General features: G+C 59.5%; 54 protein-coding genes and 1 pseudogene (1 of these 55 cut by a window edge). 27 read left to right on the top strand and 28 right to left on the bottom strand.

What is annotated here, in order from left to right; all coding sequences use genetic code 11:
- The 3 genes from ADG881_RS11405 to ADG881_RS11395 all read left to right on the top strand — a co-directional run.
- A protein-coding gene (locus tag ADG881_RS11405; RefSeq protein ID WP_007149883.1) for an efflux RND transporter periplasmic adaptor subunit crosses the window boundary here: on the top strand, positions 1-655 show its 3' portion. The gene continues 548 nt to the left of window position 1, outside the view; the window shows 655 of its 1,203 coding nt (coding positions 549-1,203); the start codon falls outside the window, past its left edge; the stop codon is at positions 653-655.
- Positions 652-3,795: an efflux RND transporter permease subunit gene (locus ADG881_RS11400; protein ID WP_007149609.1), complete on the top strand. Its 3,144-nt coding sequence runs from the start codon at positions 652-654 to the stop codon at positions 3,793-3,795. Before ADG881_RS11405 ends, ADG881_RS11400 begins: the two co-directional genes overlap by 4 nt.
- A 419-nt stretch (positions 3,796-4,214) precedes the next feature.
- A complete protein-coding gene (locus ADG881_RS11395) occupies positions 4,215-5,153 on the top strand; it encodes an IS110 family transposase (protein ID WP_369699524.1) in 939 nt (312 codons plus the stop codon).
- Positions 5,154-5,267: 114 nt separating this feature from the next.
- Here ADG881_RS11395 and ADG881_RS11390 read toward each other — a convergent pair whose 3' ends face one another.
- On the bottom strand, positions 5,268-6,677 hold the full coding sequence (locus ADG881_RS11390) for an aldehyde dehydrogenase (RefSeq protein WP_007150142.1): 1,410 nt from the start codon (positions 6,675-6,677) through the stop codon (positions 5,268-5,270).
- A gap of 370 nt (positions 6,678-7,047) precedes the next feature.
- On the opposite strand from ADG881_RS11390, the gene ADG881_RS11385 reads away from it, so the two are divergent.
- Positions 7,048-8,220, top strand: a complete 1,173-nt coding sequence (locus ADG881_RS11385; protein WP_050760152.1) for an amidohydrolase family protein — start codon at positions 7,048-7,050, stop codon at positions 8,218-8,220.
- A 14-nt stretch (positions 8,221-8,234) separates the two neighbouring features.
- A complete protein-coding gene (locus tag ADG881_RS11380; RefSeq protein WP_007148389.1) occupies positions 8,235-9,662 on the top strand; it encodes a hypothetical protein in 1,428 nt (475 codons plus the stop codon).
- A 96-nt stretch (positions 9,663-9,758) separates the two neighbouring features.
- Here the strand turns inward: ADG881_RS11380 and ADG881_RS11375 are convergent, their stop codons facing one another.
- Positions 9,759-10,379, bottom strand: a complete 621-nt coding sequence (locus tag ADG881_RS11375) for a 1-acyl-sn-glycerol-3-phosphate acyltransferase (RefSeq protein WP_007150593.1) — start codon at positions 10,377-10,379, stop codon at positions 9,759-9,761.
- Between the two features lie 187 nt (positions 10,380-10,566).
- Here ADG881_RS11375 and ADG881_RS11370 point away from each other — a divergent pair, with 187 nt between their 5' ends.
- From ADG881_RS11370 to ADG881_RS11360, 3 genes are all read left to right on the top strand, one after another.
- A complete protein-coding gene (locus ADG881_RS11370) occupies positions 10,567-11,052 on the top strand; it encodes a YajQ family cyclic di-GMP-binding protein (protein WP_007151374.1) in 486 nt (161 codons plus the stop codon).
- Between the two features lie 56 nt (positions 11,053-11,108).
- A complete protein-coding gene (locus ADG881_RS11365) occupies positions 11,109-11,603 on the top strand; it encodes a hypothetical protein (RefSeq protein WP_039926658.1) in 495 nt (164 codons plus the stop codon).
- A 118-nt stretch (positions 11,604-11,721) separates the two neighbouring features.
- Entirely contained in the window at positions 11,722-13,815 is a 2,094-nt protein-coding gene (locus ADG881_RS11360; protein WP_039926657.1) for a VIT and VWA domain-containing protein, read from the top strand.
- A gap of 101 nt (positions 13,816-13,916) precedes the next feature.
- Here the strand turns inward: ADG881_RS11360 and ADG881_RS11355 are convergent, their stop codons facing one another.
- Entirely contained in the window at positions 13,917-14,513 is a 597-nt protein-coding gene (locus ADG881_RS11355) for a hypothetical protein (RefSeq protein ID WP_039926656.1), read from the bottom strand.
- Positions 14,514-14,573: 60 nt separating this feature from the next.
- Complete coding sequence (locus ADG881_RS11350; protein ID WP_039926654.1) at positions 14,574-15,239, bottom strand: SDR family oxidoreductase; 666 nt, start codon at positions 15,237-15,239, stop codon at positions 14,574-14,576.
- Positions 15,240-15,424: 185 nt separating this feature from the next.
- Here ADG881_RS11350 and ADG881_RS11345 point away from each other — a divergent pair, with 185 nt between their 5' ends.
- Positions 15,425-15,898: a peroxiredoxin gene (locus tag ADG881_RS11345; protein WP_007150699.1), complete on the top strand. Its 474-nt coding sequence runs from the start codon at positions 15,425-15,427 to the stop codon at positions 15,896-15,898.
- A gap of 136 nt (positions 15,899-16,034) precedes the next feature.
- On the opposite strand, the gene ADG881_RS11340 is transcribed toward ADG881_RS11345, so the two are convergent.
- Genes ADG881_RS11340 through ADG881_RS11330 form a run of 3 tightly spaced genes read right to left on the bottom strand, consistent with a single transcriptional unit; the run spans position 16,035 to position 19,368 of the window.
- Positions 16,035-17,213 (bottom strand): YdiY family protein, encoded by a 1,179-nt coding sequence (locus tag ADG881_RS11340; RefSeq protein WP_007150671.1) that lies wholly within the window; start codon positions 17,211-17,213, stop codon positions 16,035-16,037.
- A complete protein-coding gene (glsA, locus tag ADG881_RS11335; RefSeq protein ID WP_007149637.1) occupies positions 17,213-18,271 on the bottom strand; it encodes a glutaminase A in 1,059 nt (352 codons plus the stop codon). Before glsA ends, ADG881_RS11340 begins: the two co-directional genes overlap by 1 nt.
- A 35-nt stretch (positions 18,272-18,306) precedes the next feature.
- On the bottom strand, positions 18,307-19,368 hold the full coding sequence (locus ADG881_RS11330) for a DcaP family trimeric outer membrane transporter (RefSeq protein WP_007149681.1): 1,062 nt from the start codon (positions 19,366-19,368) through the stop codon (positions 18,307-18,309).
- A gap of 386 nt (positions 19,369-19,754) precedes the next feature.
- Between ADG881_RS11330 and ADG881_RS11325 the strand changes: the two genes are divergently transcribed.
- From ADG881_RS11325 to ADG881_RS11305, 7 genes and pseudogenes are all read left to right on the top strand, one after another.
- Positions 19,755-20,585 carry an HAD family hydrolase gene (locus ADG881_RS11325; protein WP_007151379.1) on the top strand — a complete coding sequence of 277 codons (831 nt, stop codon included), beginning with the start codon at positions 19,755-19,757 and terminating at the stop codon, positions 20,583-20,585.
- A gap of 98 nt (positions 20,586-20,683) precedes the next feature.
- On the top strand, positions 20,684-22,099 hold the full coding sequence (locus ADG881_RS11320) for an amidase (RefSeq protein ID WP_007150656.1): 1,416 nt from the start codon (positions 20,684-20,686) through the stop codon (positions 22,097-22,099).
- A gap of 63 nt (positions 22,100-22,162) precedes the next feature.
- Positions 22,163-23,092 (top strand): SDR family oxidoreductase, encoded by a 930-nt coding sequence (locus ADG881_RS11315; protein WP_007151240.1) that lies wholly within the window; start codon positions 22,163-22,165, stop codon positions 23,090-23,092.
- 72 nt (positions 23,093-23,164) lie between these two features.
- Complete coding sequence (locus ADG881_RS11310) at positions 23,165-23,434, top strand: YdeI/OmpD-associated family protein (protein WP_007149738.1); 270 nt, start codon at positions 23,165-23,167, stop codon at positions 23,432-23,434.
- A gap of 452 nt (positions 23,435-23,886) precedes the next feature.
- Positions 23,887-24,420, top strand: coding sequence for a GNAT family N-acetyltransferase (locus tag ADG881_RS17890; protein WP_083787480.1), 534 nt, complete (start codon positions 23,887-23,889; stop codon positions 24,418-24,420).
- Between the two features lie 464 nt (positions 24,421-24,884).
- Positions 24,885-25,199 (top strand): annotated as a pseudogene (locus tag ADG881_RS17885) (DUF4145 domain-containing protein); the annotation flags it as partial.
- A 98-nt stretch (positions 25,200-25,297) separates the two neighbouring features.
- Positions 25,298-26,182: a hypothetical protein gene (locus ADG881_RS11305; RefSeq protein ID WP_039926652.1), complete on the top strand. Its 885-nt coding sequence runs from the start codon at positions 25,298-25,300 to the stop codon at positions 26,180-26,182.
- 90 nt (positions 26,183-26,272) lie between these two features.
- On the opposite strand, the gene rlmF is transcribed toward ADG881_RS11305, so the two are convergent.
- Positions 26,273-27,211 carry a 23S rRNA (adenine(1618)-N(6))-methyltransferase RlmF gene (gene rlmF / locus ADG881_RS11300; protein WP_007150898.1) on the bottom strand — a complete coding sequence of 313 codons (939 nt, stop codon included), beginning with the start codon at positions 27,209-27,211 and terminating at the stop codon, positions 26,273-26,275.
- 264 nt (positions 27,212-27,475) lie between these two features.
- Here rlmF and ADG881_RS11295 point away from each other — a divergent pair, with 264 nt between their 5' ends.
- The 3 genes from ADG881_RS11295 to thpD all read left to right on the top strand — a co-directional run bounded on the left by ADG881_RS11295 (position 27,476) and on the right by thpD (position 30,243).
- Positions 27,476-28,144: a DUF899 domain-containing protein gene (locus ADG881_RS11295; protein ID WP_039926650.1), complete on the top strand. Its 669-nt coding sequence runs from the start codon at positions 27,476-27,478 to the stop codon at positions 28,142-28,144.
- A 382-nt stretch (positions 28,145-28,526) separates the two neighbouring features.
- Entirely contained in the window at positions 28,527-28,982 is a 456-nt protein-coding gene (locus ADG881_RS11290) for an SRPBCC family protein (protein WP_039926649.1), read from the top strand.
- 328 nt (positions 28,983-29,310) lie between these two features.
- Entirely contained in the window at positions 29,311-30,243 is a 933-nt protein-coding gene (gene thpD / locus ADG881_RS11285) for an ectoine hydroxylase (RefSeq protein WP_007151254.1), read from the top strand.
- Between the two features lie 107 nt (positions 30,244-30,350).
- On the opposite strand, the gene mmsB is transcribed toward thpD, so the two are convergent.
- The 3 genes from mmsB to ADG881_RS11270 form a co-directional block, all read right to left on the bottom strand.
- Positions 30,351-31,259, bottom strand: a complete 909-nt coding sequence (mmsB, locus tag ADG881_RS11280; protein ID WP_007150911.1) for a 3-hydroxyisobutyrate dehydrogenase — start codon at positions 31,257-31,259, stop codon at positions 30,351-30,353.
- Between the two features lie 79 nt (positions 31,260-31,338).
- Positions 31,339-32,490, bottom strand: coding sequence for an acyl-CoA dehydrogenase family protein (locus ADG881_RS11275; RefSeq protein WP_007151036.1), 1,152 nt, complete (start codon positions 32,488-32,490; stop codon positions 31,339-31,341).
- 226 nt (positions 32,491-32,716) lie between these two features.
- A complete protein-coding gene (locus tag ADG881_RS11270; RefSeq protein WP_039926647.1) occupies positions 32,717-34,216 on the bottom strand; it encodes a CoA-acylating methylmalonate-semialdehyde dehydrogenase in 1,500 nt (499 codons plus the stop codon).
- 133 nt (positions 34,217-34,349) lie between these two features.
- Between ADG881_RS11270 and ADG881_RS11265 the strand changes: the two genes are divergently transcribed.
- Positions 34,350-35,258 carry an AraC family transcriptional regulator gene (locus ADG881_RS11265; RefSeq protein WP_007150073.1) on the top strand — a complete coding sequence of 303 codons (909 nt, stop codon included), beginning with the start codon at positions 34,350-34,352 and terminating at the stop codon, positions 35,256-35,258.
- 26 nt (positions 35,259-35,284) lie between these two features.
- Here the strand turns inward: ADG881_RS11265 and ADG881_RS11260 are convergent, their stop codons facing one another.
- From ADG881_RS11260 to ADG881_RS11225, 8 genes are all read right to left on the bottom strand, one after another.
- Entirely contained in the window at positions 35,285-36,010 is a 726-nt protein-coding gene (locus ADG881_RS11260; RefSeq protein ID WP_007151297.1) for a DUF1963 domain-containing protein, read from the bottom strand.
- Between the two features lie 152 nt (positions 36,011-36,162).
- Complete coding sequence (locus tag ADG881_RS11255; protein ID WP_007148400.1) at positions 36,163-37,152, bottom strand: HlyD family secretion protein; 990 nt, start codon at positions 37,150-37,152, stop codon at positions 36,163-36,165.
- A gap of 28 nt (positions 37,153-37,180) precedes the next feature.
- Positions 37,181-37,381, bottom strand: a complete 201-nt coding sequence (locus ADG881_RS11250; protein WP_007148706.1) for a DUF1656 domain-containing protein — start codon at positions 37,379-37,381, stop codon at positions 37,181-37,183.
- Complete coding sequence (locus ADG881_RS11245) at positions 37,371-39,479, bottom strand: FUSC family protein (protein WP_039926646.1); 2,109 nt, start codon at positions 39,477-39,479, stop codon at positions 37,371-37,373. The genes ADG881_RS11250 and ADG881_RS11245 overlap by 11 nt, the downstream gene beginning before the upstream one ends.
- Positions 39,480-39,489: 10 nt before the next feature.
- The gene (locus tag ADG881_RS11240; protein WP_039926645.1) at positions 39,490-39,996 is read right to left on the bottom strand and encodes a MarR family winged helix-turn-helix transcriptional regulator; all 507 of its coding nucleotides are present in this window, start codon (positions 39,994-39,996) and stop codon (positions 39,490-39,492) included.
- A gap of 129 nt (positions 39,997-40,125) precedes the next feature.
- Positions 40,126-41,595: a GTPase/DUF3482 domain-containing protein gene (locus tag ADG881_RS11235; protein WP_007151316.1), complete on the bottom strand. Its 1,470-nt coding sequence runs from the start codon at positions 41,593-41,595 to the stop codon at positions 40,126-40,128.
- Positions 41,595-42,968, bottom strand: a complete 1,374-nt coding sequence (locus tag ADG881_RS11230; protein ID WP_007149702.1) for a DUF2868 domain-containing protein — start codon at positions 42,966-42,968, stop codon at positions 41,595-41,597. Before ADG881_RS11230 ends, ADG881_RS11235 begins: the two co-directional genes overlap by 1 nt.
- A 22-nt stretch (positions 42,969-42,990) precedes the next feature.
- Positions 42,991-43,326 carry a hypothetical protein gene (locus tag ADG881_RS11225; RefSeq protein WP_007149621.1) on the bottom strand — a complete coding sequence of 112 codons (336 nt, stop codon included), beginning with the start codon at positions 43,324-43,326 and terminating at the stop codon, positions 42,991-42,993.
- A gap of 188 nt (positions 43,327-43,514) precedes the next feature.
- Here ADG881_RS11225 and ADG881_RS11220 point away from each other — a divergent pair, with 188 nt between their 5' ends.
- Positions 43,515-44,291, top strand: a complete 777-nt coding sequence (locus tag ADG881_RS11220; RefSeq protein ID WP_007151617.1) for an ATP-binding protein — start codon at positions 43,515-43,517, stop codon at positions 44,289-44,291.
- 113 nt (positions 44,292-44,404) lie between these two features.
- On the opposite strand, the gene ADG881_RS11215 is transcribed toward ADG881_RS11220, so the two are convergent.
- Both ADG881_RS11215 and ADG881_RS11210 read right to left on the bottom strand, forming a co-directional pair.
- Positions 44,405-45,433: an alpha/beta hydrolase gene (locus tag ADG881_RS11215; RefSeq protein WP_007151635.1), complete on the bottom strand. Its 1,029-nt coding sequence runs from the start codon at positions 45,431-45,433 to the stop codon at positions 44,405-44,407.
- A gap of 132 nt (positions 45,434-45,565) precedes the next feature.
- On the bottom strand, positions 45,566-46,159 hold the full coding sequence (locus tag ADG881_RS11210) for an outer membrane beta-barrel protein (protein ID WP_007151329.1): 594 nt from the start codon (positions 46,157-46,159) through the stop codon (positions 45,566-45,568).
- A 130-nt stretch (positions 46,160-46,289) separates the two neighbouring features.
- Here ADG881_RS11210 and ADG881_RS11205 point away from each other — a divergent pair, with 130 nt between their 5' ends.
- Positions 46,290-47,207, top strand: coding sequence for a phosphotransferase (locus ADG881_RS11205; RefSeq protein ID WP_007149782.1), 918 nt, complete (start codon positions 46,290-46,292; stop codon positions 47,205-47,207).
- Positions 47,208-47,373: 166 nt separating this feature from the next.
- Here ADG881_RS11205 and ADG881_RS11200 read toward each other — a convergent pair whose 3' ends face one another.
- Positions 47,374-48,477 carry a cellulase-like family protein gene (locus ADG881_RS11200; protein ID WP_039926643.1) on the bottom strand — a complete coding sequence of 368 codons (1,104 nt, stop codon included), beginning with the start codon at positions 48,475-48,477 and terminating at the stop codon, positions 47,374-47,376.
- A gap of 169 nt (positions 48,478-48,646) precedes the next feature.
- Between ADG881_RS11200 and ADG881_RS11195 the strand changes: the two genes are divergently transcribed.
- Positions 48,647-48,997 carry a hypothetical protein gene (locus ADG881_RS11195; protein WP_155131448.1) on the top strand — a complete coding sequence of 117 codons (351 nt, stop codon included), beginning with the start codon at positions 48,647-48,649 and terminating at the stop codon, positions 48,995-48,997.
- Between the two features lie 49 nt (positions 48,998-49,046).
- Here ADG881_RS11195 and ADG881_RS11190 read toward each other — a convergent pair whose 3' ends face one another.
- Positions 49,047-49,916 carry a metal ABC transporter solute-binding protein, Zn/Mn family gene (locus tag ADG881_RS11190; RefSeq protein WP_007149126.1) on the bottom strand — a complete coding sequence of 290 codons (870 nt, stop codon included), beginning with the start codon at positions 49,914-49,916 and terminating at the stop codon, positions 49,047-49,049.
- A gap of 289 nt (positions 49,917-50,205) precedes the next feature.
- On the opposite strand from ADG881_RS11190, the gene znuC reads away from it, so the two are divergent.
- From znuC to ADG881_RS11175, 3 genes are all read left to right on the top strand, one after another.
- Positions 50,206-51,012 carry a zinc ABC transporter ATP-binding protein ZnuC gene (gene znuC, locus ADG881_RS11185; RefSeq protein ID WP_039927410.1) on the top strand — a complete coding sequence of 269 codons (807 nt, stop codon included), beginning with the start codon at positions 50,206-50,208 and terminating at the stop codon, positions 51,010-51,012.
- Entirely contained in the window at positions 51,005-51,787 is a 783-nt protein-coding gene (znuB, locus tag ADG881_RS11180; RefSeq protein WP_007149437.1) for a zinc ABC transporter permease subunit ZnuB, read from the top strand. Before znuC ends, znuB begins: the two co-directional genes overlap by 8 nt.
- Before the next feature lie 122 nt (positions 51,788-51,909).
- The gene (locus ADG881_RS11175; protein WP_007151032.1) at positions 51,910-53,208 is read left to right on the top strand and encodes an MATE family efflux transporter; all 1,299 of its coding nucleotides are present in this window, start codon (positions 51,910-51,912) and stop codon (positions 53,206-53,208) included.
- Between the two features lie 9 nt (positions 53,209-53,217).
- Here ADG881_RS11175 and ADG881_RS11170 read toward each other — a convergent pair whose 3' ends face one another.
- The 5 genes from ADG881_RS11170 to rd form a co-directional block, all read right to left on the bottom strand.
- Complete coding sequence (locus tag ADG881_RS11170) at positions 53,218-53,853, bottom strand: hypothetical protein (RefSeq protein WP_230457673.1); 636 nt, start codon at positions 53,851-53,853, stop codon at positions 53,218-53,220.
- 246 nt (positions 53,854-54,099) lie between these two features.
- Positions 54,100-54,489, bottom strand: a complete 390-nt coding sequence (locus ADG881_RS11165) for a hypothetical protein (RefSeq protein WP_007150472.1) — start codon at positions 54,487-54,489, stop codon at positions 54,100-54,102.
- 2 nt (positions 54,490-54,491) lie between these two features.
- Entirely contained in the window at positions 54,492-54,869 is a 378-nt protein-coding gene (locus ADG881_RS11160) for a hypothetical protein (RefSeq protein WP_007151199.1), read from the bottom strand.
- Positions 54,870-54,947: 78 nt separating this feature from the next.
- Entirely contained in the window at positions 54,948-56,096 is a 1,149-nt protein-coding gene (locus ADG881_RS11155) for an NAD(P)/FAD-dependent oxidoreductase (protein WP_007151307.1), read from the bottom strand.
- A gap of 49 nt (positions 56,097-56,145) precedes the next feature.
- Positions 56,146-56,310: a rubredoxin gene (gene rd / locus ADG881_RS11150; RefSeq protein ID WP_007149887.1), complete on the bottom strand. Its 165-nt coding sequence runs from the start codon at positions 56,308-56,310 to the stop codon at positions 56,146-56,148.
- 239 nt (positions 56,311-56,549) lie between these two features.
- On the opposite strand from rd, the gene ADG881_RS11145 reads away from it, so the two are divergent.
- Positions 56,550-57,107, top strand: coding sequence for a chorismate lyase (locus tag ADG881_RS11145; protein ID WP_007149459.1), 558 nt, complete (start codon positions 56,550-56,552; stop codon positions 57,105-57,107).

Raw genomic sequence — 57,107 nt, 5'->3', positions numbered from 1 at the left:
CGATGTGGTCAGCCCCGGTTTCGGTACCCTGACCACCCTGGTGGGTGGCAACGACATGCAGGCGGTTTTCCAGATCCCCGAGCGACTGCTCACCGAAGCGGCCATGAGCGACAACCAGCCCAAGCCTTCAGAGATTGAAGTGGGCCTGGAACTGCCCAACGGCAGCGAGTATCCCTACACCGGCAACATCGTTTACGTCTCCAACCGGGTGGACAGCAACACCGGCACCGTGGAAGTCCGCGCGGCCATGCCCAACCCCCGTGACCTGCTTCGCCCTGGCATGTTTGTGCAGGCCCATGTGCGACTCAAGCAAAGCCTGAGCGGACTGATGATTCCCCAGGCGGCCCTGCAGGTGGATCAACAAGGCACCTATGTTTTTACCGTCAACACCAACAATCTGGTGCTGCGCAACAACCTGATGACCGGCGACCGCTTCGGCGAAAATGTGCTGGTCACCGAAGGGCTGCTGGCCGGGGAAAAAGTCATCCTGCGCGGCATCCAGAAAGTGCGCCCCGGCAGTGAAGTCCAGGTCTCTGACTACAAGCCAGCCACCGATCCCCATACCGGTAGCCAGCCCCAAAAAGATCAGAACGAAGACACCGACAAAACGAACGCGCCAGCGGCGACGGACAACAACGGGGGTACTGCCCCGTGATCAGTGGCGTCTTTATCCAGCGACCCAAACTGGCCATGGTGGTGGGCCTGGTGATTACCTTCACCGGCCTGCTGGCCATGAAACTGCTGCCCATTTCCGAATACCCGGAAGTGGCGCCACCACAAATTTCCGTGAGTGCCAGCTGGCCCGGTGCGTCCGCCGCGATCATGGAAGAATCCGTGGGGCAGGTCATCGAAGATGTGGTCAACGGGGTGGAAGGCATGGAATACATGTCGTCCAGCTCATCCAATAATGGCAGCTACAGTCTCGCGGTGACCTTCGAGGTCGGTGAAGATCCGGACATGGCCCTGGTGCGGGTGCAGAACCGGGTCAAGCTGGCCGAGCCCTCGCTACCGGCAGAAGTCCGCGCCCAGGGCCTGACCATCGACAAGCGTTCCCCGGACATTCTCTTCACCATCAACCTGTATTCCCCGGACGGCTCGCTGGATGAACTGTTCATCGCCAACTACAGCCTGCTCAATGTGCAGAACCCGCTCAAGCGGGTAGAGGGCGTGTCCGATGTGAGCGTGTTCAGTTCTGCAGACTATTCCATGCGCCTGTGGATGGACCCGCCACAGATGACCGCACTGGGCATTACCCCGGACGATATTTCCAATGCCCTGCGCGAACAGAATGTGCAGGTCCCCGCGGGCAAGATCGGCGCACCGCCTTTCGACGGCAAGCTGAGCACCGAGTATGCCCTGCAGCTGGAAGGGCGACTCAAGGATGTGAAGGAATTCGAGAACATCATCCTGCGTGCCGACGAGAACGGCGCCATGGTGCGACTGGGGGATGTGGCGCGCATTGAGCTGGGCCAGCTTTCCTACAGCATTGCCGCCAACTACCAGAACCACCCCACCACGGTGATGGCCGCCTATCTGGCACCGGGGGCCAACGCCCTGGCCACCGGCGATGCCCTCAAGCAGGCCCTGGAAGAACAGAGCAAAACCTTCCCCGACGGGCTCGAATACGCCATCGGCTACGACACCACCCGTTATGTGGAAGTGGCGATTCAGCAGGTTACCACCTCGCTGCTGATGGCGGTGGGTCTGGTCATCCTGATCACCTTTATTTTCCTCGGTGACTGGCGCCCGACCCTGGTCCCCACGGTGGTGATTCCCGTGTCCCTGATCGGGACCCTGGCGATCATGCTGGTGGCGGACATGTCCATCAACACCATCACTCTGTTTGGCCTGATCCTGGCCATCGGCATCGTGGTGGATGATGCCATCCTGGTGGTGGAAAACACCGACCGGCACCTGCTTGAAGACCCGGACATTTCCACCCGTGACGCGGTCACCCGTACCATGGAAGAGGTCACCGGACCGATCATCGCCACCACCCTGGTGTTGCTGGCCGTGTTTGTACCGGTGGCGTTGATGCCCGGCATCACCGGCATCATGTACAACCAGTTCGCGGTGACCATCTGCGTGGCCGTGGTGATTTCCTCCATCTGTGCATTAAGCCTGAGCCCGGCCGTGGCCAGCCTGGTGCTGCGCCGCAAAGACAGTGAGCCCGCCTGGTATCGCGCTTTCAACAAGGGCTTTGCCAAAATCACCCTGGGCTATTCCCGGGTGGTCGGTGGCCTGCTGGGCCGACGCGGCCTGACTCTGGTGCTGTATGCGCTGATCATGGTGGGCCTGTTCTTTGGCGCCCGCGCCGTGCCCACCGGTTTTGTGCCCATGGAAGACAAGGGCTTGCTGCTAGTGAATGTGCAGCTGCCGGATGCGGCGTCCATCAACCGCACCGAAGCCGTTATCGAGCAGGTGCAGCGCATGCTCGACAATGATCCAGCGGTGGAATCGGCCACCATGATTGCCGGCTTCTCCATGCTCACCGGCGGGGTACAGAGTAATGGCGGTACCGGCTTCGTGGTACTCAAGCACTGGGATGAAAGACCGGACTTCAAGGACATCTCCCTGGCCGTCTCGGCACGGGTAACCCAGCAGGCTTACCAGACCATTCCCGAAGCCCAGATCCAGTCCTTCCCGCCGCCCTCCGTACCGGGCATGGGCGCCGTGGGCGGCCTGGAACTGGTGCTGGAAGACACCCTGGGCCGCAGCCATGCGGACCTGGCCGGGGCCATGCAAATCCTCACCGCGGCAGCCAACCAGTCGCCATTGATTGGCAGCGCCTCCACCAGCTTCCGGGCCAACGTGCCCATGTACCGCATCGATATTGACCGCAACAAGGCCAAGACCTTGCAGGTACCGCTGACCAACATCTTCTCTGCCTTGCAGAGCCAGCTGGGCTCCAGCTACATCAATGACTTCTCCCTGTTCGGGCGCACCTTCCGGGTGATGATGCAGGCCGACCCGGCCTACCGCTCCGACCTCAAGGATATCGAACGGCTTTATGCCCGCAGCAGCAACGGCAACATGGTGCCGCTGTCCACCCTGCTCACCACCGAACCGGTGCTGGGTGCAGACATCACCAACCGCTTCAATCTGTACCGCTCCGCCATTCTCCGCGCCCAGCCCGGCGAGGGCGTCTCCAGCGGCGATGCCATGGCCGAACTGGAACGCGTGGCCGCCGAGGTATTACCGGAGGGCTATCAGGTGGAATGGACCGGACAGAGCTATCAGGAGCGCAAGGCCGGCAACCAGATTGGTATCGCCTTCGCCCTGGCCATGGTGTTCATCTACCTGTTCCTGGTGGCGCAATACGAAAGCTGGTCGGTGCCGGCGGCGATTATCCTGGTGGTACCCATCGCGGTGGCCGGGGCCATCGGCGGGCTGCTGATGGTGGGACAGATCGGCATCCCGCAGCTGGGAGCGCTGGACCTGTTTGCCCAGGTGGGGCTGGTGTTATTGATCGGCCTGGCCGCCAAAAACGCCATCCTGATTGTGGAGTTCGCCCGTGAACGGCGCGAGCAGGAGGGGCTGTCCATTCTGGAAGCCGCCGCCGAAGCCGGGCGCCTGCGCTTCCGCGCCGTGTGCATGACCGCCCTGTCCTTTGTACTCGGCATCCTGCCGCTGGCCTTTGCCAGCGGCGCCGGCATGTTCAGCCAGCTTTCACTGGGGCATACGGTGATGTGGGGCATGCTGGCCGCGCTTCTGATCGGCACGCCGATGATTCCCGCCTTCTACGCCATGGTGCAAAGCACCCGGGAGTATCTGAAGCAGAAATTGTTGAAATAAATCAGTGGCGAATGGCGAGAAAACGACAAGGCCACTGTAGGAGCGCCGCTCGCGGCGCGAACCCGAGTCTTGGCGAGGGAAACATTTCCGCTGCGAAATATTTTCTGAAACCTGTCGCACGCTGAGATGCCTGATCGCCCTTCGGTCGATGCCGTGCTGCGCACGGTTCGCCCCCTGGAAGGGGGCTTGTATGTTTGAATGCTCCTCCTGCAACCATGCAGGACTTGCCGGGGTGGAGGGACCAAAGGGGCATCTGACCTAAGGTACAGACGGTAGGAGATTTGGCCCCACCTCGCACCTATTCATACGCCGATAAAGAATCCATCGGCTGAGTTGCACCTCAGACCGACGATACCTAGCAAGCCAGCGTTCAGGTGCGCACCGACAAGCATGTGTAACCTAGCGCAAGGGGCTGTTCAGTGGCAATGCAAGTAGAACCCTCCATTATCGGCATCGACGTGGCCAAGGCCGAGTTGGTCATCTATTTCCTGGGCCAGACCTATTCCATTGAGAACACACCCCAAGCCATTCGGGCTTGGCTCAAGGGTCTGCCTGCCCACTGTGAGATAGCCATCGAGGCCACTGGCACTTATCACATGGATGCCATCGAGCTGGCCCACCGTAAAGGCCATCACATCTACGTGATTGATGGTTCTCGCCTCCACCATTACCGCAAGGGCACAGGTGGTCGTGCCAAAACGGACGCCTCTGACGCACAGCTACTTGCCCGCCATCTGCAACATGAAAAAGAGGCGTTGCGCCGCTGGAGCCCGCCACCCAAGGCGTATCGGACGCTGCAGATCCTGCTGCGTCGCCGGGCTGCACTGGTCAAGGCGCGGACCATTATCCAGCAAAGCCTGGGTGCAGAGCCGCTACTCAAAGCCGGCTTAAAGAGGCTGATCTCTCAGATCAACACGCTGGATGCACAGATCCAGAAGCACCTTCGCGACGCGGTCAGAGAGGCAGGGCTCTGTGATCAGGTGAAGCGTTGCAAAGCCCTGGAGGGCGTGGGCGATCTGACAGCCTATGCCCTTGTCATGGCCTTCCTGCGAGGCGACTTCAGGAACAGTGATGCGTTCGTGGCCTTCCTGGGAATGGACGTTCACGTGAAAGACTCAGGCACCAAGACCGGCAAGCGAAAACTGACCAAGAAAGGCGACTCAGAAACTCGTAGGCTGCTTTACTGCGCGGCCATGGCCGCTCGCCGGAGCAAGCGTTGGGCAGGGGTCTATCAGGCTTATCTGGACCGTGGGCTGGCAACCACCCAAGCGCTGGTCATTCTGGCGCGCAAACTGGTTCGTATCGCCTTCGCGCTTATGAAAAATGGCACCGACTATCAGCCGGCCCCTGCCTCATGAAGACAGGGGTGGACAACATAGAATCTCCTACAGCGGCACGCGCGTGTTTCGTGTTTCGTGTTTCCTCCATAAAAAAGCCCGGCAATATGCCGGGCTTTTTTATGGAGGAAAGCGTTACTTGATCAGCTTCTTCATCATTTTCACCTTGTCCTTGTAAGGCGCGTAGCGAAACTTGATATCGAATAGTGTCGTCGCCTTCAGGATGCTGCGCTTGTGAGAAAAAACATCGAAGGAGTTCTGCCCGTGATAAGCCCCCATGCCGCTTTCGCCCACCCCACCGAAGGGCAAGTGCGGGTTGGCCACATGCATCACCGTATTATTGATACAGCCGCCACCAAACTGGACATTATCCAGCACTTGCCGCTCCACCTGTTCACTGCCGGTGAACAGGTATAACGCCAGTGGATGTTCCGGCAGTTTTTTGAGGTTGCCTATCAGCTCCTCCATGGACGAATAAGTCAGCATGGGCAGCACCGGGCCAAAAATTTCCTCCTGCATCACGGCGTCATCCATGGTCACGTCCTTGAGCAAGGTCGGGGCAATATATCTCACACCCTTGTCCGTCTCGCCGCCTGCCAGCACTTTGGCGGTGTCAATCAAGCCGGCCACCCGGTCAAAGTGTCGATCATTGATCATCCTGCCCAGGTCCGGGCTCTGGCGCGGGTCATCGCCGTAGAATTCCTTCAGCGTAGCAACCATTTCCTTCTCGAAGGCACTCTTGATATCCGCATGCACATGGATGTGATCCGGCGCCACGCAGGTCTGCCCCACATTCAACATCTTGCCGGCGAGAATCCGGCGGGCGGCCACTTTCAGGTTGGCGTCCTTATGCACGATGGTGGGGCTCTTGCCGCCCAGCTCCAGCGTTACCTTGGTAAGGTGCTTGGCAGCGGCAGCCATGACAATACGGCCCACCCGTGGGCTACCCGTGAAGAAGATATGGTCGAAGCGTTCTTCGAGCAGCTCATTGGTCACCTCGGTACTGCCCTTGAACACCGCCACGTATTCGTCGCCGTAGCACTGCTTGATGATCTTCTCGACCACATCCGCCACAGTGGGGTTCAAGGAGGAGGGCTTCAGCACAGCCGTGTTGCCGGCGGCAATGGAACCGATCAGCGGCTGTACCAATAACAGAAACGGATAGTTGTACGGGCCGAGCAAGAAGGTGACGCCCTGCGGGGTAGACTCAATACGGCTGCGACCCGGTTGCGCCCACATGCTGGTGCCCACACGCTTGGGTTTCATCCAGTTTTTCAGGTGTTTGATGGTGTGCTTGAGATCTTCAATGGCCGTGCTGATTTCAATGTAGGCCTCGAAGGGCGGGCGCCCGATATCCGCATACAGGGCGTCCTGAATCTGACCCTGATACTGCACAATGGCCTCTTTCAGCTTTTTCAGCTGACGCAGCCGAAATGCATAACTGCGGGTCGCCCCGGATTCAAAGTAGTTACGTTGACGGGCGACGGCACTGGCCGCCCACCCCTGTGCTTCATTCAAATTGCTGTTATCCAGAACCGCACCCATGGCTAATCTCCGTGTGAATACCTTATTCAGGGGCACGAGTGTTCCACGGGCCCACCGCACCCACCATGAGAAAAGTGCGCGAAACCTGACATAAAAAACCAACCGAAGTCATTTACCTCCACAAAGTAAACAAGCTCTTACTTATTGTTTTTCTTACAGAAAATGGGCCATCCACAGATTCGCACCGAGCGTCTACTTGGTGACTGTCGATGAGCGCACCAGCGTCAGGCAGGAACAGGGACTGTTGGCTCTGTCACACCCACTCGCATTACGTGGCAGCGCAGGTGGTAGGCCTGTACATTTTCTCCTAGTATCGAACAAGACCGATCCAGTGAATCCGGTACCGATAAAAAAATCAGGGGAGTTCATCATGAATAGGGATATTCTCGGCAAGCTTTCAGCAGCCGTTGTGTCACCGCGTTTCCGTCAATCTCTTGTCGCCCTTCCTGTGGCCGTGCTGATCACCGGTTGCGCCACCACCGCGACCCAGACCCGCACAGCCAATGAGCGGACGCTGGAATCCCTGCAACAGCCCAGCGAACAACAAGCCTGCTACGACCGGGAAAAAGAACCCTACACCCCGCTGGTGGATGCCCACTTTCACCCCCGCCCCTTCGGTGGCGCCGCCATTCCACCGGAAAAGCTGCACACCATGCTGGAAGACCAGGGTGTTCGCGTTGTGAATTATTTCGGCATCGGCCAGATACTGGAGCTGGATTCCGGCTGCAACTACTACCTGGACTGCCCCGGCGTTACTGCCGAGCCGAGCATCAAGAACGATTTCGTCAATGGCATGGAAACCGTGGCCTACCCCAACGACAATTTGCACATCACCCTGTCCATGACCTTCATGGACCTGGCGCATCCGGAAAACGTGGTGGAGCTGATCGAACTGTATGACCGGGAGTACCCGGGCATGTTCAGCTGGAGCGGCGAGCTGAATGTGGTGAAACAGGCGCTACTGAAAAACAATCACGAACCGGCCACCATGCAGAGCATCGATCAATGGGCGCCATTCATGGCGGTGCTGCAGGAACGTGGCATTCCCGTTACCTTCCACTCCGACCTCGGTAACGACGCCAACCCCACCGAACACTTGCCCTTGATGAAACATATCCTCGCCACCTACCCGGATAACAAGATCGTGTGGGCGCACATGGGGCTCTCCAAGGAATTGGGCAAGATGAACCCGGTGCAGCATGTCACCATCCTCAAGGGGCTGCTCGACAAGTACCCCAACCTGATGCTGGATATCTCCTGGGACGTGCTTTACAACGAGTATCACCAGTGGGGTGATATCTACATTCCCTTCTTTAACGAATACTCCACCCGCATCCTGCCAGGCACCGACTTTGTGGCGGCTGGCTACAAGGCAGATGACCAGTATGGCAAGGAGCTGGAAGTCACCAGTCGTGCCCTGAAAGCCCTGGACGACGAGGCATTCCATAACATCGCACTGGGCGCCAACTACTTCCGTCTGATGGACCTGGATTACAACGCACCCAACGTTTGCCCTGCAGATGACACCAGCAAAAGCGGATAATAAAGGACTCGGGAATGCGAAAAATCACCTCTTCTTCGGCAGCGCTCTGCGCTGCCTTGCTTGCCAATCCGGTACAAGCTGAAACCACCGACCCGGCGGTGGAAAAACAGCTTCAGGAACTGCGCTCCCTGCGCCAGAACCTGGAGCAACAGAGCCAGGAGTTCGATCAGCGCATCCAGCAGCTGGAAACCGAACTGTACGGGGAAAGCACACCGGCCCCCCAGCGCCCTGCCGATAATCCTGGCAGCAGTTTGGGCTACCGGCCGGGCAAAGGCTTTAACCTGTTCAACTCGGACATGGGTGAAGTCAACTTCGGGGTTTTCAGCTACACCCGCTATCTGAATCAAAAGGATTTCGAGCGCAGCTATACCGATGATTTCGGGCGCACCTCGAGTGTCGATCCGCGTAATGACTTCCAGTTCCAGAAGGTAAACATCAGCTTCAGGGGCTGGATCTTTGATCCCAAGCTGCATTACCTCTTCTACACGTGGACGTCCAACACCAGCCAGGGCGACCCGGCACAGGTGGTCGTGGCCGGTAACCTGGGGTACCACTTCAACCCGGCGTTCAAACTCTATGCCGGTATCGGTGCCTTGCCGTCCACGCGCTCCACCAACTACACCTTCCCGAACTGGCTGAAGAACGATCATCGCACCATTGCGGATGAATTCTTCCGCGGCTCATACACCACCGGTATCTGGGCGGAAGGTGAAATTGCCGAAGGGCTGATGTACCGCGCCATGCTCGGTAACAACCTGAGCCAACTGGGGGTCAGCGGCAGTCAGCTGGATGACGGACTCAACACCGCATCGGGTGCCCTGTGGTGGATGCCCACCACCGGGGAATATGGCCCGGGCGAAGGCCTGGGGGACTACGAGTTCCACGAACAGCTGGCCACCCGTTTCGGCATTCACTTCACCCACAGCCGTGAAGATGCCCAGGCGCAGCCCGGTACAAACTCGTTCGAAAATTCCCAGATTCGGCTGTCCGACGGCACCCTGATTTTCCAGGCGGATCCGTTCAACAACGGCACCGCCATCGACCAGGCCACCTACCAGATGGCCGCCGCCAATGCGGGCCTGAAATACCGGGGCTGGTTCCTGGAGGCCGAGTTCTACCATCGCTGGGTGGACAAGTTCGATGCCAACGGGCCACTGCCGGTGGACGAACTGGACGACAAGGGGTACCAGGTACAGGCGTCGATGATGGCCATCCCGAAAACCCTGCAACCCTATGTGGCCTATTCCGAGATCCAGGGTGAGTACGGCACGCCCCACGACCTGAGCGTGGGCTTCAACTGGTTCCCGTTCAAACGCAAGGAGTTCCGCTTCAACGTGCAGGGCCTCTACCTGAAGGATTCACCGGTGGGGTACAGCAGTGTGCCATTCCAGCTGGGCGGTAACGGCTGGGCCTTCACCACCGATATGGTGCTGGCATTCTAAAACCACCCCGCAGGCCTCTCGGTTCGAGGCCTGCCCACTTCTCCCTTCTTACGTTCCGACACCCACTCGCCAAAGACGTCTTGACCCAGCATGCGGTTATTGCGCGTCAGCCTCACGCGCCGCTTTTGCCGCAGAGACTGGCGCAGAGAGCTTGTCCGCATGGCGCGGCGTCGCTCGCGCAAAGTGCGAGTAGATCTGCTGAAGATCCGCTTCCATATCATCGCCGGGATAAATCACCACGGGGAACGAAAAGGTCTTTGCCTTGTAGTCCGCCAACGCCAGAATAATCGGCACGTTGGCCTGGCGGGCAATGTGATAGAACCCCAGTTTCCATTGGTCTGCATTGCTGCGGGTGCCTTCCGGGGTCACCGCGATCAGCAGTTTCTCACGCTCTGCAAACGCCGCCACAGTTTGCTCAACCATACCGCCGGCCTTGCCCCGTTCAATCGGCATGGCCCCCAACGCGTGCAACAGCGCCCCCAACGGCCCCTTGAACAGGCTGCTTTTGATCATCACGTTGACGTCTTTCTGCAGCGCGGAGCGGCTCACCAACGCCAGCACACCATCCCAGTTGGAGGTATGCGGGCCGCCGGCAATCACTGCACGGTCGATATCCGGGAAGGGGCCGGCTGTCCAGCCGGTGAGCCGCAGCAGAGCCTGGCCGATTCGCTGCCCCAATGGCACACGGGATGGCCCGCCTGTGGACTGGTTCTGCATACCCTACCCTCAAATGGTTGTTATCTTTCGTCCTGCGGACCGGGCCGCAGCGTAACAGAGCACCGCAGTATATCGGATAGCCCACCGCACCCGCATTGACGACAACCACCCCGACTTGCCCTGTCACCGGTCTGCCTCTGTATAATTGCCCATCAAGACACGCTCATTACTGCCGACAGGACCCCTTATGCCGTCTTTCGATATTGTTTCCGAGATTGATGAAGTCGCCCTTCGCCACGCGGTGGATAACGCCAACCGCGAGCTTTCCACCCGGTTCGATTTCCGCGGCGTCGAGGCCAGCATCGAGCAGAACGGCCTGGCCGTTACCCTAAAAACCGAATCCGATTTTCAGGTTCGCCAGCTGGAAGAACTGTTCGGCAAAGCCTGCCTGAAACAAAACATCAGCGCCGCCGGCGCCGACAAACCGGAAGAGCCTGAACACAGCGGCAAAACCTTCTCGCTGACCCTGACCTTCCGCCAGGGCATCGATCAACCCGTTGCCAAGCAGATTGTGAAGCAAATAAAGGAAAGCAAGATCAAGGTGCAGGCCTCGATCCAGGGTGATCAGGTACGGGTGAACGGCAAGAAGCGCGATGACCTGCAGGCAGTAATGACATTGCTGCGGGAATCAAAAATCGAAACGCCGCTGCAGTTCAATAATTTCAGGGACTAAACCACACCGTTCTATTCAACCGCTCAAGCATCAGTAACCGATTACAGGAATCACTTATGTCCGCGTCCACTTCCGCCGTACAGCGGCTTAATATGTTCTGGTTTCTAGTGCTCTCCGCCCCCATGCTGATCGGGATCGCCATCGCCGGACTGGTCTGGTTTGGTAACTACACCGCCTCCGTTGATCTGCTGCCGCAGGAAACCCTGCGCATGGGCGCCATGGGGGCTATGGGTTTGATGCTGGTGGTAGCACGACCACTGCGTAATGTGCTGCTATCCCCCTCAGCCATCGCCGGCCGCCAGGCCCAGACCGTTACCCCCGCCGACCCTTCCGACGATCAGGCGGTTGCCAAAGTGCAGGCCAGCATGTTCATGCTGCTGGGCATGCTGGATGCGGTTTCCATGGGGGTGATCGCCCTCAGCCTGATGCAGGCGGATGTGCTGCTCGCGTTGCTCAACGGCGTCTACACTTTGGTGCTGGCCGTCATTGCCCGCCCGGATTTCGCTGCATTAGTCGATGCCACACGTAAACAACTGATCCATAACGGGTAATACCCACATTCGCGTTCTATTGAACACCTTGCGACATGTCTTGTTAATGAACACTGTTTAACAAAAGAGACGCCAGCGCGTACAACGTAGCCCATGACCGATAACAAGGAGAATCCTCATGGGTTTCAGGAATCGATTCCAACGTCTTCTCGCCACGGTGGCGCTGACACTCAGCGCCCTGACCGCCACTCAGCACAGCATCGCCGCCGGGCTGATGGCCCCCGTCGACAGCAACCTGCCACCGCTACAGATCCGCGAACAGCATGTCACTGTGGATGTGGAAGACGGCTATGCCATCACCGAAGTCGAGCAGGTGTTCCACAACCCCAATGATCAGGACCTGGAAGCCTACTACCGCTTTCCGGTTCCCGAAAAAGGCACCGTGGCCGAATTCACCGTATGGATCGACGACAAACCGGTGATCGGTGAAGTGCTGGAAAAAGAGCAGGCCCGCCAGGTATACGAGCAGGAAAAAGCCGCCGGCCGTGAAGCCGGGCTCACCGAGAAAGACAGCTACAAGGCGTTTGATGTGAAGGTGCAGCCTGTGCGCGCCGGTCAGGATACCCGGGTGCGGCTGGTCTACATGCAGCCTGCCTCCGTGGATACCGGCATCGGCCGTTATGTGTACCCGCTGGAGGAAGGCGGCGTGGACGAGAAGAAGCTGGCCTTCTGGACCGCCAACGACAGCGTTGAAGAACACTTCAGTTTTACCCTGAACCTGCGCAGCGGCTACCCGGTGGATGCACTGCGGCTGCCCAAACATCCCCAGGCACAGATCCAGCAGCTGGGCCCACAACAATGGCAGGTAACACTGGACAACCGCACGGCCACCGCCAGCAGTGAAGAAGAAACAAACAGCGAGAACCCCAACTTCGCACCACCGGCTGCCAACGGCCAACCGGCCAATGCCTTCACCCTGGACCAGGACATCGTGGTCTACTGGCGCCACCAGCAGGACCTTCCCGGCAGCGTGGATCTGGTGGCCTACAAGGCACCGGGCAAGGACCGTGGCACCTTCATGCTCAGCATCACCCCCGGTGATGATCTGCCCCCGATCACCACCGGTAGCGACTGGGTGTTCGTACTGGATATTTCCGGCTCCATGAGCGCCAAACTGGCCACCCTGGGCGACGGCGTCAGCCAGGCACTGGGCAAACTGCGCGGCGGCGATCGCTTCCGTATCGTGCTGTTTGATGACCGTGCCGAAGAACTCACCAGTGGCTTTGTAGACGCCACCCCGAACAATATTCGCCAGTACACGAAAAAGGTCATGCAGCTCCAGTCGCGGGGAGGTACCAACCTGTTCGGCGGCCTGAGCCTGGCCCTGAACCCACTGGACGCAGACCGCCCCACCGGCATCGTGCTGGTCACCGACGGTGTGGCCAACGTGGGCAAAACCCAGCAAAAAGATTTTATCGACTTGCTGGAAAACCACGACGTTCGTCTGTTCACTTTTGTCATGGGTAACAGCGCCAACCGGCCCATGCTTACCGCCATGACCAATGCCAGCAACGGCTTTGCCATCAGCGTCTCCAACAGCGATGACATCGCCGGGCAGATTCTTAACGCCACTGCCAAGCTCACCCACCAGGCCATGAATGACGTTGAAATCGATATCGACGGGGTACGTACCGCAGATCTCCAGCCCCAGCGCATCGGCAGCATTTACCACGGCCGTCAAATCGTGCTGCTCGGCCATTACTGGGGCGACGGCCCGGCAAAAGTCACCCTGCGTGCCAACGTGGCGGGCCAAAACAAGCAGTACAAAACCCGCTTCAATTTCCCCGCCCAGGGCGGTGACAACCCGGAGCTGGAACGCCTGTGGGCCTATGCCACCATCCAGGACATGCAGCAGGAGATTAATTATTTCGGGGAGGAAAAGGACCTGCAACAGGGCATCGTGGATCTGGGCCTGGAATACGGCCTGGTTACCAACTACACCTCCATGGTGGTGTTGCGCGACGAAGTGTTCGCCGAATACGGTATCGACCGCCGCAACGCCAAACGCCGGGAAATCGAAAAACTGGCCAAGGCCCAGCGTCAGGCTAACGCCCCCACCAGCAACCGTGCGGACACCGCCCAGCCCATGTACACCAGCAACCGGCCGTCCTATAGCAGCGGTGGTGGTGGAGGCGGTGGCGCCTTCGGTATCGGAGCGCTGCTGCCCTTCCTTATCCTGCTGATCGGCGGCGGGTTGCGTCGCCGCCGCTGATCCTGCCAACGACAACAAACCTTCCCGGACAGGTAGCCCTGTCCGGTTTTTTTCGTCTTAGCCCCGAGGCTTCGGCAAAGGGCAGGCAGCCCCCTGTCGTGTCACTCCTGCCGGCCTTCGATGGCAGACATCAACACCCCGGCAGCAATCCCCAAGCGCTTGTCCAGCCGGCCCTCACGATCGGCACTGAAATCCACATCCAGCTTCAGAATGAAGGGATTGAAGCGCTGGCGATACTCGGCTACGGGGCTCTCCCCCACGGTGGCGTGGTAGTGCTGCGGAAAGAAAAAAGCCAACGCTTCGATATAGCGGCGCACCAGTGCCTTGAGCATGGAGTCTTCCTGCAGGGTACCGATTTCCTGGCCACCACTATCCAGAAAGGTCCAGTGATCGCGCAGGAACGACGACTTGAAGCCCGACCGCCGCAGCGTCCCCACATGCTCATCGCTTTGCGAATCATGTACGTCATAGGCGCCAGCGAAATCGAAAATGCTGCGAGTGGAAATTCGCAGCAACTCCTGGTCCTGACTTTCGTCCGCGTAAAGCCGGATGTCTTCGCGGATGCGGAAGCGCTTCATGTTGGAGTAAAGCGCCAGTTCCCCATCATCCGTATAAAGGTGGAACGCATCACCGAAGAACCGGAAGAACTTGCGGCGAATGGTGTAGCGTGGATGTTGAAAGCGCACAGCGTGCGTCATGACTTGTTCTCCATCAGCATTCGGTGAAACCCTCTTCTGTATTCAGGGAACGCAACCCCATCACCAGGGCAGCACGCTGCCATCGGAGTGCCAAAAGGTCCCGCTGTTTTCCAGGGTCAGGGCGTCCATCCGCGCAATCAGATCGCTGGCCGCTTCTTCCACCGTCAGATTACCGCTCTGCCGGGTCATGTCAGTCTGCACCCAGCCCGGGTGCAGAATCGCCACCGCAATGCTGCGCGCCGCCAAATCCACCGCCAGGGACTTGCCAACCGCATTCAGGGCAGCCTTGCTGGCCCGGTAGCCGTATTTGGCGCCGGAGGTATTATCCGCCATGGACCCCATTCGCGAGGTCATCAGGCCCACCTTGCTGCCCGCATGCAGGTTGCCCAGCAAGGCCGTGGTGACCCGCAGCGGCCCCAGCGTATTGACCTCAAACTGGTCGCGCATGGCGTCAAAATCCATGGCGTCCACCGTTTCACTGCACATGATGCCGGCGTTGTTATAGAGCACATCTACCGGGATCTCGCCCAGCGCATTCTGCAGGTTCATCACCCCGTCCGCGGTGCTCACATCCACGCCATCGATCACTTTGGCGCCGCTTTCCAACAGCGCTGCAGAGGGCTGGCGGCAAGTGGCCAGCACGGTATCTCCTCTGGCACACCACGCCTGCGCCATGGCAAGGCCGATTCCGCGATTCGCTCCGGTAATGACTATTGTCTGACCCACAACTTTCTCCTTTTGCCTGATTCAACAGATAGTTACCCTGAACCTGTTTCGCATTCAACACCAGCGGACAAGCCACATTCACAGGCCCCTGTGGCGGTGGTTTGCCTCTCTGTCCGTAAACCCCCTTTTTTGTCCGTGTCTCTTTGCTACAGTGAGTGTCCATTCTCAAGCCAAGGACGCGAATCATGAGCATTGCAGTTGGCGATACCCTTCCCTCCATCACCCTGAAAACCAACGGCCCAGACGGCCCGGAAGACCTCAACACCGGGGAATTTTTCAAAGGTCGCAAGGTGGTGCTGTTTGCCGTACCCGGCGCCTTCACGCCCGGCTGCTCCAACACCCACATGCCCGGCTTTGTCGTGAATGCCGACGCCCTGCTGGACAAGGTGGATGCCATTGCCTGCATGGCTGTTAACGACGCTTTCGTGCTGGATGCCTGGCAGAAAGACCAGAACGCCGAGCGCCTGACCATGCTGGCAGACGGCAATGCCGAGTTTGCCAAGGCGCTGGGGCTGGAACTGGACGCCACCGGTGGCGGCATGGGGATGCGCAGCAAGCGTTTCGCCCTGATCGCCAACGATGGCGTGGTGGAATACATCGGTGTGGACGCCAAAGGCGTGGACAAAAGCAGCGCCGACACGGTGCTGGGCCAGCTTTAATTTTACCGGTACAAAGGATGCCTGTAGCCAGCCTGGCTGCAGGCAGCCTGCCACAGACAACACTCTCTCTATTTTGCGGTTTTGAATAAACGGAGAAGACGCCAGGCATTCGGCGTCGCGCACGTCACCTCACCACTTATATCTCCAGGGCAAGCCCCAGGGTAGCGGTAAAGTCGTCTTTTTCCGGGGTAATGCCGTCGCTGTCTGGTTGCGGGCTTTCAATCCGCTTCCAGGTACCCGCCAGCCTCAGGTCCAGACGGCTGGTCAGATCCACGTCCAGCGCCATATAGAAGTCATGCTTGGCACGGCCCGCGTCCTCTTCCGTCAAGGTCACCTGGTAATCAATCTGGAAATCGATATTGTCGGTAATATCCTGATCGTAATAAGTGCCCAACAGCAATGCAGGCGTAGACACGGTACGGTCTTCGCCGGGCGCCACGTCCACGTACTCGGTACGCTGATAGCCGGGACCGGCCGAGACCGTCCAATCCAGCTTCGGCGTATCAAAAATCTGGTACCCCGCACCAAAACCTACCGTCCATTCTGCTTCACGGTTCTGGAACGGATCACGGTAATATTCCGCCTGAATCGGCCTGAAAAACCACTTATGGCTGATCCGATAATCATGACTCAGGCTCGCCGTGTGGTTATTGGCCAGCTGCTCGGACTCCGATTCCGAATAGTTACCGGTATAACTCATCTTGGTATTATTCTTTACCGTGCGGCGTTTCAGTGAAACCTTGGTGTTCAGGTCTTTCTGTTCCACGTTACCACTGCGGAAATTCAGGCCCACCGAAACATCTGCGGTCCACAAATCAAACTCTCTGGGTGAAGCCGAGGCAATACCCACGACCTGCGGAAACTCAACCGGTTCACCGCCCACCAGCAGTTTGCCCCGCTCCGTGGTTAAACGCCCCAGGATCACTTCACCGCCATCCAGCAGCACCGACATGACGCGCCCCGTGCGGATATAGGCCACGTCTTCCCAGTCAATCGAAATCAGATCGAAATGATCACTGTCGATTTCCACCGACTCTTCATGCAAGACCTTTATACGGCCCTTCACCCACTCACCAGTATCCAGCTGAATCCAGTCCCATTGCTGCACATCAAAGCTGGGCGGTTGCCAGATCTCCGGCGGGGTACTGGCCGTGTCAAAGGTTTGGTCCGCTGCAAAGGCGACGGCAGGAAAGGTGCCGACAACCAAACAGGCAGCCCAGAAGGCTGCCTGTTTGGTTGTCTGGCAGGAAGCACTGCCAGACGAGAAAGGTCGGCCGGCCATTACCGGCCAGCCATTAACAACGACTTTTTTCATTACTTACCATAAGGTGCGGCTTCGTACGGGTTGCCCCCCAGCGCTGCGGAGATATCAGCAATGGCTTTCTGGGCACGTACGCTGTTACCGGCCGCATCCAGCGGCGGGGAAATAGCCGCGATGCCGAACTTGCCCGGGGAAACGGCAATAATACCACCGCCCACACCACTCTTGGCAGGCAGACCGGTTTTGTACAACCACTTGCCCGCATCGTCATACAGCCCGGCCGTCGCCATCACCGCCAGAATTTCCGGCATGTCTTCCGGGTTGACCAGCGACTTACCGGTAACCGGGTTGGTGCCTGCATTGGCCAGAGTGGCTGCCATCATCCCCAGATCCTTCGTGTTGACACCCACAGAGCATTGACGGGTATAAATGTCGGTGGCCTGCAGCGGGTCGCCTTCTATATGGCCGTAGGCATACATCAGGTGAGCAATCGCCTGGTTACGCTGGTTGGTGGCAGCTTCCGACTTGTAGATATCTTCCAGCACGGTCAAATCCCGACCGGCAAAATCACTGTAATAACCGAGAATCTTGTTCCAGATTTCGTTGTAGCTCTTGCCCTGCACCATGCTGGTGGTGGTAATCGCACCGGCATTCACCAACGGGTTCATTTCATGGCCCTGGTTCTGCTCGATGGCATAGATGGAATTGAATACCTGGCCGGTGGCGTCTACGCCCACATTCTTGGGCAGGGCATCAATGCCTTTTTCCTCTGTCACCTTGGCCATGGTGAAGACCTTGGAGATGGACTGAATGGACACTTCCGATTCGATATCACCCACGGTGTAGACTTTGCCGTCCACCGTCACCAACACGATACCGAAGATGTTGGAATCCACCTTGTCCAGCGCCGGGATGTAATCCGCGTTGGCGCCTTCCTTCAGGCCCTTGTACTTGTCGTAGGCCTTTTTCAATTCGGCATTGATGTTCTTTTCGGTGAGCTTGCTGTCCACCGGAGACGCCGCTGGCGCCTCGTTTTCTGCCGAGCAGCTGGCGCTTGCCACCGCCAGCATACCGGCAAAAAACAGGCTGAAGAACTTACGTGAATATTGCATTACTCATGCTCCCTCTGAGAGATTCCGGCTTCCACTTAAAGCAGATTGCCACTGGAAAAACTGTATTTGACGCTGAACTGGACACGGCGGTCGTAACCCTTGTCACCGTCATTGGCGGTGCGCTTACCAAACAGGTATTCCACCCCCATCATTACCTTGTCATTAGGGGTATAGAGCAAGTTGGTGGAGGCATACTCGCCCTTATTGAAGGCATCCGGGCCCTGGAAATCCGTGTTGTCGATTTCGGTAGAGCTATAGCCAATAGCGGAACTGTAACGGTCATTCCAGGCATGTTCGTAATAACTGATCAGGCCGGTCAGTGGCACCACCTGGTAATCCGGATCAATGGCATTACCATCCGGCGCCATATCGACCCCACCGTCGTTCATGTAGTTGGAAATACCATCACCATGAACTACACCCAGAATCAGGCGGTCTTTTTCCAGCAAATTGATCGTCGTGGTCAGGTTAACGCCCCACCCCAGCTCGCTGTCGTCCGGGCTCCCATCGGGAGCGCCGGGAGTGTCATAGCCCACTTGGCGCAAGATACCCGCTACCTGGAAGTGCCCCCAATCGCCAACCTGGCGGAAGTGCGCAGTGAGATCAGGGTATTCGTTATCACCCGCAGTGGTATTCGGATCCAGCCCGTTATCTACCCCGCTACCCGGAGTTTCAATCGCGACTGCCACGGTCTGGTCGCCCTGCACCGGCGTCCAGCGAATCTGCGGATTACGCAGGAACACCATGCCGGACGGGCCCCAATAGTCGATCACATTAGGGAACACATCCCCGTCCATGAAGACACTGTTAGTTTGCCCGGCCAGAATGGATTTCCACTCGCCGTAGGCATGACGCAAACGAATCGTCGTCTGACCCTCATCCGGGCCGACGCCGTACATATCGAATTCGAATTTGGTAGTCAGTTCACTGTCACCGGCCATGGTGCTGGCATTCACACCCAGACGGCTCTGGCGAACACTCAACGTGGCCTGGCCGTCACTGCCAACGGAGGACGCGTTGGTGGGAATACGGCTGGGGCGCAACGCCCCCACCCAATCCGGATTGGGTCGATCAAACGCCTGTACATAATCCACCATCCCGAAGCCGTAAACTTCGAAAGAGGAATCCGCCAAGCAAGTGAGAGGAGCAAGAAGCAGCGCTGTACCGAGGGTGCGCCTGGAAGCGAGAGTACCCATGATCATCATCCCTGTTCATTGTTTTGTTAATCGCCGCCATTCCCGGGCAGAACTGTTGAGCACCCCGAGCTGCAACGTTAAACCAGTGATCCGCCTCCGATAGAAGCACAAATTTTACAGAGTGTCACGATAGTCCCACCCAAAGCTTTTCAAAATGGTGACACGTCTTACAGAGCCTTAAAAAACACACGCGGTTGTCTATACTGGTGGTTAAGCTTAACGGCATGGCGACACGCCAATGTGACCAGGATATAACCCACTACTCACAACCCACGGGCAACCTCATAATGAGCATCCTTCAACTGCCCCATGCGCGCCCCGATGTCATCCTGATCGACTGGCATGCCACCTTGGTGGATACCCATGACGCCATGTATCACGCCGTGGATGACATCCTTCCCCAACTAGAAAATCTCGACCTGTGGGACCGGCTGCTGGACCCGGATGAATCCAAAACCATTGAAGACGCCAAGCTGCTGATTTATGTGAAAGATCACCATCGGCTGCACCCGAAAATCGTGTCTCAACGGAAGATTTCCCGCACCGATATTTTCGAAGTGCTGTTCGGCAGTGATCAGGATGCCAAAGGGCGCGCCCACCAGGCGTTTGACCAGGCCTACCGAAAATACGTGGCCGAGGTGCATCCACTGGAACCGGACATTCGACCGCAACTGGAACACCTGCGTGAGCTGGGCGTAAAAACCGGGCTGATCTCCAACCGTAAACGGGAATTTCTGGAGCATGAACTGGCGCTGGTAGACGGCACCGGCTGGGAAGACCTGTTCGATGTCGTGGTATGCGGCAGCGATGTGGAAAAACGCAAACCCTCACCACAGATGCTGTTGAAGGCCATGGAGATGCTCAACAGGCCTCCCGCCGAAAGCTGCTGGTACGTGGGCGACAGCACCACCGACGTGATTGCCGCCAAGGAAGCCGGCGTCACCTCCATTTTCTACAATGGCGCGGGCTGGGATCAGGCCTGGCTGGACAAGATTTTTCCGCACACGGTCAAACACCCCCACCGCCCGGATGCCGTGGTCGGCAGCATTGCCGAACTGACCACCCTGGCCCGCCACTTGCTCGCCCAGCACAAGCGCGTGGAACGGGCCCGCCCCTGAAAACCTCTGCCGCCAACCCGATTGGCCCGATCCGCCCCTGCCTGGCTCGCGCCAAGTTGGTACATTCGTGCAAAATAACAACCTGCCCGTGAGAGACCATGACACAGCACACGCTTCACGCCTTTACCGATGACGCCCTGGGCACCGATGATGCCACCGCCCTGGCAGAACGCCTGCAGCGCGGCGACATCAGCACAACCGACGCCACCGAGGCCGCCATCGCCCGCTTGCAGCGGGTCAATCCCACCCTCAACGGGCTGGTGCTGGACACCTATGCAGAAGCGCGAGAACGGGCAAACAACAAGCATTTTGAGGGCTTTTTTGCCGGCGTTCCCAGCTTGATCAAGGACAATATCGACCTGCGCGGCCTACCCACCGGCCACGGCAGTGCCGCCGTGGGCGGCAAGCCCATGAAGAAAACCAGCGTACTGGCGAAGCAGTATCTGGCTCAGGGTTTTAACTTGCTAGGCAAGACCACCCTGCCCGCCTTCGGCTTTACCGCCTCCACCGAGATGGCTCACGCCCCGGCCACCCGCAACCCCTGGCACCTGAACCACTCCGCCGGCGGCTCCTCCGGCGGCAGCGCCGCACTGGTGGCCGCAGGCGCCGTGCCCATTGCCCACGGCAACGACGGCGGCGGCTCCATTCGCATCCCCGCAGCGGTCTGCGGCCTTGTGGGCCTGAAAAGTACCCGTGGGCGCCTTGTCACCCAGGAAGCCGCCAAAGCCTTGCCGGTCAATATCATCAGCGATGGCGTGCTCACCCGCACCATGCGCGACACCGCCAACTTCTTCGCTGAAGCCGAAAAGTACTATCGCAACAGCAAGCTACCCGCTATCGGGCACGTCACCGGCCCCAGCAAACAGCGGCTACGCATCGGCCTGATGGTGGACTCCATCGCCGGCGACCCCACTTGCCCGCAAACCCGTGCCGCCGTGGAAGCCACCGCCAAACAGCTGTCCGCTCTGGGCCACCATGTGGACGTGGCCCACATCGACCTGCCCCAACGGTTTGTGGACGACTTCCTGCTTTACTGGGCCATGCTCGCGTTCTTCGTCAGTAAATTCGGCCGCGCTCTTTTCCCCCAGGGATTCGATGGCCAGCAACTGGACCCGCTTTCACAGGGCCTGGCCGGCTATTACCGTCAACGCTTCCTGAAAACCCCCGGCATGCTGCGCCAGCTTCGCCAGAGCCAGGCCCGCTACGCAGAAGTATTTAACCAGTACGACGTGGTGCTCACCCCGGTGCTCGCCCACACCACGCCGGAACTGGGCTATCTGGGCGCCGATGTGGACTTCGACACCCAGCTGGAACGCCTGCTGCGCTACACCACCTTCACCCCGGCCAACAACGCCTCCGGCAGCCCGGGCCTGTCCCTGCCGCTGGGCCAGGCCGACAACGGCCTGCCCATCGGCGTCCAGCTCAACGGCCGCCACGGCGAGGAACGCACTTTGCTGGAGCTGGCCTTTGAACTGGAGCAGGTACAGCCGTTCATCCGGCTTGATCAACGCTGATACACAAGCAACCAGACACGCCTTGCACACACACCGGCCAACAGAATAGGGGAAAGGATCATCATGACGCTGTCATCCACATTCAATCGCAACAGCACTGCCGACCAAGTGCTGGAAGGAAAGAACCTGTCAGGGAAAATCGCCATGGTGACCGGCGCCAATGGCGGCATTGGCTATGAAACCGCCCGCTCTCTGGCTGCAGCCGGGGCGCTTGTTATCCTGGCCTGCCGAAATCCAACCCTTGGCGAAGATGCCATTTCCAGCATTCGCCGCGACCACCCCGATGCCCAGGTTGAACTGGTCTCTCTGGACCTTGCTGATCCAGCCAGCATCCAAGCCTGTCTGGAGGATATTGCCCAACGTGAGCACATTCCTCATCTGGACATACTCATCTGCAATGCCGGCTCCATGTCGACCAAATACCTGCTAACCGATCAGGGAATCGAGCGAACCGTGGCCGTCTGCCACCTGGGCCATTTCATGCTGACCAAAGGGTTGCTCGACACCATCCTCAAGGCGCCAGCCCCTCGTATCGTCATGGTCTCCAGCGAATCACACCGGTACCCGTTGCGGCTGAACTTCGACAACCTGCTTGTGGCCAAAAAACAGAACCGCATAACCGCCTTCAATGCCTATGGCCAGGCCAAGCTGTGCAACGCACTGATGTCACTGGAACTCCAGCAGCGCTATGGCAGCCAGGGCCTCACCGCCTGCGCCGTACACCCCGGCGCGCTGGTCACCACCGGATTCGGCCGTGAATCCTGGCTGACCCAGGCACTCTTCACACTGGTCAGCCCCCTCACCAAAACACCGCATCAAGGCGCCGCCACCAGCGTCCTGTGTGCCACCCATGACAATGCTGAAGACATCGCTGGCGGCTATTTTTCCCATTGCCGGGCCGCACGGCCTTCAGCAGAAGCGGGCAATACAGACGTCGCAAAAAAACTGTGGGATTTTTCAGAGCATCATCTGCACAATTATGCCAACGTCTGAAAATATGTAGACGTAGAACCAACCACAACCAGCAAACCGGGTAACCGTGGCGGCAACAGGGAGGAGGCCATCATGAAAAACAGCACCATCAGCGGTGGCGTCGTCCACGCCTTGCCCGACGACTTGCGGCAAACCCTGCAAACCGATCCAGCCATGCTCACCCAGTGGGAGGACATCACCCCACTGGCGCGCAACGAGTGGATCTGCTGGATAGAAGACGCCAAGAAAGCCGACACCCGACGGGGTCGCATTACCCGTGCCCAGGAAAATCTCACCGCCGGCAAACGCCGCCCCTGTTGCTGGCCGGGCTGCCCCCACCGTGAACGCACCGGCAAGGCGTAAAAACCCCCGCTTGTGATCCGCGACCCCTTCCACGTACGGCAGATGACCGCCAAGCGAGCTCATGGGGTGTTGAAGGAGAATGGGGTGCGGTTCAATGATCTCGGCACCTTCCGACGGGCCAACCGGATGCACGAGAAGCCGCAAGCTGCCTGAATAGTGACGATTTACCAACATAAAGCCCGCTGCGTGCGGGCTTTTTTGTTTTCAGAGGAAAGGCTGGTGCTCGACCACGCCTGACTTTACAAGCCCATTATTATCAAGCACTTTGTTTGCATTGTGTCTGGAACACCTGCTCAGGAGTTCAAAGAAAGGCTCCTTTGAACTCCATGCGAGGCATTTAGCATTGTCAGCTATTGCATTGCTCTTGAAGGATTTTTTGATAGGGCGCTAGGGGAAGGTTTCAGAGTTATAAGGAATAGGGTTATACGGAAATTTCTAATTAATAAACTGTTATGCAGAAAGACTATGGTATGAGTGAATTTAGAATCGGAACACTGTGCCCCGAAGATTGGGCGACTTACAAGTTGACCCGACTGGCATCGTTGGCAGATTCTCCTGATTCATTCGGGTCTACGTATGAGCGCGAGGCTTTATTCCCAGATTCTGAATGGCAATCTCGTTTAGAGACAACTGAACGCGCAAAGAATGCTCTGCCCTTGGTCGCGGAATGTGATGGAATTCCAGTCGGCCTCTCATGGGGCTTGATACATGAACCAGAGTCAAATGTAGCCCATGTCTATCAAATGTGGGTGTCGCCGGAGGCAAGAGGAAAAGGTATCGCTAAGTCGTTCCTTGATCGTATTACTGCTTGGGCTGAAGCTAGAGGCTGTGAATCGCTGGCTCTATCTGTCACTACAGTCAACGACGCGGCTGTTAGCTTGTATTGCTCCGCGGGCTTTGTACCGTCGGGAGAGGCTGAAGAACTGAGGAAAGGGGCAGCACTAAGGACACAGCCAATGGTCAGGGTACTCCGCAATGCTGCATAACCAAGCCATTAAGTTCGCGCACTTTGTGCGCCAGACCTCGTTTCACTCGGCCGCTTATGGCGGCGTTAAGGCAATCTATGTATCGACTGTCGAATGATCAAATCCCGAGATGGAAAAAGGAATCTTCCTTTTTTCTGCCGTCGTCAATCGACTCTCAGTGTCCAGAGTGCGGGCGTCTAGTCTCATTCGCGACAGTGAGATGGAGTCCTGCGCCACAGAACACAAGAATAGCGGTAGTTCGATGTCCAGCATGCCAAACACCCGCCATGTTTTTCTTGCTAAATCATAAAGGGGAAGCGGGAATCCTTGCCAGTGAAGAACAGCTTTACATACATGCCAAACCACCGGGAAGAGAGGCTCTCCCTGAAATTGTGGATGGAGAGGGCTTGGATGATCCACTTAAGCGAGCTTATGTCTCAGCGATAAATGTATTCAATACTCAAGAGTGAGGAGCGACCGCTGTACTAACTCGCAGGCTTCTAGAGGGTGCAACCAAATCCTTACTTCCACCGGAATACCAGTCTCTTCCGCTAGCCAAGCAAGTAGCAAAGCTTCCCGAAACGAAGGATCTTTCGGAACCGATACTGAAGATTGCAGATGCTATCCGCAAGGGAGGCAACCTGGGTGCGCATTTCGATTTGGAAGCCGAGCCGACACAGGAGGTCTCTCAATTGATGCTGGATTTGGCAGAGGAATTGATCGAATACTTTTTCGTTCTACCAGCAAGAATCGAAGAGCTACACGAAAAGATTGAGGACTTAAATGGGACAAATCCCTAACCAGGGTAGGTACAGCGACACCCATTACATTGCGCCTTCGTCTCCATTTCATGGGCTCGGATTCTGCAGGCGTTAAAAGGTATTACTGAGGGAGAGGAATGGATACCAATAAAGAAAGTGCGTTTGAAGTTACCATCGACTTTGAACGCGGTAGCGGTGATCCCACTAGAGTTTTTCGGACGATGTCCGATCTCATAAAAGCGTTTGAATTTCTTGATGAGCACCTTCTTAGTTCATTTGATGTAGCCCTGAATACTTCCTTGGTTCTGGACGAAGTTGAGACAGGGTCGCTAAAGGCACGATTCCGTGATTTGATCGCAGGTGTACCTGATGAAGCGCTTAAAGATGGTGAGTGGAAAAAGGTTTTAGGGCATTTCCTTCTTCGCGCAAAGTACGCAATTTTACATTGGCTAAATGATCAAGATGATACCGTAACCAGAGAAAACGTCAGAGATCTCGAAGAAGAGATCGCTAAGATTGCGGAAGATACAAATATTAAACAGCTGCCTGCCTACGGCGCGCCTCGCGCCGATGTCCTCTTGTCAGGCGTCCGCTCCATTCAAGATAGTCTCGGGCACCTTGAGAACAATGATTCTGCCGCCTATGAATACGATGGTCAGAAAATTTCATTTAACCGAGATTTAGAAATATCTGGCGATATTGTACGGGACGTGCTTACGAAAGAAGTGGTAAAGCACTCTTCGAGACAGGTGGTTAAAGTTAAAAAGCCGGATTACCTCGGGAAATCGATGTGGTCTTTCCAGTACGCTGGGCACTCGATCGATGCCAAGATCTCACACACGGGATGGCTCTATGACTTTCAAAAACGCGCCATTGATGTCCGTCCGGGTGACGCACTCCGAGTATTGCTTTACGAAGAAATATCTTATGGTTACGACCAAGAAGTAGTGCATTGCCACTACGATATTGAAAAAGTTTACGAGGTAATACGCCCACCGCATCAGGGACAAATACAATTATAAGAAAAAAAAATTAGTAACGAGGGTCAGATCTTTCCCCGTGTCCCAAGTAGCAAAAGGCAATACTTGACCCCCAACACCCCTATTTCCGGTTCATCTACCGGAAAATGTCCAGGCCAGCACTCGGGCAACCTTGTTCCCCTGCTTCATCTCTATTTCCCGTATATCAACGGCGCCGACTTTCAGCATCAATTTCTTTAACGGCCGGACATTGTCGGCTTTTGAAACCAGGCTGGTAAACCAGCGGCATTGGGAGGAATACACCTGGCTTTCTCTTACCATTTTCTTGAGAAACAACAGCTCGCCGCCCTTGCACCAGAGCTCAGCGCCCTGACCACCAAAATTAAGATTCGGCGCCTTTGTTGTCGCCTTTTCCTCACCGCGATTGCGCGCAAGGTTCGAGGCTTTCATTTGGCTACTTTTCAGTGCCTCATCCTGCGAAGCATGGAAAGGCGGGTTGCATACGCTGACATCGAAACACTCATCCGACTGAATGATGCCTTCAAAAATGTGGTTCTTGTCGTTTTGCGTGCGCAGCGTAAAACGGTCTTTAAGCTCAGGATTGCTGGCGATAATCGCCGCCACATTTGCAAGCGACTGAGCGTTAATGTCACTGCCGACGCATTGCCAGCCGTAAATCCGGCAGGCCAGTAGCGGGTAGATGCCGTTTGCGCCAGTGCCGATATCAAGCAGCTTGATGTCGGGATTTTCAGGCCCAACCAGATCGGCAATGTAATGGATATAGTCCGCCCTGCCTGGAATGGGAGGGCAAAGTGCACCGTCCGGAATATCCCAACCGGCAATGTTGTAGTGTCGGTTTAGCAAGGCGGCGTTGAGCGTCTTGACTGCCAACGGGTTTGAGAAATCGATGGAAAGGTCGCCGTAAGGATTCGGCTTCACATGGGAGGCCAACGCCGGGTAGCTAGTTACCAGAGCAGGAAAATCATAGCCCTGGTTATGCAGGTTTCTCGGGTGCAGGCCTTTGCGAACCGGTTTGGACTGGCTTTTCTTGCTTCGCTGGCGGGTGCTCACAATTACAGGCCTGAGGCGGAGAGTTAACAATTAGAGTAGATGCAAATTAGCCAGTGATTATAGTGTTTTATGTGTCTCGGGCATAATCGACAGTCAGGGAACCTTGGATTCAGATTTTGCCCCCAATGCTTCCGCCTTCCCCAGAGCTTCCATCTTTTGACTGACAACCCCAACGGCATACACTGACAGAGTCACAGCCGTGTCGAAATCAGCCAGGCCCATTCGATCATGACGTCAATCACCCTGAAAAAAGGAGCCATGCTCATGACCTCGGATAAAACTGCGCTGCCGAAAATCACCTCCCAAAAGGAGTGGAAAACCTCTCTACAGGCCCTGCTTGCCAGGGAGAAGACATTAACCCGAATGCAGGATGAACTGGCTGCCGAACGCCGCCGGTTACCGATGGTGCCCGTGGAAGAGAACTACACCTTCACGGGACCGCAAGGAGAGGTAGGGCTGGAGGATCTGTTTGCGGGGCGTCGGCAATTGATTGTCTATTGCGCCATGCTGGAGCCTGGTGCCACTCCCTGCGAGGGGTGTTCCATGGTGATGGACAACATTGGCCATAATCTTGCCCACGTTAACGCCAGGGATACGACGTTCGTGTTCACCTCACCGGCGCCGCAACAGGAGATTCTGGCCCTGCAAAAGCGTATGCACTGGCAAGCGCCCTGGTATACCGATCACCAGCGGCATTTCGCGGATGCGTTCGGCGCCGGCAAGGGGTTTGCGATCAACGTGTTTATCCGCGACGACGACAACCAGGTCTACCGCACCTACTTCAGTAGCAATCGTGGTGGCGAGCTGTTCGATACCCATTTCCGTCTGTTGGATATCACTCCGTACGGTCGCCAGGAACAGTGGGAAGACTCGCCCGCTGGCTGGCCACAAAGCGCACCCTATCGATGGTGGCGCATGCACGATGACTACTAGTCACAAGCACGCTTGAGGGAACCTTGGAGTCAGGTCTTGCCCCGTGCGTACGCATGATCACTTGCACACGGCTCGAGACTTGACCCCAGTGCTTTACTCCATTCCTCCAGATTCTTTCCTGAACGTTCAGGCTCGCCTATATGCCCCATTACAGTAATGTCGGATTACGGCTTCGCCTAATACGACCTACACAAGACGCTCATCGCGCTCTGCTCCCGGTGCTCACGTTTTTCCAATGGCACTGCGAGGCCCAAAGGCGTCACTCCGGTTTTTATTGCCCCGATACTCACTTACATTTTTTCAGGCTACCTTGTCGATTTTCGCCATGCCAGTTCGACTGGTCAGTAACAACACGTCCGTTAATACGATTAAGGAGACCGACATGGCAGAAGCAACGGGGACCGTCACATTACATCGAGTACTGCGGGCACCCACTGATCGGGTGTACAAGGCATTCATTGACAAACAGGCACTGGAATACTGGCTGCCGCCCTACGGCTTCACGGGAACCGTGCATGAAATAGACGCCAGCGTTGGGGGTGGATATCGGATGTCGTTCACCAATTTCAGTACCGGTGAATCACATTCCTTCACGGTGAAATACCTGGAGCTGGAACCCGGCAAGCGCCTGTGCCACACGGACCGTTTTGACAGCGACGAACTGCCCGGGGAAATGCGGGTAACCATTACCCTCGACCAAGCACCCTGCGGCACGGAGCTTCGCATTACCCAGGAAGATATCCCTGCGGTGATTCCGGAAGCCATGTGCTACCTGGGTTGGCAGGAATCACTGGCGCAACTGACCAGACTGGTGGAGCCCGACATCCCTGAGGGGTAATTCTCCTCAGAAAGAACAATCCCGTCACCGGCACCCCATTGCGCAAGCGCGAGGGGCTGGCGTCTTTGTGCATACTGCACGGCTTCAGGCATCCCTTTTCACAAGCATCCAGCCCCTCGCGGGGTTGAAACTCTCGTTATAGCCCTTAGTCTCACGCACCCGGCCCTGCTTTAGCCGGGGCGTGCGCACAGGCAGGCTCCCTGCCTCCGCCCTGTGTGGCGCCTTTTTCTGCCCCGGCCGTGCGGGGATGTGTTACCCACGGAGACAACCAGGAAGCCTCATCGCAAGGCTGTTTCTGATTTCTGCACCAGATTACGGAGGTGATTTGATGTCAGCGCAGAACCTGACTTGCCCGGCCCCGATTTCGGCCGACCCCTACCCCACCCGGCTGCACCAGCACCCGGAACAACCCTGGCGCGAGCGCCGGGAGCACACGGTAAAAGGCCGCCATCTGCCCGGCCCGTTGACTGAACAGCAACTTGATCGCTTTGAGGAAAACGGCTTTCTGTTCGAGCCCGGCTTTCTGCCGGCTGATGAGGTAGCCACGCTGACCAAGGCAATGAGCGAGCTGCTCAACCGGGATGACTACCGAGGCCAGCCTTTCACGATCACCGAGCCGGACAGCCAGGAGATCCGGTCTGTGTTTGCCGTGCACTTTCTGCACCGGGCATTCCAGCACCTGGCCCGCGATCCGCGCCTGACTCAACGTGTAGAGCAGATTCTCGGCGGTGGCCACTATGTGCACCAGTCGCGTATCAACTACAAGCCTGGATTCAAGGGCAAGGGATTCAACTGGCACTCAGATTTTGAAACCTGGCATGCTGAAGACGGCATGCCGGCCATGCATGCGGTAAGCGCCTCCATCATTCTGACGGACAATCACCTGTTCAACGGCCCCCTGATGCTGATCCCCGACTCCCACAAACACTTTATCCCCTGTGTGGGCCCAACACCGGAGGAACATCACAAGCAGTCACTGAAGACCCAACAGATCGGTGTGCCTTCAGAACACACGCTGACGAAAATGATAGACCGCTACGGCATCGAGGCCCCCACCGGCCCGGCGGGCAGCCTGCTGCTATTTGACTGCAACACCCTGCACGGCTCCAACGCCAATATGTCACCGGACCCACGCAGCAATGTGTTCTTTGTTTTTAATCGCCGGGACAACGCCTGTGGTGAACCCTACGCGGCGAACAAACGTCGGCCACGGTTTCTCGGCCATGAACCGGATAGGCTTTGGCAAGCGGAAGATAATTAATTCGCGACAAAACCTTCGGCAACTGAAAACAAAAGGCCGCGTCCACAGTCTATGGCGCGGCCTTTTTGCTTTCGTTATTAACTATTAATTATTCATTATCAATTGCTTTATTTGCTTTCTTTGTGGCGAAAAAACCGCTGAATACTGGAGAAATCTTTCTCTGCGTACCCGTGGTTGCCGTGAGCGGCATAGAGGGACTTCGCCAGATTCCCCATGGGCGTAGCGGACTGGGTACTGAGACCTGCCTGCAGCGCCAGCCCCAGATCCTTGTTCATCAACTTCACCGCAAAGCCGCCTTCATAGTCTTTGGATGACGGTACGTTTTCCATCACACCCGGCCAGGGGTTGTACTTGTCCAGTGACCAGTTGTCGCCGGAGCTGGCTTTCATGATGTCAGAAAGAACGGCGGGGTCCAGGCCGTGGTCGGCGCCCATTTGCAGGGCTTCGGCGGTGCCAATCATGTGGATGGCCAGCAGCATGTTGTTGCAGATTTTTGCCAGTTGGCCGGCACCGTTGTCCCCGGCACGAAACACCTGAGCGCCCATGCATTCCAACACTGGACGGGCACGATCGATGGCATCTTCCGGGCCACCACAGATAAAGGTGAGCGTGCCAGCCTTGGCCCCGCCAACGCCGCCGGAGACCGGCGCATCGATCATTACCCTGCCCTGCTCCTGGGCAATGGCGGCCACGTCACGGGCGGTATCCGCATCGATGGTGGAGCAGTCGATAATCAGGGCGCTTTTATCAATGTGCGACAGCACACCCCCGTCCACCTTATCTTGGCCGCCCAGGTACAGACCACGAACCGCACCCGCTGACGGCAGCATGCTAACAACCACGTCAACGCCGGCGACAGCATCAACCGCACTACTCGCCGCCCTGGCGCCTTCCTGAACGACGGTTTCCAGCAAGGCGGGCATCAGGTCAAACGCCACCACCTCATGGCCGGCCTTGACCAGATTGGCGGCCATGGGCCCACCCATATGACCGACACCGAAGAATCCGATTTTCATAGCGCACTCCTTGTCATTATCGCACCACGCTTCAGGCACCATGGATGCACGCGTGCCAGCATGTTGCTTGTTGCGTCTCTTATAAAAAAGATAAATCTTTCAGCACATTGCGCGCGATGATCACACGCATGATTTCATTGGTGCCTTCCAGAATCTGGTGCACCCGCGCATCGCGTACATAACGCTCCAGCGGATACTCACTGATATAGCCGTAGCCACCATGCAGTTGCAGCGCCTGGTTGCAGACGTTGAAACACAAGTCCGTTGCCAGGCGTTTTGCCATGGCGCACAACATGCTTTTATCGCTGTGATTCTGATCCAGTTTCCAGGCCGCCAGACGGACCATTTGCTGCGCCGCCACTAATTCCGTGGCCATGTCGGCCAGCGTAAATTGCACGGTCTGAAAATCGCCAATGGCCTGCCCAAACTGTTTGCGTTCCTGCACGTATTGCTGCGCCTGATGCAACGCGGCCTGGGCCGCCCCCAGAGAGCAGCTGGCGATATTGATACGCCCGCCATCCAGGCCGGCCATGGCGATACGGAAGCCCTGCCCTTCTTCACCGATCAGGCAGTCCGCAGGAATGCGGGCGTCTTCCAGAATCACCGCCCGGGTAGGCTGGCTTTTCCAGCCCATCTTCATTTCGTTACGGCCATAGCTAATGCCCGGCGTATCCGCCGGCACGGCAAAGCAGGAAATGCCCCCTGCACCAGATCCGCCGGTACGTGCCATCAACACCAACATATCGGTATCGCCCGCGCCGGAAATAAACGCCTTGGCGCCATTCAGCACATAATCATCGCCGTCTTTTTTTGCGGTGGTGCTTAACGATGCGGCATCGGAACCGGCACCCGGTTCGGTAAGGCAATAGGACGCCAGCTTTTCACCGCTCATTAACACGTCGGCCCAACGGGCTCGGGTGGTGTCGTTACCGAAACGGGTGAGCATCCAGGTGGCCATATTGTGGATGGTGATGAAGGCGGTGGTAGAGGTGCAGCCCTGGGAGAGCTGTTCAAAGATCAACGCCGCATCCAGCCGACTCAATCCCATGCCGCCATGTTCTTCATCGCAGTACAGGGAGCAGAAGCCCAACGCCCCGGCTTCGTGAATGGCGTCTTTTGGGAAGAGGCTTTTGGCATCCCATTCTGCGGCGAAAGGCGCCAGCGCTTTTTCAGAAAACTGCCGTGCCGTTTCCCGGAATGCCTGCTGTTCTTCAGTAAAAGAAAAGTCCACGCATTGATCCTTTCAAGACCGTCAATTTTCGCCGTAGGAGCGTCGCTGGCGGCGCGATTTCAGCGTTGGCTATCGCGCCACCAACGCGTTTTTCGCTGCGCCCCCCTTTGGGGCCGCCCTGCGGGCGTTGCTACGCTCCTACGGAAATTCGTCTTTTTGCAGTGCGGCACTCCACCATCCCGTGCAGAATGGTGGAGATGGGCATTCGCCCATTTCCGCGCTGCCGTCATTTCAAATTAATGCTCATATTCGGCCCTGCTGCCGCCGGAATATCCGAATCGAACCAGCGGCTGGTGACGGTCTTGGTTTCCGTATAGAAACGCACACCCTGCTTGCCGTAAGCGTGCTGATCACCGTAGAACGATCCTTTCCAACCGGTGAAGCTGAAGAACGGCAGCGGCACCGGGATCGGCACATTGATTCCCACCTGCCCTACTTCCACTTCGTGCTGGTATTTCCGCGCGGCGGCGCCATTGGCAGTAAAGATGGAAGTACCGTTGCCGTAAGGGCTGTTGTTGACCAGTTCGAGGGCCTCATCCAGCGAGTCCACGCAGACGCAGCACAACACCGGGCCGAAAATTTCTTCCCGATAGATGGACATCTCCGCGGTCACATCGGTAAACAGCGTCGGCCCGACCCAGTTGCCGTCCGGCAATCCTTCCACGGTACAGTCAGACCCATCCAGCAAACAGGTGGCACCTTCCTGCTTGCCCTGCTCGATCATTTTCAACACCCGCTGCTTGGCCGCCGGGCTGATCTGTGGGCCGTACGCGGCCTCCGGGTCGTTCCAGGCGCCGGGGCGAATCTGGGCAAACTGGCTGGCCAGCTCGTCGATCCAGGCTTTGGAATCGCCGACAAACACTGCCACGCTGATGGCCATGCAACGCTGCCCTGCCGCCCCGCAGGACGATCCCACCAGGCTGCTGACCACCTGCTCCTTATTGGCATCGGGCATGATCACCATGTGGTTCTTGGCGCCGGCAAAGCACTGCGCGCGCTTCATATTGTCGGTGGCAGTGCGGTACACGTGCTGCCCCACCGGCACCGAGCCCACGAACGACACCGCCTTGATGTCCGGGTGCGACAGCAGGGTATCCACCTGCTCCTTGCCACCGTGCACCACCTGCAGCAGGCCCGGCGCTGCGCCGGCTTCCTGAAACAGTTCGGCTAGCCGGTTCGGGGTCATCGGGTCTTGCTCGGAAGGCTTGAGCACAAAGGTGTTACCCGCGGCGATGGCCAGCGGGAACATCCACAGGGGAATCATGGCCGGGAAGTTGAACGGGGTGATCCCCGCACACACGCCCAGTGGCTGGGTCCAGGAATGGGTGTCGATGCTGCGGGCCACGTTTTCCACGGTTTCGCCCATCATCAGCGAGGCGATATTGGCGGCCTGCTCCGCCACTTCGATGCCACGCCACACATCCCCTTTGGCGTCCTCGAAGGTCTTGCCGGTTTCCTGGCTGAGGATTTCGGCGATCTCGTCGTGGTGCTCTTTCAGCAGCGCCTGATAGCGCAGCATCAAGCGGGCGCGTTCGGACACCGGCACTTCTTTCCAGGTCTGGAACGCGGCCTTGCCCGCCGCAATGGCCTGCTCCATTTCTCCAGCGGTAGCCGCCGGGGCTTCGCACAGGGTTTCCTGGGTGGCCGGGTTGGTTACCGCAATCCACTGGTCAGTCTGGCTGGCAACAAATTCGCCATTAATCAGCAAGGGTAATTGGTGGGCCATCGGGTTCTCCATCCTTTTTCTGGCTCCGGGCTGGGTGTGCCAGCGTGGAGCGTGTCTGCGTACCCTGTTGTAGCACAGCCTATCTGCCATGCAGATAGCCACTTTTATCGTCAGATGGACTATATTGCTGTTTATGATGAGCGAACAACGCCAAACAGCAGAAACGTCACGCTGGCCGCTGCCCGCCAGCGGGCAGCGTACCGTGATCCCGCCTGCGGTACTGTCCAGTGTCAGCCAGCACCCACTTTGCGCAGGCTGCATGCCCCATGGGGTGGGATTTTATCCCCAGGCTCATGGTCATCGCATGGCACGCCAGCAACCCGCCGATGATCTGCTGATCTACTGTGTGGCCGGGGCCGGGACAGTGACGTACGAGGGCCAGAGCCAACCGGTGGAAGCCGGTGAGCTATTGCTGTTTCCCGCCGGGCTGGCCCATCACTATCAGGCAAACCCCCAGCAGCCCTGGAGTATTTACTGGGTGCATCTGGGCGGGCATGAGGTACAGGCGTATTTCGACGAAATTGCCGGGCAACCACAAAGCGGTATCCGCAAGGTCAATGTGGGGGTGCACTCACGGCTGGCGGAGGATTTTCAGACCCTGATGGCCGCGGCCACCAACACCCAGCCGGAACACCTGATGTATGCGGCCAATCTGCTGCGCAGCCTGCTCGCCTACGCAGCCCTGATGCGCCGCCAGCACCAGGTACGCCATGCCACCCTGGATGTGAATCGGGTAAACAGTTACCTGCAAACGGCCATCGCCCGGCGCCTCAGCCTGGATGCGCTGATCGCCGCCACCAGCGATTTATCCCGCTACCATTTTATCCGTGAATATAAACGCCAGACCGGGCAAACCCCCATGCAGGCATTTCAGCGTATCAAGGTAAGTCATGCCTGCTACCTGCTGGATATCAGCGAGCACAGCGTGGCCGCCATCGCGCTGCAGCTGGGGTACGACGATCCCTATTATTTTTCCCGGCTGTTCAAGAAAGTGATGCGCGTTTCGCCGCAGCAATACCGCCAGGAGAGAGGAAAAAACTGATAAAAAAGGAAACTATTTTTAAATTTTCAGGGCCGACTTTCCCAGCTCATGGTTAACACCTGCGGATTGTTTTCACACTGGAAAACATAGGCACAACCGCTGTTTCCAAACCAGAAGGGCAGGGTGTCGGTGGAATCAATCTGAAAAATAAATTTCATGGGTTTTTTGCAACAGGAACAGGGCGGGTAGTCCACGTCCGTCACCCAGTGAGGCCAGCCAAGAAATTTATCGCCCGCATGCGGGGCAGGGCGGTGGGCCTGGAGCAGGGCGACCATGCCATCCGGCACATACTCATTGATGGCCACCGTTTCCTGACGATCAGGAAAATCCACCATGCACTGCCAGCCGGTCAGCGCCTGCTCGACAAACGCATCCGGTATGCCCACCGGCAGGGCATCAAAACCATCGGCCTGCTGACGGGGAATCATCCGCACCAGGCTGGCATCAGAGAAGGGCAGGTGCGCATGCCCCAGCACTTCACAGTCTTCTTCTCCGTTGGTGCAGTAAAACACCTGCAACACCCCGTCGCCGAACCCCGTGCGGGCATCCACCGGCAGGTCCTGGGAGTCGAGTTGCACAAACAACTGCATGGGCTGATGACAGTGGCCACAGCAGGGCCAGGATTCGTCCGCCTTCAGCAATGGCGAGCCGCCAAACTTGGACCGTGCGCCCGGCACGGCCGGGCCAACTCGGGGACGCCACCCCGGGCGGGACAGAGTGGCCAGCTTGTGTTTGATTTCTTCGGGTAACATGACTCGTCCTCGTACGGTCGTTTCATGTTCACCTTCACGCAACCTTGACGCAATGAACGACCTTCAGTTACCCGCTGCCAGGCTGATTTTTCCGGTTAAGCGGCGTGCAATTATCTGCCCCGCCCGGTTTTCTCCTACCACTGACGCCCGCTTCAGGACGGATTCAGGGTCAAGGTGGCGGTCATTCCCGCCGCCAGCACGGTGCCCTCGGGCAGGCTGTCTGCATCAATCGACACCCGCACCGGCACCCGCTGGGCCAGGCGCACCCAGTTAAAGGTGGGGTTCACGTCTGCCAGCAGGTTGGCGCCGGTGGGGTTATCCCGGTCGGCAATACCGTGGGCAATGCTGTCCACCGTGCCCCGGGCGCGGATACCGCTGAGCAGGCGCACCTGCACCGCATCGCCCACATGCACATTGGGCAGCTTGGTTTCCTCGAAGTAGCCGTACACCCAGAAATCATGGCGATCGATCAATGCCATGTGCGCCTGCCCGGCGTGGGCATAATCGCCCGGATACAGTTCCAGGTTGGTGACGTAACCGTCCACCGGGGCGCGTACTTGGGTGCGCTCCAGGTTCAGCTGCGCCAGCGCCAGGGCCGCATTGGCCTGCTGCAAGCGCGCCAGTAATTGCTGCTGGCTGGCGGTGGCCCGTTGATGGCTGGCCTGGGCTGCCTGTAGCTGGGCCTGGGCCGCATCGGCGTTACTGTGGGCGTTATCGCGCACCTCCCGGGACACCGCTTCAGCGATACGATCCCGGCGCCGGGATTCCGCCTGACGCATGGCAAACTCGGCTCGTGCCTTGGCCGCGCTGGCCTGAGCAGCACGAATATCCGCCCCGGCAGCACGGGCTGCCGCTTCGGCGGCGCGCTGGTCCGCTTCCGCCTGCTGCAGGGCATTCCGGTAACGGCTGCGGTCGATCACGAACAACAGATCGCCCTGCTGCACGGTCTGGTTGTCAGCCACGGCCACCTCGGTGACCAGCCCGGACACATCCGGCGCCACCTGCACCACCCGCGCCCGCACCCGGCCATCCCGGGTCCAGGGGGAATACATGTAGTGCTGCCACAGGGCCCAGGCCAGCAAGGCGGCCAGCGCCACCATAAACAGGGTGACCGAGGCCCGAATCAGGGATTGGGTTGTCATGGTTCTCTCTCCTCCGTCCTTACTTTCCTCACTGCATGGCCAGCAGCCCGAGGCCACCGAAACAGCAGAAAAACACCGCTACCCGGAACAAGGGCGGGTGCCAGACATAGCGGTACAAGCCATAGCGGCCGCCCACCCAGTCCACCGCCCACTGCAGCAACAAGCTAAAGACGAACACCAGCAACAGGCTGGGCACCAAGGCATCCAGCACGGCAATTTCACGGGGCATGGGGCGCCTCCTCCTGATGCGAATGGAAATTGGGCGTCGGCGTCGCCACCAGCACCGAGCCGTTATCCAGCAAGGCCAGACGCAGCAAGTGCAGCTGGCGCAGGGCAGGGCGGTCCGTCACCGTGACCATGGCCGTATCCAGCGCCAGCAATGCACTCTGGTGAGCAACGTCCTGCTTGCCCGCATCACCGCGATAAAGGCGGGCGAAGGCCTCCAGCACCGCAGCAACAGCCGCCTGTTCGGCCAGCGGCAGGGCGATATACCGGCGCCGTAATTCCACCACCGCCCGGCCGGTTTCATGCACCGACAACGCCCAGGGCAACCAGTCACGGGCGCGCGGCCCGGCATGTACCATGATCTGCATGAACAGATCCCGAGTGGCGCTTTCCAGGCGGTGGCGTAACCCGTTCAGCGGCGCCTCGCAGGCACGGGCCACCTGATACCGCAGCTGGCGCAACAACCGATGTCGCAACCAGCCATTGCTGGAGGCATTGCCGAACAGGCTGAAGGCCACAGCTACCGCCAGCACCCCGCCAATCTGGCTGATCGCCTCGTTGGCCACATACACCGGGTCAAACGTCATCGGGCTGTGCAGATTCAGCAGGTAGATAAAACTGAGCACATAACCGGTGCCATAGCCGGCCAGCGTCGGCCGGGTGGTGAGGTACAGCCCGGTGAGCAGAAACGGCACGGTGCCGGCCACCATCAACCCGAAACCGTCCATGTGGGTGAGCACCAGGAACTGACAAAGGAACACCAGCGGCATGCCAGTGGCAAAGCCCAGGGTAATCTGGCGCACCACCGCCGACGGGTTTGGCGCGCTGGCAAACAGGCCGGTGAAGATCGTGGCCAGCATCATGGCACTGCCCCCATGCACCCAGCCGGACAGAATCCAGAAACTGCCCATCACCAGCATGGTTGCCGTGGCCCGCACCCCACTCACCAGCGCGCCCAGGCGGTCATTACCATGCTGAAACACCACCTCTTTCTCCGCCGCCGTGGCCACACCGGGGCGACGCAACACCGCATAGGCCTGCACATAGGCCCGTAATTCCTGCAGACAACGGCCCAGCAGTTCGGCGCCGGTATCGAAATCCAGTAATTCCCGATGCGAGGTCAGCCCCTGACGCTGCTCACGGATCTTGCCGGGCAATACCCGCTCGGTCTGTTGCAACGCCAGCGACAGCCGCGCCGCAGCCTCCGGGCTGGGCTGACAATCCCCTTGCAGCGCAGTGGCGGTAAACACGCACAATTGCCTCAAGCGGTCGCGGGTGTCCCGGTGGTGGGGCGCATGCATGCGGTTCATCAGATGGTGCAGGGTCTGGTAGCTGGTGGAGACCTCCATGAAATGCTGGTTGAGCTGGCGCAGACGCGGGCTGTGCGCCCGCACCCCGGCATCCTCGAACACCACGGAGCTGCGCAAGTTTTCCACCTGAATGGTCTCGCCAACAAACCGCATGTGAGCCTCTTCCAGCGCCTCACGGGCCAGCACGCCGCCCAGGCTGCCGCGCACAAACGCCAGAAAACCGCTGTATTGATCGGCCAATTGCTGGCGCAGGGCCATGCGCAACCGCTGGGGAAACAGCACATCCCCCACCAACCCGGCCACCAGAATGCCCAGCATCACTTCACTGACCCGCATCACCGCCGAATCAAACAGCCCCAGCGGATGCTGCACCACCGGCAGCACCACGATGGCCACGGTATAGCCAGACAGCACAAAACCGTAGGACATGAAGTTGCGATACAGGGACGCCCCGGCGGCGCACAGACCAATCCACAGGGCCATGCCCACCAGCAACAGTTCACGCTGCTGCGGGAACAGGCCCACCAGCGCGATAGCCACGCCACAGCCCACCAGGGTGCCCATGGCCCGGTAGAAACTTTTCGCCAGCACCATGCCACTGGCCGGGTGCATCACCAGCGCCACCGTCATCATGGTGGTGGCCGGTTGCTGCAGGTCCATGCGCATGGCCAGCCAGCCACCGATAAAAATGGCCAGCAGCGCCTTGCCCACGTAGAGCCAGTCCAGTGCGGTTTCGCGTAACTGGTCCATCAGCCATGGTCGGGGCGAGGCGGTCTCCTGCCTGGCATTCATGCTGGCGCGCTCACAGCTCGCGCTCGATCTGCTCGGCCACCCCCAGCAACCGCTTTAACAGGTTTTCCAGCTGGGCGGTTTCCCGGGCATCGAAGGCGGCACCGTACTGATTCAGCAAGGAAGACATGGATGGCAGAAACTGCTCCACCAGCGCCTCCCCTTCCGGGGTCAGGGACACCAGTACGCGGCGCCGGTCCTGGGGATCGGCAAAGCGGGCCATCCAGCCCCGGTCGTAGAGAATATTGCACACCCGGGTCACGTTGGCCGACTTCTCTGCCGCCGCATCACGCAGCTGGGTGACGGTCATGCCCTCCTGCTGACAGCCATACAGCATCATCAGCACGTTGTAGTCCGTGTGATTGAGCCCGTACTGGCGCAGCACCAGGTTAGCGGTGTCATGGACGTGCTGGGAGATGGCTTTTACCAGCCGCACCAGCATGGCCGGTTCCCGGGGGTAGCCGGGAAAGCGCTGGTGGGTCAGGTTGATGCGGTTTTCGGTGGCGTCGAAGCGGCTCACACAGCCCTCCTGAATCTTTATGAACATGATTCATAAAGTATACAACCGAATAGTACATAAATGAACTATTCGGTTGTCACCAAGTTATCGCCGCTTGGCGATTACCCCTATGCCACTGATATTAATAGCTTAATCTGAAGGCGCTTCGCCGGATTCCTGAAAAGGCCGTAGCTGCCACTGGGCGAACGCCTGCTGGGCCAGCTCCAGTTGCTCGATCAACCGCTGGCGTTTGCTGGGATCAAAACGGCGGCTGGCCAGGGCCTGCAGGCTTTTTTGCAGGCCATTGCGATGGCTGCGCTCCATCTGTGCCAGCCAGTGGTCCTGCGCCCCGGTAACCACCAGCACATCGCGGCCGGCGTGGTTGCGCTGGCTGACCTGATACCAATGCACCAGGGCCCGGCCCAGCACCACATAGGCAAACTGCGGGTCCCGCAGGGGGCCGTAGACCGCCTCGCGAAAGCCGCCACTGAGCGGGCCGAATTTCAGTTTGGTGAGCTTGTCGCTGTAGTAGTAGCTGCCGGCAGCGCCCAGCAGCCCGCCAATCAACGCCCCAGCACCCAACGAATGCCCCAGCGCCACCGCATCAATGCCGGCACCGCCCACGGCGCCAGCGCCGAAACCGGCGGCGGCCAGCTGGGTCTTGCTGATGCCCCATAGCTGACGGGTACGCTCACTGAACAGGTCACCGCCTTCCGGGGTCACCAGCACCTCTTCCTGACGCTGCAGGCGGCGATGCTGGTACAGGTCTTCCACCGCCACCCGCAACCGCTGTTCGCGCTCACGCTGCCAGCTCTGCCAGCGTTGTTGCAGCTTGGGCAACAGGGGGCTGGCGTCTTCGAACTCACTCAGCCGTGCAGTTTCCTGATGGCCGAGCATGTCGATCAGGGCATCGGCGATGCGCTCCAGGGCCTGACTGTCGCGGCCGAACTTGAGGGCCTGCAGGTACTCCAGCGCGGCATCCAGCGGTTCGCGCCAGTGGGGCGCCAGCTGGCCAAAACTGCGTAACAGGTCCAGGTGTTTTTCAAACGGGGCGCGCACCGCATCGAAGCGCCGCACGATCTGGAAATACTGGCCCAGCGCGGCCTCCCAGGCGGCGCTGTGATCATCCGGGCCGATCTGGTTGATCAGCGCCAGGCTGGGCCGGCCGGTCCAGCGCAGGATGTTCATTTCCGCTTCGTGTTCGCGGTTATAGGGCACCGAGCCATCCACCACATAGATGATCCCGGCGCCCTCCACGATGGGCCGCAACAATTCACATTCGTCGTGGTAACGCGGGTCATCACGGTGCTGGGTCACGAAAGCGGCCACTGTCTCCGGCCGGTCCGAGGCGGACAGGCTGTGGCCCTGTAACCAGGCCAGCACTTTGCGCGGGCGTTGAAAGCCGGGGGTGTCGATCAGCTCATAGAGCGTCACCTCATCCACTTTCATCGGGTAACGGTGGCTGTCGCGGGTGGTGCCGGGCTCCATGGCGATGGCGATGCTGTCGTTCTGGGCGAGCGTCGCCACCACGCTGGACTTGCCCTTGTTGGGATGGCCCACCACGGCAAAGCGCGGCAGATCCACGGAAGGCGCGGGAGTGGGGCTGTCTGGTTCGTGCATCAGGCTTCCTGCTCCTTCTCTGCCGCAACCGGGGCACACAGCAATAACTGGCTGTCGCGCTGGCGGTCCACAAAGCGTTGCCACTGGGCGAGCAATCCCGCGTCGGCCAACGCCTCGCCACCTTCATCAGCCAATGGCACCAGCGCCAGCAACGCCGTCACGCCCTGTTCTCGGGCATCAAAAATAAAATCGCTCAGCTCACCGGTGGGCGGTTCCCAGCCCCGGGCCACCACAATCACCGGCTGCCCGGATTCCGCCGCCTGTGCCAACACCCGGGCATCCTCATCCAGACTGCTATTGCCACCAGCACGCAACTGCAACGGCGCCGGGTCCACCGACAGGGCGGCGCCGAGTGATGCAGACTGCAGGCCCGCGCCGGCCCAGTGAATCAGGGTGGTGCTGGCAGGGAGTGGCGACAGGGCGGTGTGGGCCGGGGCCGGGGCTGCCTGCCCCTCATCGTCGCCTCGGGTGTCCACCCAGGGCGTATCGAAGCGGTAATGGAGCGGCTGCCAGCCCGGGTGGGCGCGCAGGGCACGGTGGCTTTGCCAGCGTAATTGCAGCGCCGCCAGCATCAGCAACACACAGCGGGGCAGCAGCACATACACCAGCCACAGCATCAACACGAACGGCCACCAGGTCCCCAGCAGGGCCGGGTTGGCCACGCCACTGTCCTGCTGTAGCCGGTAAAACTGGGAGGCCTCCACCAACGCCAGCGACGGTACCGCGTCCGGCCACAGGGACTGCCAGGGCAGCGCCAGCGCACTGATCCACTGGTGATAACCCACGGCGGACGCCTGCAAGGTAGTGCTCCAGCCAAAGGCCAGATCCTGCACCGCCACCAGCAACAGCAAGGTCAGCAACCCGGTGAGGGCAAACATCAAACCGCCGGTGTGCGCCACCCGGGCGGATAGCACCGGGCGCAACGATGCCAACGCATCGTCATTTCCACGCCAACGGCCCAGCAGGGTGCGCCAGGGCTGCCAGCCCAGCCAGGCCTGCACGCTGGTGAACAATGCCAGCAGCCCTTGCAGACCCACCAGCGCCACCAGCAAGGTCACGTTGATCTGCTGGCCACCATCGTAATAAAGCAGGCCCAGCATGAAGACCACGCCCAGCACGGCTCCCAGACCAGCAAACACCCAGCGCGCCTGACGCCAGCCACGCAGGCGCGGATCGCTGCCGCTGTCCACCTGACGCTGGCCATTGAGCGCATGCAGGGACGCCAGCCAGGCGGGCACCGTGAGCGGCTGCCGCTGTTCCTGTTGCTGCTGGGCAAAACGCCGATCACGGCGATGCAGGAACGCGTGGTTCTGATCCACATCGCGGCGATACTGGTCGTCAAAATCCAGCAGCAGGGTTAACGCGTTCGCCAAAGCGGCCTCGGGTCAGGGCAGATCAATAACGGGACGGCGCGGCGGGAGCCGCTTCATCCGCAGGTGCTGCCGGCGTCTCGGGCACCGGGCCCGGCATATTCGGGTCGTTCTTTTCCGAGGTATATTTCACGTCATCGGTGGCGCAGGCCCCACAGGCGTTGGAGAACTCACCCAGAATGCCGCCCTGCTGGTCGTAACCAAACACCGGACGGTAATCCATGGTGCACACATCGGGCGGATCATCCGGGCAGGTGAGCGTGTCGTTCGGCAGGCCCATGGGGTAATCGTTGTCGTACGAGGAACTACAGCCCGCCAATACCAGGGCCAGACCCGTTGCAGCCAGAACGGCAGCTTTCATATTGCTCTCCTTGTCGCGTGTGTCGGCGCGTGTGCCGCGTGCATCAGCGCACGCGTGAATGCGCATTACACAGGATATCTCTGAGACCCAAGCATAGATAAAGTTCGCTACGAACGCAGCCTGCGTTTGCCCATGGGGTGCGTTAAACTTTGGCAGCCATTATTTTTCCGTTGCCCGTGAGGCTTTGCATGCACTCCACCCATCGACCCATCGACTGGCGCCACACCCCGGCGGCCATCTGGCGTGGCCGTTCACAAACGCTGCGCCCCGTTCCTCACCCGGACCCGGTACGGCTGGACGACTTGCTCGGCATCGCCACCCAGAAAGCCAAACTGGTGCAGAACACGGAACGTTTTCTGGCCGGCCAGCCCTGCAATCATGTGTTGCTGTGGGGCAGCCGCGGCACCGGCAAGTCTTCCATCGTCAAAGCCTTGCTCAATGAATATTCCGCCCGCGGACTGCGCGTGATCGAGGTGGACAAGGATGATCTGCACGATCTGCCGGATATCGTTGACGATATTCGCGATCGCAGTCAGCGCTTCATCATTTACTGTGATGACCTGTCCTTCGAAGATGGCGAAAACCAGTACAAGCATTTGAAGAGCGTGCTGGAAGGGTCACTGGAGTTGCCGCCGGAGAACGTGCGCATTTACGCCACCAGCAACCGCCGCCATCTGCTCCCCGAATACATGAAAGATAACGAGCAGACCCAGGTGGTAAACCGGGAGCTGCATCACGGCGATGTGGTGGAGGAAAAAATCTCGCTGTCCGACCGGTTCGGCCTGGGGCTGAGTTTTTATCCGATCAATGAAGCCCAGTATTTCGAGATCGTCGACCACCTGTTCGGCGCAGTGGAAGACCGTGAACAACTGCACGTGCGGGCCCGGCGCTTTTCCATGGAGAAGGGCGTGCGCTCCGGCCGCACCGCGCGGCAGTTTTATAACCAGTTTGTGGGGGAATTTTAAAGACCCGCTGCAAGCAACAAGCTTCAAGCTACAACGCGAATCAGCCCTTGCAGTCTTGCCTGCACAGAAGTCGCGCCCAAAGCACCGGGCGCGACTTGAAGCTTGCCGCTGATCTACAACCGCTGAGCGGTGGCATCACAGATGTCATTCAACGCCTTGCGGGCTGCCGGAATCACCCCGCCCATGGAAATAAATCCATGCACCAGTTCCGGGTAATCCAGTGAGGTCACGGTGCTCCCCGCCGCACGCAGTTTTTCGGCGTACTCCAGGCCTTCATCCCGCAACGGATCCGTCGCGGTAATCACAATTGCCGGGGGCTGACCGGCCAGATCCGGGTTGCGCAGGGGGGAGATGCGATAGTCTTCGATCAGTGCCTGGTCCTGAATAAAATGGTCACGGAACCAGTGCAGCAAGGCCAGATCCAGCCCGAAACCCTGCCCCAGCGTCTGCACGGAAGGGTGGGCCAGGGCACCGTCCGTGGTGGGGTAGATCAACACCTGCAACGCCGGCAGCGGCAGGCCTGCCAGCTTGGCCTGTTGTGACACCACCGCACTCATGCAACCGCCCGCACTATCGCCCATCACCGCTAACCGCTGCGGATCCAGGCCCAGTTGAGCGGTGTTATCCAGCAACCAGCGCCAGGCGGCAAACGAATCATCCATGCCGGTGGGCGCAGGGTGCTCCGGGGCCAACCGGTAATCCACACTGAGCACCACCGCATTGGTGCGATCAGCAATATAGCGGCACAGCCGGTCGTACTCTTCCACGCCGCCCACAGTAAAACCGCCACCGTGAAAAAACAGAATGGCGGGAGCCACTCGCGGCGCATTGGCCGGGCGGTAACGACGCACCAGAATCTGGCTGCCGTCGTCCACCGTGACCTGGTGATCCACCACCACGGGGAGACGAATCGGCGCCACATCCAGCAGCGCGATCATCTCCCGGTAGGTTCGCCGGGCCTGCTCCACCGTGCCTGAATCCAGCGTTGGCTTGGCGCTGCTGAGTGCCAACAGAAAACGCAACCGCGCATCCAGATGCGAACGACTGTGGGTTTCCAGTCCGGCAGCAAAACGCGCCAGCACCGGGCCGGGTAACGTCATCAGGGCGCGTACAGTCGCCCGCTCAAAAACAGCAGGATTCATGAGTTCTCCTTATGCTGATCGCCAGACGCATGACGCCAAACGCAACACGCCAACACCAGACAACCCGCATCTTCTGGGGGCTTGGCATTACCGGTTTGCCTCAGGCATCAGGCTTCAAGCGTCAGGCGTTGTCTAAAAATACCATTCCAGGCCACCTTCGATGCCGGTGACGGTCAGGTACTCTTCATCGATGTATTGCATGTATTCCAGGGTCAGCCCCAGATTGAATTCCGTGCGCAGGCCAATGCCTGCACCAAAGGCCAGGCTGGTGTCGTCATTGCGGGCGGTATCGTCCCGGCAGCCCCGCGCATTGCATTTGCGCGTAACGGTTTTCACCTTCACATCTGCAACGCCGGCAAAACCCTGCACAAACAGGTTCTCTACATAGGGCAGGGCCACCGGTGACTTGAACGGGAAACGCCCGGTGGCCAGCAGTGCGCCTACGTGGTCTACGGTATAATCAACCTTGGTGCGGCTGTTTTCCGGCCGGTAGGTGTCCGGCGACGGCCCGGTGGCCGCGCGCAGCTCCACCCCCCAGTAGGGATTGACCATGCCACCCAGACGCAGGCCAACCCCGGAGGGCGTTACCTCCCGGCTGTCATAATCGAGATTGAGGTGCATCAGGTTACCGGCCACATAGGCGGAACGCTGATCCTGATAGTGGGCTACCGGGTCCGCCCACAGAGCGGGACTGAACAACAACCCGAAAAGCATCCAGTAACGCATTGCCTGTCGTCCTTTTTGTTATTGTTGGGATTATGCGCTTTGCTGATGCGCATCGACGGCCTGTTATACCATTGCCCGCGTGCAGAGTCTGGTCATCTGCGGCCTTTTTTCATCAAGCAAGAGGATTGTGATGTCGGTGTACACCCCGCTCAGCCACGCCCAGTTGGCAGACGTGCTGACGCCGTTCGGTTTCCAGCTGCGTGATTATCACGCCGCCAGCCACGGCATCGAGAACAGCACCTTCCTGATCGAGGCCCGAGATCGCCATGGTCAGCCCAGCCCGCTGGTACTCACCGTGTTCGAATCCCTGGACCCGACGGCCCTGGCGCCGTACCTGACCCTGCTGGAACATCTGGCGGAACAGCACCTGCCGGTCCCCGCGCCGCTGCCGGATGCCGACGGCAAGGACCAGATTACCGTGGCAGACAAACCCGCGGTGCTGATGCCCCGATTGCCCGGCCAGCACGATTTTGCTGTGGATGCGGATCGCTGCCGACAGGTGGGCACCTTGCTGGCCCGGCTGCACGCCAGCGACACAAGCTCGCTGCAGCCATTGACCAGCGAACGTGAGCGTCTACGTGACTTCTCTGACCACCTGCGCAGGCTCCCCGAAGCCGAGCGCGACACCGCCGCCGCCCTGCTGCATGACTGGCTGGCCCAGCCCGCCGGCAGCACCCTGATCCACGGCGACCTGTTTCGCGACAATCTGTTATGGGAAGACGGGCAGATCAGCGCCCTGCTGGATTTCTACAACGCCTGCCTGGATCACCCGGAATACGACCTGGCCGTGGCCCTCAACGACTGGTGTGTGGACGCCCATGGGCAGATCGAACCCGAGCGGGAACAGGCGTTGCTGTCTGCCTACCGGGAACAGGGCCGCAGCGTGGACCACAGCCGCCTGTGCGAAGCGCTGGCAGTGGCCGCGCTGCGATTCTGGTTATCGCGCCTGGCCGGCCCGGTGTCCGACCACAGTGAAGGGCAGGGCAGCAAGGACCCGGAGGAGTTTGCGCGGATTTATCGGCAGCGGCTGAAGGCGTTAACGGTGTAGAAAGAGAGACGCCGCACGCTACACGCCCCAAGCTACAACACGAACCACTGCCGCCCAGACCTGCAACGTTCGGCGCCGCGTCCAAACACGATGGGCGCGCTCTTTGTCGTAATGACAAGGCACAGAGTCTTCCTGCGCTGTAGCTTGGGGGCGGGGTAGCGTCCGGCTATGATGAGCCAGACAGAATCAGGTGATTCAGGTGCGCCAGGTATTCCTCTTCCTGCCATAACCAGGGGTAACTGGGGCACGCCAGCGAGGTGGGCGTCAGCGCTTCCACGCCCTGGGTCAGGGCATTCACCACCATCATTTCATGCAAGTCCGCCCACCCCGTGGGCAGCTTGCGCAAATCCTGTGGCTGGCGCACAAAGCCTTCGCTGATCACCGGCTGCAAGCGACGCAGTCGGGTGAATGCCATGCGCCGCTGCAACTGGTCTTCCAGACGCCGCTGCCAATGCATGCCGCCGGCGTCCAGCAACAGCTGCTTCATGGGATTGGCCAGCTTGCCCAGCAGGCCGGCGGCCGGCATGGACTCACCGCTGGCCAGCCGGTAGCGGGGGTCATCATCCAGCCACAAACTGAAATCGAGGAAATCCAGCTCACTGGTATCCAGCTGCCGCAACTGCTCACTGAGCGCCGCCGTGGTACTCAGCCCCACGGGCACAGACGGAAACAGGGCGTGCAAGGCGCGGGGAATATCGCGCAGATACTCTTCCAGACGTTCGCTGGCCGTAGCGGACCAGTGCGACGGCAGTGACCGTTCCGGGGAGCGCCTGAACACGCGCCGGGCGACCCCGTGCGCGTGAGGCAGCGACGGAAACTGATAGCAGAAGTCCAGCCCTGCCACGTCCCCCAGATACCCCCACTGCTCCACCAGCGACAGGGTTTCACTCCACACCGCCACAAAATCTTCCGGGCGACGCACAAAGGAACGGCGCGCGCGGCTGTCGTTGATAAAACGGCTGCTGAACCAGACCTTGAAGCCACGCTCGTGGGCCGACTGCAGTAGCTGCTGAAGCTGATGACGGATTTTCACTTCCACCGCCGGCGCGCCCTGGGGCATCAACTCGCAGCGGTCCATGTGGATACCGTTTTCCGGGGTGGCGATCAGGTGGGGGCAGGGGTCCAGGCGCAGGGTGTTAAAGCCGCGCCGCTCGGTCTCATCCAGCACGCGCTCCAACGAAGCATAGGCGCCATCGCGAATATCGCGCTGCAGCAGCCAGGATATATCCCAGCAGGCCATCGCCAATGGTTGTGCGTCGTGTTGCGCCATGCAGGTCTTACCGCCTTTTTAGATCAAGCGCATCAGCATACCCGTTTCGGAGGTTGCCTCAATGGCTCTACACCCTGTCACCCGCGTATTGACCCGCCTTGACACTCAACAGGGCGGTAAAAGTGCGAACCGATTCCCCCTTTCGCTCGAGAGCGCTATGATCAGAACCATGAAAACAATACTAAAAACACTGATTCTGGCCCCGGGCCTGGCCTGGGCGGCCGAGCAACTGCCGGACACCGCCCCGCCGGACGATGCGGCCCCGCAAACCCGGGAAAAAGGCCCCGCCCACCCCATGGATGGCGAGGAGATGGATTCCCTGTACCTGCAATCACCGGTGGAGCTGGATACCAGCGACGAGAACCGGGGGCTCAATGCCCTGAGTGCAGAAGCGCGCTATCTGGAAAACGAACAACAGGAAATGCGCCAGCGGCAGGCCGAAACCGTGCGCCCGGCGACGGTGCCAGAGAATACCCCGCCGCCCGCACCGCCTAACCTGATTCCGATACGCGACCTGTAAGCCGGCCCCACCCCATGCGGCAACCGCGTGCCGCTCAGAAGCCGGGCATTCAGCCGCGCGCCGCCCGCAGACACTGGGCGAAACCGGCGCTGAGCTCCGCTAACCAGGGCAAGTATTCCTGTTGTGGCGAATCACGGCCCAGCGGATCCTGCGGCTGGACATAACAGTCCGGGCACAAACGCTTGAGCAAGCCGGCCCGCGCCTCCGGTTCCTGCACCGCGCAACGCACCTGCTGATCACGCACCTGCCCTGCCAGAGTGACAAAACGCCGGCTGCCCGGCCCCGCATCCAGCTGTTCAGACACCACCAACGGCTCCGTCAGCCCCAGGCTCTCGCTCAGGTAGCCCCAGGGTTGGTGATAGCTCAGCCAGGGCACCTGGGCCAGCGGTGCCAACCGCTCGCGCTCCGCCTGCAACTGATCCGCGGCCGCCTGCTGCCACTGCTGCGGCTGCCCCGGCTGCAACCCCGCCGGAAAACGCTGGCCCACCGCCCCCGCCAGTAGCGCCATATTGTCCACGGACAACCACAGATGTGGGTCGGTGGTAGCGTCATGGCTGGTGCGCGGGTCATGATCATGGTCGTCGTGATGGTCGTGCCCGCCATTGCGCCGGTGCACCCCCTCCAGTCCCAGCAGGGCCACCGATGGCCCCTGGCGACGGGCCACCAGCGGTGCCAGCGGCGCCTCCACCCCGGCCCCCAGCCACACCATCAGATCGGCCTGCTGAACGGCCAGCGCCTGCCTTGGGGAGAGCGCCAGCTGATGCGGATTCTGGTTGGCCTGCAGCAGGGTCGTTACCGTGACGCTATCGTCATAAAGGCTGCGCAGCACCTTGGCCAGCGGCTCCACACTGGCCACCACCGTCTGACTCCAGGCGGGAGAGCAAAGCAACAGCAGAGTTGTTAACCAGAGACGACGCATGGGGTTCCTCATGTACGGCCAGACAAGAAGGAGCAAGTTGAAAGTTCAAAGTTTAAAAACGCGGGATGGCAGCGGTGCCAACCATCAAACCTTCGTGGTCGCGATTTCCTTCCCCCCAAGAGCGGATCGTTAGGGCCGTGCGGCGCGGCTGAAGCGGCTGCCGTGTGGCTCCGGACATAACCCGCGCTTTTGAACTTTAAACCTTGAACTTTCAACTCGCTCTCCGCCTTCAGTGCAGGCGAAAGAGCGGCAGTATATCATTGCGCCTTTGTACTTCGGGCCCTTTCTTATGTCAGAACCTCTTGTCACGGTGCAGTCGGTGTCCGTCACCCTCGGCGGCAATGCCGTGCTGTCTGACGTCAGCCTGACCCTGGCCCCCGGTCGCATTACCACCCTGATCGGTCCCAACGGGGCCGGCAAGAGCACCCTCGCGCGACTGGTGCTGGGGCTGGTGCAACCGGATAACGGCAACGGCAGCGGCGGCACCGTCAGCCGCCGCAAGGGCCTGCGGGTGGGCTACATGCCCCAGCACATCAAGATTGACGACAGCCTGCCGCTCACCGTGGATCGTTTTTTGTGGCTGGCCGCACCGGGGCCCACGGCCTCCCGGCGGGCCGCGCTGGAGCGGGCCGGGGTAGCACATCTGCGCCGGCGCGGTGTGCAGCAGTTGTCCGGCGGCGAGATGCAGCGGGTACTACTGGCCCGGGCCTTGTTGCGCAAACCAGACCTGCTGGTACTGGACGAACCCGCCCAGGGCGTGGACGTGGCCGGGCAAAATGCCCTCTATGGCCTGCTCAAGACCGTGCGCGACGAACTCGGCTGCGCCATTCTGCTGATCTCCCACGACCTGCACCTGGTCATGGCCGCCACCGACGAGGTGATCTGCCTGCAGCGCCACGTGTGCTGCTCCGGCAGCCCGGAATCGGTGAGCCGGGACCCAGCCTACCATGAGCTGTTCGGCCCCGGCGCCGGCACCCCGAACCTGGCGCTGTATACCCACGATCATGATCACGACCATGACCTGCACGGCAACGCCACCCATTCTCACGAGCACAGCCATCACCACGACCACGACGGGCCCTGCAACCATGATTGAACTGTTATTGCCCCCGCTGCTGGCCGGGCTCGCCGTGGCCCTGGTCTCCGGCCCCATGGGCGCCTTTGTGGTGTGGCGGCGCATGGCCTTTTTCGGCGACACCCTGGCCCACGGCGCGCTGCTGGGCGCGGCGTTGGGGCTGGCCCTGGATATCAGCCTGTACGTGGCGGTGGTGGCCGTCTGCCTGGGGCTTGCCGCTGCACTCAGTGGCCTGCAACGGCAACGGCAGCTGGCCGGCGACACCCTGCTCGGCATTGTCGCCCACACCACCCTAGCGTTGGGGGTGATTGCCATCAGCCTGCAAACCGGTATTCAGGTGGACCTGTTCGCTTATCTGTTCGGGGACCTGCTGGCTGTGGGTTGGCAGGATGTGATCGGCCTGTGGGTGGGCGCCATCGTCATCTTGCTGCTGATGTTGTGGCAATGGCGGGCGCTGCTCAGCATTACCGTCAACGAAGAGCTGGCCCAGGTGGAAGGCATCGCGGTGCAACGCACCCGGTTATTGCTGATGCTGTTGCTGGCCCTGCTGATTGCCGGCGCCATCCGTACCGTGGGCGTGCTGCTGATTACCTCGCTGCTGGTGATTCCTGCTGCCAGCGCCCGCCGGCTGACCCACACCCCTGCGCAGATGGCTGCAGTGGCCAGCGTGTTGGGTACCGCGTCGGTGCTGGCCGGGCTGGCGGTGAGCTGGTTCGCCAATACCCCGGTGGGGCCGTCTATCGTGGTGGCCGCCAGCAGTTTGTTTGTGCTGACGTTGCTGCGCAAACCCGTCTGACGGTTTCTCTCTGGACCTGTCGCGACCAGACATGCCTGATCGCCCTTCGGTCGATGCCGAGTTGCGCACGGTTCGCCCCCTGGAAGGGAGCTCCTTCGTAAAAAGGTTTTTCCGGAGTTTGAATGAATCTGACCCTTAACCAACGCATCTGGATGCTGGCCTGGCCGTTGTTGCTGTCGAACCTGACCGCGCCGCTGCTGGGGCTGGTGGATACGGCAGTGGTGGGGCACCTGGAGCATCCCCGCTATCTGGCCGCCGTGGCGCTGGGCAGCAACTTTTTCATGTTCCTGTATTTCTCGTTCAATTTCCTGCGCATGGGCACCACCGGGTTTGCCTCGCAGGCGCGGGGCGGGGAACGGGACACCCGGGTGGTGTTACTGCGTGGCTTGTTGCTGTCCGCGTTGCTCGGGCTCGGGTTGATTCTCATGTCGCCGCTGCTGCGTGATACCGGCCTGTGGTTACTGGGTGGCAGTGACGCGGTGCAAGACCTGGCGCAGGATTACATCAATATCCGCATTCTTGGCGCCCCCGCCGCGCTGGCCAACTTCGCCCTGATTGGCTTCGCCATCGGCACCCATAACACCCGCGTTCCCCTGAAAATGACCGTGCTGATGCACAGCACCAACGCGTTACTCGATGTGCTGCTGGTGCAGGTCTGGCACCTGGATGTGCGCGGCGTGGCCATCGCCAGCGCCTGTGCGGAATATGTGGGCCTGGCCGGCGGGCTTTTCTGGCTGCGCGCCGCCCTGCGCCCACCTGCCAACCGGGAAACCCTGTGGCAGCCGTCGGCGATTCTGGCGTTGATGGCAGTGAATCGGGATATTTTTATCCGCAGCCTGGCGCTGCTCACCTGCTTCTTTTTCTTCACCGCCCAGGGGGCCCGACTCGGCGATGCGACGCTGGCGGCCAATGCGGTATTGATTACTTTCTTGCTGTTGCTCAGCAATCTGCTGGATGGCTTTGCCAATGCCGCCGAGGCACTGGTCGGCGAGGCCCACGGGCAACGCGATCGTACGGCCTTCCGGGCCGCGGTGCGCGCCACCGGCCGCTGGACCGTAGGCTGCGCGGCGTTGGCGATGCTGGTTTTTGCTCTGGGAGGCGTGCCGTTGATTCACTTGCTCACCGACCTGCCATCGATCCGCGATACGGCGGTGGCCTATCTCCCCTGGATGCTGCTATTGCCACTCACCGCCAGTGCCGGTTTCTGGCTGGATGGCATTTTCGTGGGCGCCACCTGGGGAGCCGCCATGCGCAATACCATGTTGGTCGCAATGGGGTTGTTCTTTGCGCTATGGGCACTGACACGGGGCTGGGATAACCATGGCCTGTGGCTGACCATGAACGGCTTTATGGCCGGGCGGGGCATCTTGATGGGGTGGGTGCTGTGGCGTCGCACCACAGCACCCGGGCATACCGGTTAACGCGATACCCTAACGCTTCAGGGCACCATCACGGTCAAGCTTGCCTACCACGCTCTTGGCATAGCCTTCCGCACCGCTTTTCAGGTTATAGGGGTTCATGCTGCGGGACTGGGCCTGCCACACCGGCTTTTCCGTCTCGGCGTTATAAAGCTGGGTCTGCAGGTAGTAGTCAGTAGCATTCTGGTAGTAGCCGGGCTGATATACCGCGCTGTAGCTGTAACCCACATAGGGGCCGTAACCCAGGTACATGGGCGCCGACGCCATGGGCAGGTAGTCCACCGTGGGCGGCATGTATTCGTCACGCTCCTGGCTTTTCAGCAGGGTGATCACCATGACGCCATCGGAGCCGCTCTCTTTTACTGCCTGCTCCACCTTGCTGCGGAAATCCGCCGCCTGCTGGTTGGCTGCGGGCAGGGTGGCGCTGGCCAGCGTGGCGTCCACCTTGCGCTTGGCGAGGCTCTTCTTCACTTGCTGTTCCACCGCCGCAGAGGCCACTGCATTTTCTGACAGCACCAGCACATAAAGGTGGGCAAAGCTCGGCCGTGCTTCGCCGGTTTTGGTTTGCCAGGTGGAATTGGTTTCGGTGGTGGTGGCGCAGGCCGCCAGCAACAGTACCGCACAGAACGCAAAAACACGTTGAGCCATCAACATACACAGTCCTTGAGGCGAATGGATTGGAAAGCGCTTACAGACTACTGGGGTTCCCGGTTCAGGCCAAGGCCTGACGCGCGCCCGATGAAGGGAGAAAGGATTGTCGGGTTACGCCTTTCAGGCTCTCTGTGCCCTTGGGTAAACCCGACTACGGGGCTGATGCTATATCAGGGGGAGGAAAAGCTTGCGTGGATCGAATCTCCACACCGAAAAAGATAGCCCGTTCAGCCACCTTCGGCACTACTGTTCCAGCGGCTGCCCCATGTCACCCAGGAGAGTGAATTCTTCCGGTGTACCGGTTACCACCTTGCCATCACTGAAGAACCGGGCGGCCACAACCGGGACGCCGGCGGCCTGCTCGGCCTGGACGATGATCACGTAGCCCGAGGCAGCCTCGTTGCTGCCGCGGAATACCGCATACTGGGGGACCTGAATATCCAGTGGCTGGCCAATAATCAAACCATCTTCCTTGAACAGGAACACCGCATCGCCCGCACTGACATCCGCCTCGGTCGCAGCCCGACCGGAGACAAAACCATAAGTATCCAGCGGTGGCAGGGAAAGCGCGTCCCCTGCCTCGGCCACAGCAGCCACCGCCAGCAACGCAAGGCCAGACAACAAATGCTTCATGGTTATTTCTTGCCGCCGGGCATGATGAATTTCATCAGGGTCATGAACCACATAAGCTGGCCCGGGTCGCCTTCGATCTTGATATCACCGGCCTGCATGCCTTCCATAAAGGCCATCTGGTTCTTGCCCGCCACCTGCAGGGTGCGGAACGCGTAACCAGCATCCTTGAAGTTCAGGGTTACCGTAGGCTCACTGTGAATGCCGGCCTTGGATACCACCTTGCCGGGCATAAAGTGAAAGCTGCGCGCCGGCTTGCCCGCAAACGTCCGCCACTGCATCACCACATTGCGGTTCTCCAGTTGCTTTTGGAAGCCAGCGTTTCGCGACGCCAGCCAGCGCAGCCGCCAACCAAGCACCAGCAATACCAGTGAAAATTTCATGGACCGTCCTTAATCAAATCAGCAACACGCCACATGCTACACGCACCACCGGTGTGATGCGTGAAGCGTGTTGCGTCCCTACGGCATGACTGCCGGCAGTTCCTTGTTGAGTTTCATTTTCTCTTTCACCGCTTCACCGGTAAGGGCATAACCCAGCAGGCTGCCGTCCTTGCCGCGGAACAGTGCCTGCACGGTATTGCCATCCGCTTGCACTTCCCAGTCGCCTTCGCTGCCTTCCGCAGCAGGGCAGACCACCACCGGGCACGCCGGGGTCTTGATGGTCACCGGCATCACGCCGTAGCTGACTTCGGTGGTATCGCCGGCCAGGGTTTTCGCCAGGGCACGAGCAGAGGCCATCAGCGGCAGGACGTAGGGCAGCACATGGCCCTGCACTTCAGCGCAGTCACCCAGCGCATAAATGTCGTCCGCGCTGGTACGCAGGGTCTTGTCGGTGAGGATGCCGCGATTGGTGTCCAGGCCGGCTTCCTTGGCCATGCTGATACGCGGGCGCAGGCCAATGGCCGAAAGCACCACGTCGGATTCCAGTTTGCTGCCGTCGGATAGCTCGGTGACCAGTTGACCGTTATCGCCGTGGTGTACCGCCTTGGCCAGCGGGCCAAAATGGAACTGCACCCCCAGATCCGCCAGGCCACGGCCCACGGCTTCGGAGGCCTGCTCCGGCAACAGCAGCGGCAGGCAGCGCCCCATGGGCTCGACCAGGGATACCTGGAAACCACCGTTGGACAGGTCATTGGCGAATTCACAGCCGATCAGGCCGCCACCGAGGATGGTCACGGTTTTCTTGCCGTCCACCGCCGCGCGGAATTTGCCGTAATCCATCAAATCATTGACCGAGAACACCTCACCCACCGCGTCGCCTTCCAGCGGCGGGGTCCAGGTGTCGGCGCCCAGTGCCAGTACCAGCTTGCTGTAGTCCAGGTGGTCATCGGGCAGCAGCACGCGCTTGTTGGCGGCATCAATGCCGGCCACATGCACGCCGGTGCGCACGTCTACATTGAATTGCTCGGCCACTTTTTCCGGGGTGGCCATGCACAGGTCATCGGCGGTTTTTTCCTTGGTGAAACCGGCAGACAGCATGGGCTTGGAGTAGTTGCGGCCGTCGTCAGCGGTGAGCATGACGATAGGCGTTTCCTTGTCCAGCTTGCGGAATTCCTTGACGGTGTTGAAGCCGGCCAGGCCGGTACCGATGATGACAATAGGGTGCATGAGCAATCCTTAACGATTAATGGACGGGCGATGTGACTGACGCAGTGGCCTAGATTTCCACCATCTCGAAGTCTTCCTTGCCCACGCCGCAATCGGGGCAGACCCAATCTTCCGGCACGTCGTCCCAGGCGGTACCCGGTTCGATACCCTCATCGGGCAGACCTTCGGCTTCGTCATAGATGAAACCGCACACTACACATTCCCACTTCTTCATCGTGAACCTCATCGGTAAAAGTGAGCACTTGCTCACTACGCTACATACAGGGTGTATCTCGGGGGGCGTTAACCTATCGGCGTGCGGCGCAAAAATCAATGACAGCGGGCACTGTCATATTAGGACGCGAGGGCGCCGTTTCTCTTGCCCCCCGGGGCATTTGGCGACCGCTTGCTCTGTCGCAGGACATGGGCCATAGTCCTGCCGCCCGCGAAAGTACGCGATATCCTGAGAGAGCCATGCTGCCTGCCGCCCTGCATCCTGACAGCCTTTGGCGCCCGCTGGAACAGCTGGTGCTGCCCCCGGTTATTCGTGACTGGATGGCCGACCCGGACTCCCTGACCCGGCGCCTCAAGCGTCACGGCCACTTCAGTGTGGTGCCTGGCCTGCATGCCATCGCCTTTCCGCGGGCCGACGAACGGCAGCTGCTGGCGCTGCCTGTGCGCCGCGCCGCCCTGATCCGCGAAGTCACCCTGCACCTGGACGGCACCCCGGTGGTGGCGGCCCGCAGCGTGCTGCCACTGACCAGCCTGGCCGGCGCCAACCGTTCCCTCGGCCACATGGGCAGCCGCTCCCTGGGCCTGGAGCTATACAACCGCCCGGTATGCCAACGGGATCAGGTGTGGGCACGGCTGGCCTCACCGGGCCAGAATCACCCGGTGTGCTGGGGCCGGCAGTCGCGCTTTATCAAACGTGGCGCCCCCCTGCTGGTGGCCGAGTATTTTCTGCCGGCGTTGTGGGAGAAGGTGGAGGCAGAGGGGCTGCAAGGCGCAAACTCCAGGCAACTGCACGTCTAA

This window comes from Alcanivorax sp. DG881, from assembly GCF_000155615.1.
In the GTDB taxonomy this organism is placed as follows: Bacteria; Pseudomonadota; Gammaproteobacteria; order Pseudomonadales; family Alcanivoracaceae; genus Alcanivorax.
This window is presented reverse-complemented; position numbering and strand designations above follow the sequence as displayed.

What these genes read in the sequence shown, in the direction of transcription:
- ADG881_RS11195 (WP_155131448.1), top strand. Translation starts at nt 48,647, where the DNA reads ATGAAAACAATACTAAAAACACTGATTCTGGCCCCGGGCCTGGCCTGG.
- ADG881_RS11330 (WP_007149681.1), bottom strand. Translation starts at nt 19,368, where the DNA reads ATGGTGGATTATGTACAGGCGTTTGATCGACCCAATCCGGATTGGGTG.
- ADG881_RS11265 (WP_007150073.1), top strand. Translation starts at nt 34,350, where the DNA reads ATGATGAGCGAACAACGCCAAACAGCAGAAACGTCACGCTGGCCGCTG.
- ADG881_RS11360 (WP_039926657.1), top strand. Translation starts at nt 11,722, where the DNA reads ATGGGTTTCAGGAATCGATTCCAACGTCTTCTCGCCACGGTGGCGCTG.
- ADG881_RS11145 (WP_007149459.1), top strand. Translation starts at nt 56,550, where the DNA reads ATGCTGCCTGCCGCCCTGCATCCTGACAGCCTTTGGCGCCCGCTGGAA.
- ADG881_RS11385 (WP_050760152.1), top strand. Translation starts at nt 7,048, where the DNA reads ATGAATAGGGATATTCTCGGCAAGCTTTCAGCAGCCGTTGTGTCACCG.
- ADG881_RS11375 (WP_007150593.1), bottom strand. Translation starts at nt 10,379, where the DNA reads ATGCAGAACCAGTCCACAGGCGGGCCATCCCGTGTGCCATTGGGGCAG.
- rd (WP_007149887.1), bottom strand. Translation starts at nt 56,310, where the DNA reads ATGAAGAAGTGGGAATGTGTAGTGTGCGGTTTCATCTATGACGAAGCC.
- ADG881_RS11325 (WP_007151379.1), top strand. Translation starts at nt 19,755, where the DNA reads ATGAGCATCCTTCAACTGCCCCATGCGCGCCCCGATGTCATCCTGATC.
- ADG881_RS11295 (WP_039926650.1), top strand. Translation starts at nt 27,476, where the DNA reads ATGACCTCGGATAAAACTGCGCTGCCGAAAATCACCTCCCAAAAGGAG.
- ADG881_RS11320 (WP_007150656.1), top strand. Translation starts at nt 20,684, where the DNA reads ATGACACAGCACACGCTTCACGCCTTTACCGATGACGCCCTGGGCACC.
- ADG881_RS11225 (WP_007149621.1), bottom strand. Translation starts at nt 43,326, where the DNA reads ATGAAAGCTGCCGTTCTGGCTGCAACGGGTCTGGCCCTGGTATTGGCG.
- ADG881_RS11270 (WP_039926647.1), bottom strand. Translation starts at nt 34,216, where the DNA reads ATGGCCCACCAATTACCCTTGCTGATTAATGGCGAATTTGTTGCCAGC.
- ADG881_RS11315 (WP_007151240.1), top strand. Translation starts at nt 22,163, where the DNA reads ATGACGCTGTCATCCACATTCAATCGCAACAGCACTGCCGACCAAGTG.
- ADG881_RS11165 (WP_007150472.1), bottom strand. Translation starts at nt 54,489, where the DNA reads ATGAAGCATTTGTTGTCTGGCCTTGCGTTGCTGGCGGTGGCTGCTGTG.
- ADG881_RS11260 (WP_007151297.1), bottom strand. Translation starts at nt 36,010, where the DNA reads ATGTTACCCGAAGAAATCAAACACAAGCTGGCCACTCTGTCCCGCCCG.
- ADG881_RS11170 (WP_230457673.1), bottom strand. Translation starts at nt 53,853, where the DNA reads ATGGCTCAACGTGTTTTTGCGTTCTGTGCGGTACTGTTGCTGGCGGCC.
- ADG881_RS11290 (WP_039926649.1), top strand. Translation starts at nt 28,527, where the DNA reads ATGGCAGAAGCAACGGGGACCGTCACATTACATCGAGTACTGCGGGCA.
- thpD (WP_007151254.1), top strand. Translation starts at nt 29,311, where the DNA reads ATGTCAGCGCAGAACCTGACTTGCCCGGCCCCGATTTCGGCCGACCCC.
- ADG881_RS11220 (WP_007151617.1), top strand. Translation starts at nt 43,515, where the DNA reads ATGCACTCCACCCATCGACCCATCGACTGGCGCCACACCCCGGCGGCC.
- znuB (WP_007149437.1), top strand. Translation starts at nt 51,005, where the DNA reads ATGATTGAACTGTTATTGCCCCCGCTGCTGGCCGGGCTCGCCGTGGCC.
- ADG881_RS11210 (WP_007151329.1), bottom strand. Translation starts at nt 46,159, where the DNA reads ATGCGTTACTGGATGCTTTTCGGGTTGTTGTTCAGTCCCGCTCTGTGG.
- ADG881_RS11235 (WP_007151316.1), bottom strand. Translation starts at nt 41,595, where the DNA reads ATGCACGAACCAGACAGCCCCACTCCCGCGCCTTCCGTGGATCTGCCG.
- ADG881_RS11305 (WP_039926652.1), top strand. Translation starts at nt 25,298, where the DNA reads ATGGATACCAATAAAGAAAGTGCGTTTGAAGTTACCATCGACTTTGAA.
- ADG881_RS17890 (WP_083787480.1), top strand. Translation starts at nt 23,887, where the DNA reads ATGCAGAAAGACTATGGTATGAGTGAATTTAGAATCGGAACACTGTGC.
- ADG881_RS11365 (WP_039926658.1), top strand. Translation starts at nt 11,109, where the DNA reads ATGTCCGCGTCCACTTCCGCCGTACAGCGGCTTAATATGTTCTGGTTT.
- ADG881_RS11215 (WP_007151635.1), bottom strand. Translation starts at nt 45,433, where the DNA reads ATGAATCCTGCTGTTTTTGAGCGGGCGACTGTACGCGCCCTGATGACG.
- ADG881_RS11205 (WP_007149782.1), top strand. Translation starts at nt 46,290, where the DNA reads ATGTCGGTGTACACCCCGCTCAGCCACGCCCAGTTGGCAGACGTGCTG.
- ADG881_RS11355 (WP_039926656.1), bottom strand. Translation starts at nt 14,513, where the DNA reads ATGACGCACGCTGTGCGCTTTCAACATCCACGCTACACCATTCGCCGC.
- ADG881_RS11245 (WP_039926646.1), bottom strand. Translation starts at nt 39,479, where the DNA reads ATGAATGCCAGGCAGGAGACCGCCTCGCCCCGACCATGGCTGATGGAC.
- mmsB (WP_007150911.1), bottom strand. Translation starts at nt 31,259, where the DNA reads ATGAAAATCGGATTCTTCGGTGTCGGTCATATGGGTGGGCCCATGGCC.
- ADG881_RS11175 (WP_007151032.1), top strand. Translation starts at nt 51,910, where the DNA reads ATGAATCTGACCCTTAACCAACGCATCTGGATGCTGGCCTGGCCGTTG.
- ADG881_RS11155 (WP_007151307.1), bottom strand. Translation starts at nt 56,096, where the DNA reads ATGCACCCTATTGTCATCATCGGTACCGGCCTGGCCGGCTTCAACACC.
- ADG881_RS11340 (WP_007150671.1), bottom strand. Translation starts at nt 17,213, where the DNA reads ATGAAAAAAGTCGTTGTTAATGGCTGGCCGGTAATGGCCGGCCGACCT.
- ADG881_RS11390 (WP_007150142.1), bottom strand. Translation starts at nt 6,677, where the DNA reads ATGGGTGCGGTTCTGGATAACAGCAATTTGAATGAAGCACAGGGGTGG.
- ADG881_RS11250 (WP_007148706.1), bottom strand. Translation starts at nt 37,381, where the DNA reads ATGCCCCGTGAAATTGCCGTGCTGGATGCCTTGGTGCCCAGCCTGTTG.
- glsA (WP_007149637.1), bottom strand. Translation starts at nt 18,271, where the DNA reads ATGCAATATTCACGTAAGTTCTTCAGCCTGTTTTTTGCCGGTATGCTG.
- ADG881_RS11190 (WP_007149126.1), bottom strand. Translation starts at nt 49,916, where the DNA reads ATGCGTCGTCTCTGGTTAACAACTCTGCTGTTGCTTTGCTCTCCCGCC.
- znuC (WP_039927410.1), top strand. Translation starts at nt 50,206, where the DNA reads ATGTCAGAACCTCTTGTCACGGTGCAGTCGGTGTCCGTCACCCTCGGC.
- ADG881_RS11345 (WP_007150699.1), top strand. Translation starts at nt 15,425, where the DNA reads ATGAGCATTGCAGTTGGCGATACCCTTCCCTCCATCACCCTGAAAACC.
- ADG881_RS11255 (WP_007148400.1), bottom strand. Translation starts at nt 37,152, where the DNA reads ATGACAACCCAATCCCTGATTCGGGCCTCGGTCACCCTGTTTATGGTG.
- ADG881_RS11160 (WP_007151199.1), bottom strand. Translation starts at nt 54,869, where the DNA reads ATGAAATTTTCACTGGTATTGCTGGTGCTTGGTTGGCGGCTGCGCTGG.
- ADG881_RS11310 (WP_007149738.1), top strand. Translation starts at nt 23,165, where the DNA reads ATGAAAAACAGCACCATCAGCGGTGGCGTCGTCCACGCCTTGCCCGAC.
- ADG881_RS11200 (WP_039926643.1), bottom strand. Translation starts at nt 48,477, where the DNA reads ATGGCGCAACACGACGCACAACCATTGGCGATGGCCTGCTGGGATATA.
- ADG881_RS11370 (WP_007151374.1), top strand. Translation starts at nt 10,567, where the DNA reads ATGCCGTCTTTCGATATTGTTTCCGAGATTGATGAAGTCGCCCTTCGC.
- ADG881_RS11380 (WP_007148389.1), top strand. Translation starts at nt 8,235, where the DNA reads ATGCGAAAAATCACCTCTTCTTCGGCAGCGCTCTGCGCTGCCTTGCTT.